At 54.2% G+C, this 57,671-nt stretch carries 47 protein-coding genes (2 of these 47 only partly in view); 14 read left to right on the top strand and 33 right to left on the bottom strand.

The window, feature by feature from the left end; all coding sequences use genetic code 11:
• From recN to BN8_RS12960, 7 genes are all read right to left on the bottom strand, one after another.
• Positions 1 to 324 carry the 5' end (the start) of a DNA repair protein RecN gene (recN, locus tag BN8_RS12990; protein WP_009282342.1) on the bottom strand. It extends 1,350 nt beyond the left edge of the window, so only the first 324 of its 1,674 coding nucleotides appear in the window; its start codon is at positions 322 to 324; the stop codon falls past the left edge of the window.
• Positions 325 to 514: 190 nt separating this feature from the next.
• Positions 515 to 1,426, bottom strand: coding sequence for a type IX secretion system protein PorD (gene porD / locus BN8_RS12985; RefSeq protein ID WP_009282340.1), 912 nt, complete (start codon positions 1,424 to 1,426; stop codon positions 515 to 517).
• A 52-nt stretch (positions 1,427 to 1,478) separates the two neighbouring features.
• Entirely contained in the window at positions 1,479 to 2,696 is a 1,218-nt protein-coding gene (gene coaBC / locus BN8_RS12980; RefSeq protein ID WP_040005785.1) for a bifunctional phosphopantothenoylcysteine decarboxylase/phosphopantothenate--cysteine ligase CoaBC, read from the bottom strand.
• Positions 2,697 to 2,839: 143 nt separating this feature from the next.
• On the bottom strand, positions 2,840 to 3,151 hold the full coding sequence (locus tag BN8_RS12975; protein WP_009282338.1) for a DNA-directed RNA polymerase subunit omega: 312 nt from the start codon (positions 3,149 to 3,151) through the stop codon (positions 2,840 to 2,842).
• Between the two features lie 77 nt (positions 3,152 to 3,228).
• A complete protein-coding gene (locus tag BN8_RS12970) occupies positions 3,229 to 4,122 on the bottom strand; it encodes an outer membrane protein assembly factor BamD (protein WP_009282337.1) in 894 nt (297 codons plus the stop codon).
• A 158-nt stretch (positions 4,123 to 4,280) separates the two neighbouring features.
• The gene (locus BN8_RS12965; protein WP_009282336.1) at positions 4,281 to 4,937 is read right to left on the bottom strand and encodes a T9SS type A sorting domain-containing protein; all 657 of its coding nucleotides are present in this window, start codon (positions 4,935 to 4,937) and stop codon (positions 4,281 to 4,283) included.
• Positions 4,938 to 5,035: 98 nt separating this feature from the next.
• The gene (locus tag BN8_RS12960; protein ID WP_009282335.1) at positions 5,036 to 6,799 is read right to left on the bottom strand and encodes an OstA-like protein; all 1,764 of its coding nucleotides are present in this window, start codon (positions 6,797 to 6,799) and stop codon (positions 5,036 to 5,038) included.
• A gap of 33 nt (positions 6,800 to 6,832) precedes the next feature.
• Between BN8_RS12960 and tilS the strand changes: the two genes are divergently transcribed.
• Positions 6,833 to 8,167, top strand: a complete 1,335-nt coding sequence (tilS, locus tag BN8_RS12955) for a tRNA lysidine(34) synthetase TilS (RefSeq protein WP_009282334.1) — start codon at positions 6,833 to 6,835, stop codon at positions 8,165 to 8,167.
• Between the two features lie 107 nt (positions 8,168 to 8,274).
• Here the strand turns inward: tilS and BN8_RS12950 are convergent, their stop codons facing one another.
• A complete protein-coding gene (locus BN8_RS12950) occupies positions 8,275 to 9,075 on the bottom strand; it encodes a hypothetical protein (RefSeq protein ID WP_009282333.1) in 801 nt (266 codons plus the stop codon).
• A 418-nt stretch (positions 9,076 to 9,493) separates the two neighbouring features.
• Between BN8_RS12950 and BN8_RS12945 the strand changes: the two genes are divergently transcribed.
• Positions 9,494 to 11,791 carry an OmpA family protein gene (locus tag BN8_RS12945; protein WP_009282332.1) on the top strand — a complete coding sequence of 766 codons (2,298 nt, stop codon included), beginning with the start codon at positions 9,494 to 9,496 and terminating at the stop codon, positions 11,789 to 11,791.
• A 270-nt stretch (positions 11,792 to 12,061) separates the two neighbouring features.
• On the opposite strand, the gene BN8_RS12940 is transcribed toward BN8_RS12945, so the two are convergent.
• The 13 genes from BN8_RS12940 to BN8_RS12885 form a co-directional block, all read right to left on the bottom strand.
• Entirely contained in the window at positions 12,062 to 14,437 is a 2,376-nt protein-coding gene (locus BN8_RS12940; RefSeq protein ID WP_009282331.1) for a T9SS type B sorting domain-containing protein, read from the bottom strand.
• Positions 14,438 to 14,680: 243 nt separating this feature from the next.
• Positions 14,681 to 15,406, bottom strand: a complete 726-nt coding sequence (locus tag BN8_RS12935) for a pirin family protein (RefSeq protein ID WP_009282330.1) — start codon at positions 15,404 to 15,406, stop codon at positions 14,681 to 14,683.
• 464 nt (positions 15,407 to 15,870) lie between these two features.
• A complete protein-coding gene (locus BN8_RS12930) occupies positions 15,871 to 16,431 on the bottom strand; it encodes a hypothetical protein (RefSeq protein ID WP_009282329.1) in 561 nt (186 codons plus the stop codon).
• Positions 16,432 to 16,492: 61 nt separating this feature from the next.
• Positions 16,493 to 18,250, bottom strand: a complete 1,758-nt coding sequence (locus BN8_RS12925) for a T9SS type A sorting domain-containing protein (RefSeq protein WP_009282328.1) — start codon at positions 18,248 to 18,250, stop codon at positions 16,493 to 16,495.
• A 23-nt stretch (positions 18,251 to 18,273) separates the two neighbouring features.
• Positions 18,274 to 19,575: a hypothetical protein gene (locus tag BN8_RS12920; RefSeq protein ID WP_009282327.1), complete on the bottom strand. Its 1,302-nt coding sequence runs from the start codon at positions 19,573 to 19,575 to the stop codon at positions 18,274 to 18,276.
• Positions 19,576 to 19,696: 121 nt separating this feature from the next.
• Entirely contained in the window at positions 19,697 to 20,404 is a 708-nt protein-coding gene (locus tag BN8_RS12915; RefSeq protein ID WP_009282326.1) for a hypothetical protein, read from the bottom strand.
• A gap of 203 nt (positions 20,405 to 20,607) precedes the next feature.
• Positions 20,608 to 21,327 (bottom strand): hypothetical protein, encoded by a 720-nt coding sequence (locus BN8_RS12910; RefSeq protein WP_009282325.1) that lies wholly within the window; start codon positions 21,325 to 21,327, stop codon positions 20,608 to 20,610.
• 180 nt (positions 21,328 to 21,507) lie between these two features.
• Entirely contained in the window at positions 21,508 to 24,723 is a 3,216-nt protein-coding gene (locus tag BN8_RS12905) for an ATP-binding protein (protein ID WP_040005784.1), read from the bottom strand.
• A gap of 133 nt (positions 24,724 to 24,856) precedes the next feature.
• Complete coding sequence (locus BN8_RS33275) at positions 24,857 to 25,033, bottom strand: hypothetical protein (RefSeq protein ID WP_192579047.1); 177 nt, start codon at positions 25,031 to 25,033, stop codon at positions 24,857 to 24,859.
• Positions 25,034 to 25,140: 107 nt separating this feature from the next.
• Positions 25,141 to 25,890 carry a dioxygenase family protein gene (locus BN8_RS12900; protein WP_009282323.1) on the bottom strand — a complete coding sequence of 250 codons (750 nt, stop codon included), beginning with the start codon at positions 25,888 to 25,890 and terminating at the stop codon, positions 25,141 to 25,143.
• A 159-nt stretch (positions 25,891 to 26,049) separates the two neighbouring features.
• Positions 26,050 to 26,469 (bottom strand): hypothetical protein, encoded by a 420-nt coding sequence (locus BN8_RS12895; RefSeq protein ID WP_009282322.1) that lies wholly within the window; start codon positions 26,467 to 26,469, stop codon positions 26,050 to 26,052.
• Positions 26,470 to 26,480: 11 nt separating this feature from the next.
• Complete coding sequence (locus BN8_RS12890) at positions 26,481 to 26,747, bottom strand: hypothetical protein (protein WP_040005783.1); 267 nt, start codon at positions 26,745 to 26,747, stop codon at positions 26,481 to 26,483.
• Between the two features lie 223 nt (positions 26,748 to 26,970).
• The gene (locus tag BN8_RS12885; protein ID WP_009282320.1) at positions 26,971 to 29,535 is read right to left on the bottom strand and encodes a TonB-dependent receptor; all 2,565 of its coding nucleotides are present in this window, start codon (positions 29,533 to 29,535) and stop codon (positions 26,971 to 26,973) included.
• Between the two features lie 226 nt (positions 29,536 to 29,761).
• On the opposite strand from BN8_RS12885, the gene BN8_RS12880 reads away from it, so the two are divergent.
• Together BN8_RS12880 and BN8_RS12875 are read left to right on the top strand one after the other, a co-directional pair.
• Positions 29,762 to 30,889: a sensor histidine kinase gene (locus BN8_RS12880; RefSeq protein WP_009282319.1), complete on the top strand. Its 1,128-nt coding sequence runs from the start codon at positions 29,762 to 29,764 to the stop codon at positions 30,887 to 30,889.
• Positions 30,861 to 31,640 (top strand): LytR/AlgR family response regulator transcription factor, encoded by a 780-nt coding sequence (locus BN8_RS12875; protein WP_009282318.1) that lies wholly within the window; start codon positions 30,861 to 30,863, stop codon positions 31,638 to 31,640. The genes BN8_RS12880 and BN8_RS12875 overlap by 29 nt, the downstream gene beginning before the upstream one ends.
• An 8-nt stretch (positions 31,641 to 31,648) precedes the next feature.
• On the opposite strand, the gene BN8_RS12870 is transcribed toward BN8_RS12875, so the two are convergent.
• On the bottom strand, positions 31,649 to 33,259 hold the full coding sequence (locus BN8_RS12870) for an amidase (protein ID WP_009282317.1): 1,611 nt from the start codon (positions 33,257 to 33,259) through the stop codon (positions 31,649 to 31,651).
• A gap of 86 nt (positions 33,260 to 33,345) precedes the next feature.
• Here BN8_RS12870 and BN8_RS12865 point away from each other — a divergent pair, with 86 nt between their 5' ends.
• Positions 33,346 to 35,136 (top strand): SGNH/GDSL hydrolase family protein, encoded by a 1,791-nt coding sequence (locus tag BN8_RS12865; protein ID WP_009282316.1) that lies wholly within the window; start codon positions 33,346 to 33,348, stop codon positions 35,134 to 35,136.
• Between the two features lie 188 nt (positions 35,137 to 35,324).
• Here the strand turns inward: BN8_RS12865 and BN8_RS32865 are convergent, their stop codons facing one another.
• The 8 genes from BN8_RS32865 to BN8_RS12835 form a co-directional block, all read right to left on the bottom strand.
• A complete protein-coding gene (locus tag BN8_RS32865) occupies positions 35,325 to 35,561 on the bottom strand; it encodes a hypothetical protein (protein WP_144051655.1) in 237 nt (78 codons plus the stop codon).
• 124 nt (positions 35,562 to 35,685) lie between these two features.
• Positions 35,686 to 36,195: a hypothetical protein gene (locus BN8_RS32860; protein WP_144051654.1), complete on the bottom strand. Its 510-nt coding sequence runs from the start codon at positions 36,193 to 36,195 to the stop codon at positions 35,686 to 35,688.
• 377 nt (positions 36,196 to 36,572) lie between these two features.
• Positions 36,573 to 36,992, bottom strand: a complete 420-nt coding sequence (locus tag BN8_RS12860; RefSeq protein WP_040005782.1) for a tudor domain-containing protein — start codon at positions 36,990 to 36,992, stop codon at positions 36,573 to 36,575.
• 344 nt (positions 36,993 to 37,336) lie between these two features.
• Entirely contained in the window at positions 37,337 to 37,639 is a 303-nt protein-coding gene (locus tag BN8_RS12855; protein ID WP_040005781.1) for a hypothetical protein, read from the bottom strand.
• Between the two features lie 268 nt (positions 37,640 to 37,907).
• Entirely contained in the window at positions 37,908 to 38,711 is an 804-nt protein-coding gene (locus BN8_RS12850; RefSeq protein WP_144051653.1) for a hypothetical protein, read from the bottom strand.
• Positions 38,712 to 38,757: 46 nt separating this feature from the next.
• Positions 38,758 to 39,330: a hypothetical protein gene (locus BN8_RS12845; RefSeq protein WP_009282314.1), complete on the bottom strand. Its 573-nt coding sequence runs from the start codon at positions 39,328 to 39,330 to the stop codon at positions 38,758 to 38,760.
• A gap of 455 nt (positions 39,331 to 39,785) precedes the next feature.
• Entirely contained in the window at positions 39,786 to 40,886 is a 1,101-nt protein-coding gene (locus BN8_RS12840) for a TFIIB-type zinc ribbon-containing protein (protein ID WP_040005780.1), read from the bottom strand.
• 306 nt (positions 40,887 to 41,192) lie between these two features.
• A complete protein-coding gene (locus BN8_RS12835) occupies positions 41,193 to 42,173 on the bottom strand; it encodes an SPFH domain-containing protein (protein ID WP_009282312.1) in 981 nt (326 codons plus the stop codon).
• A 591-nt stretch (positions 42,174 to 42,764) separates the two neighbouring features.
• Here BN8_RS12835 and BN8_RS12830 point away from each other — a divergent pair.
• Complete coding sequence (locus BN8_RS12830) at positions 42,765 to 43,937, top strand: alpha/beta hydrolase-fold protein (protein WP_051041039.1); 1,173 nt, start codon at positions 42,765 to 42,767, stop codon at positions 43,935 to 43,937.
• 140 nt (positions 43,938 to 44,077) lie between these two features.
• Here BN8_RS12830 and BN8_RS12825 read toward each other — a convergent pair whose 3' ends face one another.
• Positions 44,078 to 44,866: a glucose 1-dehydrogenase gene (locus BN8_RS12825; RefSeq protein ID WP_009282308.1), complete on the bottom strand. Its 789-nt coding sequence runs from the start codon at positions 44,864 to 44,866 to the stop codon at positions 44,078 to 44,080.
• 273 nt (positions 44,867 to 45,139) lie between these two features.
• Between BN8_RS12825 and BN8_RS12820 the strand changes: the two genes are divergently transcribed.
• Positions 45,140 to 46,819 (top strand): sodium:solute symporter family protein, encoded by a 1,680-nt coding sequence (locus BN8_RS12820; RefSeq protein WP_009282306.1) that lies wholly within the window; start codon positions 45,140 to 45,142, stop codon positions 46,817 to 46,819.
• A gap of 87 nt (positions 46,820 to 46,906) precedes the next feature.
• On the opposite strand, the gene BN8_RS12815 is transcribed toward BN8_RS12820, so the two are convergent.
• Together BN8_RS12815 and kefF are read right to left on the bottom strand one after the other, a co-directional pair.
• On the bottom strand, positions 46,907 to 48,793 hold the full coding sequence (locus tag BN8_RS12815) for a monovalent cation:proton antiporter-2 (CPA2) family protein (protein ID WP_009282305.1): 1,887 nt from the start codon (positions 48,791 to 48,793) through the stop codon (positions 46,907 to 46,909).
• Positions 48,790 to 49,392, bottom strand: a complete 603-nt coding sequence (gene kefF / locus BN8_RS12810; RefSeq protein WP_009282304.1) for a glutathione-regulated potassium-efflux system oxidoreductase KefF — start codon at positions 49,390 to 49,392, stop codon at positions 48,790 to 48,792. Before kefF ends, BN8_RS12815 begins: the two co-directional genes overlap by 4 nt.
• Before the next feature lie 654 nt (positions 49,393 to 50,046).
• Between kefF and BN8_RS12805 the strand changes: the two genes are divergently transcribed.
• From BN8_RS12805 to BN8_RS12775, 7 genes are all read left to right on the top strand, one after another.
• Positions 50,047 to 51,132: a hypothetical protein gene (locus tag BN8_RS12805; protein WP_040005779.1), complete on the top strand. Its 1,086-nt coding sequence runs from the start codon at positions 50,047 to 50,049 to the stop codon at positions 51,130 to 51,132.
• A gap of 441 nt (positions 51,133 to 51,573) precedes the next feature.
• A complete protein-coding gene (locus tag BN8_RS12800; protein ID WP_009282301.1) occupies positions 51,574 to 52,257 on the top strand; it encodes a hypothetical protein in 684 nt (227 codons plus the stop codon).
• 36 nt (positions 52,258 to 52,293) lie between these two features.
• Entirely contained in the window at positions 52,294 to 53,325 is a 1,032-nt protein-coding gene (locus tag BN8_RS12795; RefSeq protein ID WP_009282300.1) for a sensor histidine kinase, read from the top strand.
• A gap of 164 nt (positions 53,326 to 53,489) precedes the next feature.
• Positions 53,490 to 54,257 (top strand): LytR/AlgR family response regulator transcription factor, encoded by a 768-nt coding sequence (locus BN8_RS12790; RefSeq protein ID WP_009282299.1) that lies wholly within the window; start codon positions 53,490 to 53,492, stop codon positions 54,255 to 54,257.
• Between the two features lie 122 nt (positions 54,258 to 54,379).
• Entirely contained in the window at positions 54,380 to 54,910 is a 531-nt protein-coding gene (locus BN8_RS12785; RefSeq protein WP_009282298.1) for a putative outer membrane beta-barrel protein, read from the top strand.
• A 9-nt stretch (positions 54,911 to 54,919) separates the two neighbouring features.
• Positions 54,920 to 56,080 (top strand): cytochrome-c peroxidase, encoded by a 1,161-nt coding sequence (locus tag BN8_RS12780; protein ID WP_009282297.1) that lies wholly within the window; start codon positions 54,920 to 54,922, stop codon positions 56,078 to 56,080.
• Between the two features lie 44 nt (positions 56,081 to 56,124).
• Positions 56,125 to 57,671: the 5' portion of a TonB-dependent receptor gene (locus tag BN8_RS12775; RefSeq protein WP_009282296.1), read on the top strand. 763 nt of this gene lie beyond the right edge of the window; the window shows 1,547 of its 2,310 coding nt (coding positions 1-1,547); its start codon is at positions 56,125 to 56,127; its stop codon lies off the right edge, out of view.

Below are 57,671 nucleotides of genomic sequence, written 5' to 3'. Positions count from 1 at the left end.
ATCGTTGACAAACGCCCGCGATTTACCGCTCGTGCTGATTTCGCGCCGGACGATGCAGGAGGGGGAAAAGTCTAATTCTTCTTCGTCGAAGATGCGCTCAATCTGGTAGCCCGATACACCGAACGTACCTTCAATGACGCACTTCTGGTCTGGGTTGTACAAGACTTTTGTGTCGGCCCGGTTTCCAAGCAGCAGGCCAATGGCCCCCAGCATGATGGATTTTCCGGCTCCGGTTTCGCCCGTGATAATGTTCAGCTCATCGTCCGGAACGAGTTCGAGCTGGTCAATCAGGGCGTAATTTTTTATGAGTAAATGCGATAGCATACAGGTAGCTCCTTACTCAGGTAACAACGCCGGTCGGGGGGGAGGTTCATTCGATTCACGGTTTTCAGTAGACAGTTTTCAGTCGCCGGTTTACAGTTTTCGGTGGCCGACGTTCCGGTCCGGGTTACTGATTGATTATTTTTCCGAGCTACCGAAACCACTTACCAAAAACTGTAAACCGTAAACTGTATCACCACAGCAACTTCCGGTACGTTTCGGTTTTGGATGGGTCGAGGAACGACAGCAAATCAAACGCTTTTTTTCGTTCAGGCTGTGTTCCTTCAAATAAAATATTATAAATCTCTTCGCCCTTTGCGTCGAAGAACGAGTTGAGGAGTACGGAGTTGGGGAGTTGCTGACCAATAGTCCGGATGGTTGTCAGCAAATCGAGGGTCTGCTTGCGAACCTGCACCGGATTAGCCCCAAACACATCCAGGCCCTGCCGGTGGTAGGTGTACATGGCATCGCGAAACGGGGTCAGTTGCTGGTTCTGCATATTTTCGATCAGCCAGTAGCGGTTCCGGCGGTCGCCCCCCGTCTGCCATGATGAATTAACCGAGCCCTGCTGCGCCAGATTCACAATAGCGTAGGCCCGCTGAATGTACGGGTTGCCGCCCTGCCGACTGAATGTATCGTAGTCAGCGGCCAGGATGATGTTAGCGTAAAAAGCCAGCAATGACGTCAGTTCGTCAGAATATACATTTTCGCGGAAGTAGATCGGGGTAGTTGGCAGGTACACAAAGTTAAACGCCCGGTCGACGTAACTGAAGGTTGTTGTCTCGTACGACGTGCCGTACACGGGGCGGGTCACCACAATCTGGGCCGTTGCTTCAAAGACACCCTGCGTCAGCGACTTCACAAGGTTGATATTCAACGAGCAATTGATGCGCTCGGCCGGTGTAAACTGGTCGTTGGTCCAGCGCCGGGTGTTCATGAACTCCGAAATGACCGTCTTCAACTGGTTGACGTAGGAAAAGTCAGTTTTCTGCTGGGCAATCAACTGGTCGGAGTTGATATTCACCTGACAGTTCAGTTCCTGCGCCTGCGCCAGCGCCAGCCCCGAAAGACCTAAAAGAAGCAATAAAATGCGTACTGTTTTCATAAGTAACGTGTTCGATCGGGCAGCAACGTACAAGCCTCAAAACCTGCGAAAATTAGCCTGCTGGCTGTTTATTCAATTCGGCTTCAACCAGATCCAGCAAGTCCTCCGCGACGTCATCCTTCGATTTCAAGGCAAATTCGTGGGTTTGCTCGTCTTTGTCAATAACGGTGATTTTATTGGTATCGTGTCCGAAGCCGGCCCCCGAATCGCGTAGTGAATTTAACACAATCCAGTCTAAATTCTTAGCGCGTAATTTTTTTAGTGCATTGGCCAGTTCGTCGTTTGTTTCCAGCGCGAAGCCCATCATGAGCTGGTCGGTCCGTTTCTGAAGGCCCAGCGTAGCGGCAATATCCGTGGTTTTGGTAAGCTCCAGCGCAAACGTAGCTTCCTGCTTCTTAATCTTCCGGTCGGCGGGGTGGGCGGGGGTGTAGTCTGCTACGGCCGCGTTCAGGATCGTAACGGCCGCACTCGGAAAAGCTGCGGCTGTGGCCTCATACATTTCGCTAGCCGACCGGACATTCACCCGCCGAACAAATGGATCGGGGAGGGGCAGGGCGGTGGGGCCACTCACGAGTGTTACGTCGGCACCCGCCCGGGCAAAGGCCTGGGCAATAGCGTATCCCATCTTACCGGTCGAATGGTTGCTGATGTAACGAACCGGGTCAATCGGTTCCTGCGTCGGTCCAGCCGTGATCAGCACCGGTTTACCGGCCAGTGCAGGCCGGAAGGCGAAATGTCGATAAAGCGTCTGAACAATAGTTTCCGGTTCGGCCAGACGGCCTTCTCCGACCAGACCACTGGCCAGTTCGCCATGTTCCGCATGGATGATGTGATTGCCGAAAGACTCGAGCCGCTGGAGATTTTCGACCGTTGTCGGGTGACGGTACATATCCAGGTCCATGGCCGGCGCAAAGAATACCGGACACTTGGCGGATAAATACACCGCCGACAGTAGATCATCGCAAAGACCGTGGGCGCAGCGGGCCAGCGTATGCGCCGAAGCCGGTGCAATGACCAGTACGTCGGCCCAGAGCCCCAGGTCAACGTGGTTGTTCCAGCTACCGTTCTGGTCGCTTACAAAAGTCGACAGCGCCGGACGTTTGGACAGGGTTGCCAGGGTGAGTGGCGTAATAAATTCCTTCGCTGATTCGGTCATAACAACCTGCACCTCAGCCCCGGCTTTGACCAGCAAACGAATCAGCAGGGCTGATTTATACGCCGAAATACTCCCCGTTACGCCTAGCAGAATACGCTTCCCTTTCACAGTCAGTTGTGGTTTGCGGTTTACAGTAATCAGTTTTCTGTCAGGTGTCGGCTGACGATCAGCATGGGTTCAGCAGAAAACCGGTTAAACACCAAAAATAAAGCCGCACGGTGAAATTCCCTGCGGCTCTGATTTTGGTTTGGCGATGATTACTGTTGTTCTTCGTCGTTATAGCGCCAGTAGACCTTACCTTCGAGGAATTCATCAGTGGCGATAGAAGTCGGCTTCGGCATGCGCTCGTAGAACTTGGAAATCTCGATCTGTTCGCGGTTTTCGAACACTTCCTCGAGGTTGTCAACGGCTGATACAAACTCAGACAGCTTGTTGCTCAGTTCTTCCTTATTCTTGGCAGCAATCTGCCGGGCACGTTTCGAAATGATCGACACGGATTCGTAGAGATTTCCGGTCATAGCCGCGATCTTGTCAGTGTCGCGGGTAACGATAGATTGATTGGTCGCCATACGTTTCTATTCTTGATTAAACAGCCGACCGGCGACTACCGCTGTAGCTTTCGGTCGGCTCAATAGTTCGGTTTCGTTTATTCGTTTGCAGCGGTAACCTTGGCCGGCCGGTTCGGGTCCGGTTTGGGCTGTTGCTTTTCTTTTTCCAGCTTATCCAGTCGTTCGATTTCCTTCTGGCTGGTTTCGTACATTTTCTCCGCCTGCTTCAAAAACTTGCTGCTGGGATATTTATCGACGAACGCCTGATAGTAACCGATTGCCTCCTGATAACGTTCCTTCTGTTTTGTTTCCAGACTGTTTTTAGCCAAGCTGTACTGCGCGTCAAACTTCAGATAGGCAAGTTCCTCGTTATATTCTGAATCGGGAAACTCTCTCTGAAAGTTATTGATCGCAATCACCGACGACTTGTATGAGGCAATGTTGAAGCCGCTGGTTTTGTAGTACAGAACGGCTTTCTCATACGCTTTTCGCTCCAGCTTCCGGCGCAGATCCAGGATCATTTTCGTGCAGTCGTCGCGATACTGGCTGCCGGGATAGGCGTTGATAAAATCCTGGAGGGCGGCCGTTGCCGTCAGGGTATTGGACTGGTCGAGGTTAAAACTCGGCGTATCTTTATACAGCGACAGGGCATACATATACATAGATTCCTGGGCGTAGTCGCTGCGGGCAAATGTCTCGTAAAATTTCTTGAACAGGGTAGCACTGAGCAGATACTGCTGCTGGTGATACTGAGTATAGGCGTAATAGAACTGAGCCATTTCCGATTCGGTACTTCCTTTCAATACCGGAATCAATTCTTCAAACAGGATTCCGGCCCGATACCAGTCTCCTTTCTTGTAGTACTGGACAGCTCCTTTATATTTCTCGTCGTCAGTTCCGTTTTTCTGCAATTTTGAAAATGGGCTGCACGAACCCAGTAAAAACACAATCCAGGCGCTCAACAGAACCCTAACGATAAGTCGTTGTTGCATAAGGCTACAAAGATACAAAAAATACCGGCCAACGGGGAAATGGCCGTACCTTTTCAACGAAGTCGCAGCGGGTATAGTGCCGAAAACAGGCAGGAAAACGATCCTTTTGCGGGGAATACTGCGTTAAATTGTGTTAAAACGAGTAGCCAGGCAAAACACTACTGGTGCCGTACGAGCAGTTTCTTGGTCGCGACGATCTTACCATTCAGCGACAGCCGGTACAGGTAGTAACCCGTAGCCAGTTCGCGGGTCTGAATGCGAATCTTACGATCGTTCTGGTCCAGCGAATACTCCGCTATGGGCGAACCAAGGATGTTCAGCAGGGTCAGACGGGCGTCGCCTACCGGGCCGTGAATCTGGTAATCAATCTCCGCGAATTCACTGGCTGGGTTCGGGTAGATGTTTGATACGGATATGCGTTCATTCGCAAACATCCGTTCTTCTGCCTTGCTTTCCGGCTCAGCAACTGCGCGGGATTCACTGACAACCGACGGCGTAGCCTCGGCTACCGCCGACCGCGTTGCAGGTTTGGCTACGGTGGGAGCCATCAGCAGCGAGCGATAATATGCATTGATGGACGCACTCTTGCGCGGAGTCCCAAGCCGATCAAAACTGCTTAAGGCCGGAGGAGGAGCTATGAAAAAATTAGACGAATTTAACGGTTTAGAGGTTGATCGATTGGTGTTCGACCGACCCAGCTCTAACCGGCTACCGCTCTTCTGAACATCGCTGTCCCGGGCTGCGGTCTGCGCCTGCAGCGGGGAAGCGGCCAGAAACAGGCCGGTTAGTAAACCAATAAGTATATATTGTTTCATGAAAATTCACTTTCGGATACACACACTTAGTCACTACAAACCTATTCATCGAAAAAGACAAAGTCAACGGGCGTTTATCTAAAAAATTGTTAAATGACTCACTTTTCACTCGTTAGAACCGTCTTTTTAGCCAAAGGTTTAATGCCGGTCTTCTTTTTTGGTGAATTTTTGTTAACTGGCTGCGCCGGTGGGGGCGTTTCCAACCACAATACCTGGCCTTTTGTCGGTTTTTCTTCCTGTCGCCATCGGAATCCGTCCAGTTCTTTTACATCACCCACAATCTCGTGGGGAGGCACAAACTTGGAGTCGGGTTGTCCGTAGAACCGGATCTTGTCGACCTTGCTCTCGGCAAATTCCAGGTTCATACGACTACATTCCACATGGTTCATGCCAATGAGTTTGTTTTTGTCGTCCAGAGCGAAATAAATACTTTGCCCGTTGCCCTCAACGATGACCCGTTCCAGCTCGGTTTTTTGCTCCTGTGCGGTGGTTGTTGAACCCGGCGGCATCGGCCGGGCCGAAGCTGTCAGCTCGCCTTTGGGGCCTACTGCCGTAGTGGCCACGGGTTTGGTTACGAAATAAGCCGTGATGGTCCGACCTTTGATCTGGTTAAAGTTCTGGAGGGTATCCAGCGAGATCACAAAAGCCCTGGCCCGAAGGTACATCGTATGGATGCGGTTGTTCTTGAGGAACGCCCGCATGGAGTCGGCCTCCATCTGGTACTTGTTCTGGCTCCAGACAATCGGCTTTTTATAAAAGTAGATGGTCGAGTCGGCGGTGTTGTAAATCAGCGAGTCACATTTGCTCTGTAGGTCCGATTTAAACACGTACACATTTTTATGAGCCAGCAACCGACGCGTATTGGTTTCTTTGTTGTCGAATGAAAACAACGTATCAGCGCGCAGGAACAGTGTATCCTGTCCGCTGACACTCTTGGCAACGGCGTGGCCGGTTACCCGCGAAATGCCGATTTTCCCGTTGTAGCGCACATGGTCTCCCAAAATAATAGCCTGCTTATCTTTGGCGACCATAATCACGTTACCCCGGGCAACGCCAAGTTCGGTGATGTTGTCGTAGTAGAGCGAGTCGCCGGTGAGCCGGTATTTTGGCGTTTCGACAGTAGCCCGGCGCTGAAAATTCGACACGCGCGACACCGTATTGTATTGTCCTTCTACGGCCGTCAGAACGCCGTCTTTACTGACAATGCGGGTTGGTCCCTGGAACGTAGCGATCTTGCTGAGCGAATTATACAGCAGGGAGTCGGCGGTGAGCGTATATTTTGGGTTTACCAGTTTGACATTATCCTTAAACGTAAACAGCTTGGAACGCGTGTCGTAATAGCCTTCGCGGCTGGTCAGCACGTTTTCACTGTCGACGATCCGTCCGGGACGGTCCGGTGCTCCGGGTGGGTAATGGGCAATACCCGCCTGCATGTCGTAGTCGAGCCGGTTGGTCGTCAGCGTCATCTTACGGTCTTTCATGACCACGCGTCCGCGGAGATTTGCCTGGCGCACATTACCGTAGTAAAACATGGTATCGCCCCGGACGCTGATGGTATCACCCTGAATGATGCGGACGTTCCCGTAGGCTTCAATCACGTTGGTCGTTACGTTCTGAATGGCGAGGTTGCAGTACATTAGCACGCCTTTGTGCCGAAACCGGACGTTGTTGTACAGCTTGCGAATGACCTGACCGGGTGTGTTCAGAACAACCAGGCTGTCGGCACCGGGCGGCAATAGCTCAACTTTATCGCCGGGGTCACCCGCCGACGAACGACCCGGTTGGGTCTGGGCGGTGGCCGGTCCGAGCAACGAGCCGAGCAGAAAAAAGGACAGCACTAAGCGGAACAACGTTCGATACATGATTGCAAAACTACGGCTTCGGGCCGACACCCCATGTTGGAGCGAGATTTTTTAGAATTTATTAACGAAAACCGATTGTTCGGATCGGCGGATCGGGTACTGCTGGCGGTCAGTGGCGGGCTCGATTCGATGGTGATGACGCATTTGTTTCACCAGATCCGGCAACCCATTGCCATAGCTCACGTCAACTTCGGGCTGCGCGGTGACGATTCGGATGGCGATGCCCGTTTTGTACAAAACAAAGCCCAGCAGTACGGGGTTCCGTTTCATCTGACCCACTTTGACACGGTAGCCGAAGCACACAAACGAGGCATTTCAATCCAGATGGTGGCCCGTGATCTGCGCTACGACTGGTTTGCGCAACTGGTTCAGCAAGAGGGATATGCCTGCGTGGCGACGGCTCATCATCAGAACGACGTACTCGAAACTCTATTGCTGAACCTCGTGCGGGGTACTGGCCTGGCCGGACTCCACGGAATTGCCATCCGGCAGAACAACCTGATACGTCCGCTCTGGTTTGCGACACGTGACGAACTGGAAATCTACGCGCAGGAACAAGGACTCCAGTGGCGCGAGGATAGTTCGAATGCAGAAGATAAATACGTCAGAAATCGACTGCGTCATCACGTTGTTCCAGTGTTGATGAGCATGAATCCGAGCTTATTTAAAACCCTGCCCCAGACTATCGGTAAACTTCGGGCGGCTGAAACACTGATGCGGGAGGAACTGGAGCGGTCGTGGCAGAACGTAGCCAGGATCAGCGACGACCGGGTCTTACTGGCGTCCGATGCGCTGCAAAACCTGACCGAGCCGGTTTTTCGATTAGCCGAGTGGTTGAAACCATACGGATTCTCGATCGATCAGACCGCCCAAATGTGGCAGGCGTTGCGTCACCAGCCGGGACAGGTTTTTCAATCGGCAACGCACCGCATAACCCACGAACGTGAGGGCCTGCTGCTGACCCCCCTAAGCGAATCAGCAGATTATTATCTGACATTAGACAGATTGCCTGATGAGCCATTGGATGTGGAAGGACGGTTTTCGCTGACCTTTAACGGGTTTGAAAAACCGACTGATTTCCGCCCGCCGACGGATGCGGCTACAGTCTGTTTTGACGCCGACCGGCTACACTGGCCGTTAACGATTCGGCCATGGCAGCAGGGAGACCGCTTTCGGCCGCTGGGATTGAACGGGCATAAGCTGGTGAGCGACCTGCTGAACGACCAGAAAGTGAGCCGTCCGGATCGGGAGCGCACGGCCGTCCTGCTCTCCGACAATCAGATTGCCTGGGTCATTGGCCGTCGCCTTGATCATCGCTTTCGCGTAACGGCCGAAACAAAACGGATCGTGCAGGTAAGTATGCAGTAGTGCCAGTAAACTCTCGACCCAGGCCCAATCATCAGAAATGGCAGTGGTGTGAGGTATCTCATGATCGGGCCTGGGCGGGTTGTGTTGTCAAATAGTACCTGTTGTGGTTACTCCAGCTTCAGGGCAATGGGTTTTTCGAGTAGCGAGGTAATAAAACTGTTGACGGTTTGCTGGCCACCTCCCAAATTATTGTAGACTCCAACCACCCGGGGCCGAATCCGGGTTTTCTCAGCGTACATAACCGCCCGGATGGCACCTAATGACTGAATTGCGTTCTGAACCGACGTCTGATTGATTTCACTTGGGAGAGGAATTGAGCCGGAGATGCCTTCCCCGCTGATTCCCAGCGTTTGAATGACCAGCGTACCAGAAATCTGTTTGGCCTGAGCCGACACGCCCAACGCCAGCAGATTGCCCAGATCAACCGAGCCCTCATTGACCGTAATATTGGCCGTTAACCGCAGACCAACGCCAATGTACACCGGAACGCGCTGGTCTGGATCGGGCTTGCTGGTAACATAAGCCGATTTCTGATTCGGATTGCTTTCATTCGGCGTAGTTTTTACTTCAACCCCGAAGGACTTCGTATCAAACTTTATGTAATCGAGCACAACGACATAACTACCGCCTTTGACGCCAATCTTGGCCGGGCCGAACGTCAGGCCGCCCTCGCTATCAAACTGACCGATGGCGAGTCGGACGGTTTCGTCGGGCAGGGCCTCCAGAACCTTCAAGCTCGATACGGCTGTGAAGGCTTGCGGACCCAGCACGTCAACCGGTAAAGGGTCAATGGGCGTGTACCCATAGGTAGGTGATTTTCTTACATCACCCAAGGTTACGGGTAGTTTTGAACTGGCACACCCGGCGAGCAGGCAGCCAAGCAGCAAAGAAAAAAGTAGGTATTTCATGGGATGGAGATGGTTTGATGAAAGTAGTGAGCTAGACCAGATAAGCGTAGGTGCGTAAATCGGTTTGACGTATCGAAACGTCCTGATTCAGCACTAGTTACAATGCCAATGAGTGACAGTTGACCCGTAGTAGAACCTGTTTTAAGAAAAAGATCGTGTGGTTGCCGGATTTGTCGTTAAGTCGGCCTCTGATGGTAACAAATCCTACTGGGAAGCTATATTTACTTCGTCGCTGTGTCCCTGAGATTTATTGACAAATGCTGTATGGATTACTCGTCATACGTCGGAAAATTGTATTTTTAACATAAAGTTGGTGCTAAAGGGGCTATTTTATATGAAATATTATATTTCCAGAATTCTGGCACTCTATTTGATACATTCTGGGTAAACCCATAGTTTACCACTAATTTTTTCACCCATGAACCGAATTGTACGGGTCTTGCTGTTTGCGGGACTGGCCTTGTGGAGCCTGACTGCTCAGGCGCAGAGTACGCGGTTGCGAGCGGCCAATAAGCAATTTGACAACTTCAGCTATGTCACCGCGGTGCGTATGTACGAAGAGTTCCTGCGGACGGATAAAAAGAAAGATCCGGTCGAAACCCGCGAGGCTCTGACCAAACTCGGGTATAGCTACCGGAAGCTGCAGGATACCCGCAATGCCGAACGCGTGTACGGCGAACTGGTTAAAAACTACAACGACCTCGAAAGTGAGATGTACCTCTATTACGCGCAGGCGCTGGCCGCCAACGGCAAGTATCGCGACTCGCAGAAGATGTACAGCCGCTACGGCGAACAGCAGAGTGAAGACCTGCGCGGGCGTAAGTTCACCGTGTCGTACATGGACGTCAACCGGTTCTACCGCGATTCGTCGTCGTACCGGGTGCATAACATCCCCATCAACTCGCGGCAGGCCGACTTCAGCCCCATGTTCTATAAAGGTGGCCTGGTGTTCGTGTCGTCGCGCGATGAATCCGGCGTAATCCGGCGTGTATTCAGCTGGAACCAGACGCCCTTTCTTGACCTGTATTTTCACCCCGATACGAACCAGCTAAAGGTTCCCAACATTGAACGTCGGCCGAGCATGGCTATGCTGGGGGGCGGCAACACCGAAGCCAAGCCCATCCAGGCGATGGAAGAAACAACGGCTGCCGAAGAACAGCAACCCCTGACGAAAGCGCAGAAATTCAGCCGGACGCTGAATACCAAATACCACGAGGGCCCCGTTACGTTCACCAAGGATCAGAGCTTTATCGTATTCACCCGTAACAACGGTGCCAAAGGGAAATCCGGCAAAAGCCAGGATGGGGTGCGGAAACTGAAACTGTACTCGGCTGTTAACAAAAACGGCAAGTGGACTGATGTGCAGGACCTGCCGTTCAACAGTGCCGAGTATTCGGTTGGTCACCCGGCTTTCACGCCCGATAACACCCGTATGTATTTCGTATCGGATATGCCCGGTGGCTACGGCGGCACGGATGTCTACGTCGTTGAATTCAACAACGGCCAGTGGGGAACGCCCGTTAACATGGGCAAGGAGATCAATACGGAGGGCAACGAGATGTTCCCGTACGTCGACGAGAACGGCAACCTGTATTTCGCGTCGGATGGGCACGAAGGACTGGGGGGGCTGGACATTTTCTACGCTGAACTGAAAGACGGCGTAGCCTATAAAGGCGTTGAGAACGTAGGCGCGCCGATCAATTCCGAGAAAGACGACTTTGGCCTGATCACCGACGCCAGCCGCACGACGGGCTACTTCAGCAGTAACCGGAAAAAGGGGATTACAGACGACGATATCTACAGCTTCAAGCGGACCTGCAAGCAACTGAACATTCTGGTCTATGACGCCAAAACGAACATGCCGCTCGAAAATGCCGACGTGCGTATCCTGCGCAACGGCGCCAGCCAGGACCTGCGGCTGACCAATGTTGAAGGCCGTGCCGAACTCTGCGTGGAATCAAATGCCGAATACGAATTCAAAGCCGTAAAAGAAGGATTTGCCATGAACAGCGTACGGTTCTCAACCCTGACGCAGTCGAGCAAGCCGGTGATGAACGTATCAATCTACCTGGAACGTTCGGAGAATACCATCGTAAAGGGCGTGGTGAAGACGGAGGTGAACCAGAAACCGGCTTCCGGGGTGAAAGTAACCCTGCGTAATGAGAAAGATAAATCGGAGCAGACGGTCGTTACCGGACCGGATGGTGGCTATGAGTTTGCGATGAAACCGAATGCACCGTACACGCTGACGGCTCAGAAGGATCAGTACGCTACCAAAAAGACCAAGTACGGCAAGCAGCCCAAGAAGGCCACCAACAAAGTGGTTACTGATTCGCTCGGTATCTATGGGGTGGGCGACGTGTTCCAGCTCAAAAACATCTACTACGATCTGAACAAGTTCTTTATCCGCCCCGATGCGGCCCGTGAACTGGATCGTGTGGTAAGCTTACTGAAGGAATACCCGCAGATGAAAATTGAAATCCGGTCGCATACCGACGCCCGGGCCAGCGACGGCTACAACATCCGGCTGTCGGAGAACCGCGCCCGTGCAGCGCTTGATTACATCGTGAGCCGGGGCATTACGCCGAACCGGCTGGTAGCCCGGGGATATGGCGAAAGCGAAATTGTGAATGGTTGCGTGGATGGTGTGAACTGTACCGAAAACGAACACCAGCAGAACCGCCGAACCGAGTTTAAGATTCTGGAAGTGCAATAAGGTACGTAAATCAGACAGTTGAAGGAGCAGCGCGGGTCGAAAGGCCCGCGCTTTTTTTATCCCTCTTCCTGAAGACGTACCTCTGGATTGCTTTTGTGTGTCATTACCCCCAACCCCTGAAGGGGCTTAGCTCCGCAATTTCAGGCTTTTGACCCAGCAGCGCTAAGCCCCTTCAGGGGTTGGGGGTAACGATATACAACCAGGCGTAGTCTCAACGAGCTTCTTACCCAAACAGAGCTACGTCGCCTTCAGGGTTAGAGCTTGCATCAATTACCGTAACAGCATCAGACTCCCCCGCTGCACGGGTCGCTCGGGCACGGTTCGGAGCGTATAGGTGTACATCCCGGCCGGGAGTGGTGAACCGTTCAGGGTGCCGTCGAAGGGCAGGGGATAGCCTTTGTCGGACAGAAAGATAACCTCGCCCCAGCGGTTGAAAATGGTGATCACAGCATCCGGAAAGGCTTCTATGCCGGGTAATTGCCAGACGTCGTTCAGGCCGTCGCCGTTGGGCGAAAACGCATCGGGAATACCAAGCTGCGAATAGACCGTAATGTGGATGGTGTCCCGGGCCGCGCAGCCGACGTTGTTCTGCACATCAAGAACGTAGGTAATGTCGGCCCCGATACGCTGCACGGCGGGTGTAGCCGACCGGTCATTATCGAGATACGTGCCGGCCGTCCACTGAAACTGGGTAGGATTGCCCGTTACGGCCGGTGCGAGGGTGAACGTATTGCCTTTATACGTCGACATGGAGTCGGCCATGTCGATGGTAGGAATGGGCGCTACCACGGCCATTCGGGTAGCAACGGTACCCTTGCATTCTGGTGCCGCTTTGACGGTGTAGGTGAGTGTATGGTTGCCAACACCGGCCCGCTTCGGGCTAAACTCGCTGCCGTCAACCCCCGTTCCGGTAAACACCCCACCCGCCGGGCTTCCCTTCAGCAGATAAGCTGGGGCATCGGGGCCGCATACCCCCGGCAGCGAATCGAACAGTACCGTAACGGGCGGAACCGGTGTTACCGTAAATGGCGACGAGGTGCCCTGGCAACCATACCCATCGGTAGCAACCAGGACGTAAGTACCCGTTTGGTTGATGTCAAGGTCGGCGGATGTTACATCAGGTACGGGTTGGCCATCGTGCTGCCAGGCATAGCGCGTACCACCGCTACCGGTCAGCCGGAGGGTTTCCTGCGGACAAAGCCGGGCCTGTCCCGTTGCCGACTGAATAGCCGCGACCACAGCCTCTGACCGAACCAGCGAAACCGTATCGGTCCGCGTCACACAGCCCACGGTCGTGTGAGTCAGGACAGACCAGAAACGGCCGGCTCTGGTCGTGAGCAGTGAGTCGGTGGTCTGTCCTGGCAACGGCCGACCATCCTGATACCACTGGTAGGTAACGCCCGTAGCGCCCGTAGCGGTGATCTTAACCGCTCCCGTGGTAGCGCATAAATGGCCCACAGTGGACAGCTTCGCCTGACTGCCGACGACGATGATCGTCAGACTTTCCGACGTACTGGATTTGCTACAGGCCGCCTTTGGTGAAACAACCACCGTGTATTCACCTGGCTCACGTACGGTTAACGAAGGGCTGGTGGCGTTGAGTAGATTCACGCCGTCGCGACGCCACTGGTAATTCCAGCTCGTATCAATTTTGGCCAGAAGCGTGGCAGTGTTGCCCTGGCAAATGGTCGTATCACGGCGCCCCGGCCGGTCCTTGATCTGGACGGTAGGGTCCGGGGTAGTCGTGGGCGGGCAGTCGATTACCAGAAACTGGAAGTCGCGCCGTACTTCGCCAATCTTAACCCCATTGCGGTATTCTTCCACCTTAACGGCAAACACGAACAGGCCCAACTGGGTGGCTGTAATTGACAACTGCCCGGTTTTGGGATCGACACTCAGGGGTGGATTGCCCGGGATCGCTTTGTCTGCACTGAAACCACTCAGCCAGTTAACGTCGGGGTAAGGGGCTGGCAATACAGAATTCTGACCACCACCACGGTTGGGGCCTTTCTGGTCGAGGGGCGTCACCATGGAATAACGTAATTCGTCGCCGTCGGGGTCGGTGCCACCGAAGGGAAACGTAAAGGGTTCACCGGCGCAGATGTATTCGCCGTTGATTGGGCCGAAACGGGGGGATGAGTTGCTGAAATGCTGGCCGTTCTGCAACAGGGCCGGAAACTCCAGGTAGAAGGTAAAGCCGGTACCGGTGGGGTCGGCGATGTTGGCCAGGCCACCGTTCCGGTTGCGGGTCTGGAACGAAATGTAATAGCCCTGCGGATCGCTGTACATAGCCGGATCGAGCTGAAGTTCGTCCTGGAACGTAACGACGATGAAGTTCAGGTTGCGTTGACTGGAGCAGAATGTGTTGCTGTAAACCACGGACTGGCGCTGACCGGTTTCGCGGACCACAAACGTAGTCATCAGCGCATCATCGCGTTTGCGAAAGATACCGAGCGAACCGCCGGCTTCGCGGTCGGCCCGGGTGCCAGCTTCCAGGTAGTTGGTAACGATGATAAAGAAATGCCCCGGTTTGTCGCCAACCGCCCGCATCTCAATCTGGCCGCCAACCTGATGCGTAGCCAGGACCACGGTGGGGACACCCAGAGCAAAAACTACCGCAATGACAAACTTGTAGAAATTGGGCATAGAGCAACACCGAATCTTTTCTCATCAACAATTACTACGATCATACGGAACGGGTGGGGAAGGTAAAACCCGTTGAGGCACATTAAGTTAATGCTAATTCTAAACTAGTCGTCGCTACGTTGTCTACTTATTTGATCAGCCAATTGGCTACCCTACGGGACTTTGCTATCCTATGGACAGCTATGGTTCGAAATAGGTTGGCTGATACGCTTTCTTTTCTGCGAATTTTTACCTGTGCCCTGGCTACTGCCTCAGGCTGCCCTGGTGGTTTAGCGGCACGTCCAGCAGGCACAGCAGCGCATCGTTGGACAAAGCCTCGAAGTCAATTGCAGTACCGGGATCGCACCACAAGGCAAGGCCGTCTTTCGCGTGCATGAGTCGATTGGCGACTTCAAAAGCGCCTTGTAGAATAAACACGAACACCCCGCGATCCGGCTCGTCAACAGAATACAAACCTTCCGCACGGCCCTCGTAGCGGCCAAGGAACAAGCGGCCATTGGCTGGTGGATGGGTCTGGTCAAACAAGGGCAATAGGGTATTCCGGGTCGCCAGATCAAACGTGATTTCTTTGATTGCCGGGGCCTGCTGAGCGGCCGGATTGGTAAGCCAGAATTGCAGGAAGTTGACCGTTTCTGTTTCGTAAGGATTATGGACGGTATACGACCCGCCGGTGGGCAGCGACAACGTAACGAGTTGTCCGGGCCATATACCATCGCCGGGCGGATTGGTAAGGTCAATCGCCCCGTGTACCGGCAGTAATAGTACGTCGGTCGGCTGATTGACCTGGTACGTCAGGCTGGCTTCGGCCCGCAGCGTATCGTCGTTAAGCAGCCGCAGCGGCCCGAACGGCTCACGGCCCTCCGCTACGTACGTACCGTGGTTGAACGAATGGTAACTCTGAGAAACGTCCGTTCGGGAACTGCCTCGCTGAGCGGCCAGAAAGATCTGCGCCTGGGTTGTCGTCGGCATAGTGGTTAAGCTTGGTAAAACCAGCTATAAAAATAAGCCGTCAGGAATAGCCAGTTGCATTTATGCCAGCTTAATACATTGATAGCGAAGATTTTTTCGTCGTTTACCCGAATGCGGTACTAACCGGCGGCTATGTCTCCCCGGTCGGTACCGCATCCAGTGTACGGTGCGCCAGCCTGGCTTTGCATGGGTAGCCGTCAAGCTGGCGCGTTGTGTTCCTGCAAAGCAATAACGTTAAACGACACAAGTTTTTACAAGATATGCTTTATCTGTCATTGAACGTAGCCGCACCTGCTTACATACGTCGGGTGATACATCACACCTGTTGGACACGTACTCGACTGTCGGCTGTATGGTGCGGGGCTGAACGACCCCTGCGGATCAACGTAAGCAGACACAGGAAATAAGAACCGGATAAGAGCCCTGCGAAAACATTCATAGCAGAACCCAATGCACACGATGGATCAAAGTTCCTCTGCTGCGAGCGTTTCCGCCAGCCTTAGCGTTATCGGCAGGAGCACGTTTGTCTTCATTTCAACATCACCGCCAGTGCGCATTTCTTTAGTGCTCTGATGCGATAGCTCATCGGCGTATTTGACCTTGCCGGTGGCAACCTCTACGAGCCGGGGTTTGAGCGTAGCCGACCCACTCGGGTTGTATTCATCGACCGTTCCCGTCAACACGTACTTGACCTTGAGTTGCTTGCCGACGCGCACCGCAGCAGCCGTTGAAGCCCCATTCACGGCTTCCAGATCAGCCTGCGATGCCTCCCGGGTATGCCGTACATCGTAAATATCAAACTGGTTGGTTTTCATCAGCCGGAACGCGATGCTGGCCTGAAGCTGCCGCTTAGCCTCTGCCGACATTCCCGATGCCTTCGGGCCGGGCGTGAATTCGACTACGGCCATCCGCGTTCTGTCGTTGTTTCCTACCAATTTTTTCGACGGGGCCTGAGCGAGAGCTACGCCTGCTAATGCAAAGCTCAGATTAACTGCTACCCATACGTGCTTTATCGTTGTTTTCATTTTTGTACTTAGTTAGTATTTGATGTGAAAGTGTTTATTTGTCTTGGTGCAACCCGCCTATTTACTGCTTCAGCACTTTGGTGGTAAATGTCTGGCGTCCGTCGCTCACTTTGACGACGTACAGCCCGGAAGGAACTGGTTTGCCGTTTTGGTCAGTGCCGTTCCACTGCACCCCGTTCTGGCCAGATTTTACATTATTCAGGGTGAACGTAGCGACGGATACGCCCGCCGTGTTGAGTATGTCCACCGACACGGGGCTTCCCTCTGCGAACGCGCATTTTATCTCAGTCTGGTCCCGGAACGGGTTGGGATATGCCCGTACCCGGTGGTCTTCCGCCGATTCTCGGTCGAATGACGGCGCTCCCTCCAGCCAGTGTGGAGGGATGGTTGGCCCGGCCGCCTGCCGCGCGCCCACCGGGCTGGCTCCGATACTGACGGTGCCGACCGCTGCCCGCAGGGTCATGGGTCGGTTGAAGGTGGCAGAACCGGGGTACGTACCGCGAACGAAGTACACCTGCGCACCGCTGGGGGCACTGCTGGCCGCCTGGTTCGCCGTAAGGTAAGGCTTGTGGATTTCGCCGGTGGCCCCGCTGGGTGGCCCATCGAAATCGACATACACGGAGTTGGAGAAGAAATAGTCGTTCAACTCGTTCCGCAAGCCGTTGTCCCGGAAACCCCGGCCATGCCCCAGGTTGTACTCATTACTACCGTTATGTACGCCAATGGCTACGTTCGTGCCCGCAAAGGTTATGGGCGCACCCATATCGCTACCGCCCCAAGTGGGTAGACTGTACAACACGAACCGGTCGCGGTCGCCGTTGTTATAAGCCGTGAGGTAGTCGTACTGGGGCAGCAGGTGTGTTTGCGACAGGCGCAAGGTTCGGTACGTAGTGCTGCCTTCCAGTTGGTCGCCGGAGGTGTGTCCGTAATGGAAAATGTCCACCAGCATGTTTCCTTCACCTTGTTCATAGATGGTGGAATTGCGCGGGTTGGTGGCAATTCGGAAGTACTCTTGTTGGCGTTCACCGGGCCGCAAGCCGGTACCGTTGGGTTGAGGATCAAACATCATCCAACCGTCATATATTAAAACATGATTCGGTACATTCTGAAAATACAAAGGTCCATGATGAGGCACCGTTCTAATTAGCAGGGGGTACTGGTCCTGGGGCGACGGGTGCATAACCGTAGTACCAACTGAGGGCGGTACATTGAATTCGATGAGGTCGAAAGAATCTTCATGGGATAAATACAAGCCGTGCATAAGCCAGGACGTAACGATGGCTCCGTTCGGCGCAATCCAGCCCGTGCCGTATGAATCACTACCGTTGGTAAATCGGCCTACCGCTTTGGCGTATGGGGATGTTACAGACGTTGCTGCCATCTGCCGCGCCACCGCAGCCAAGGGCGCGGTCTGACGGGCGTTTCTGCTCCGGTCGGTTGACTCACCGCTTATCTTTACACCATTGATATTGATCGTGTTGCGGTCGCCGGGTGCGGCAAACAGCGATACGTTCACCGATTGGCCGTTGAAGTAAGCCGAACTGTACCGCCAGTTTTCGAGGTCCGGCTTCCGGAGTTCCTGCCGGGCACCATCGGTGCCTTCCAGCACTAAGTAGCTGTTGTCGCCCAATTGCGTTCCGGCGAAATACAACCGCAGAAACGTTGTAGTGGGTTGCGTCACCTGCGTCAAAAACCGGAGTTGGTCTCGGCCCGACGTATCACTTTGATAGTGGAACGAATGCGGCACCAGTTTCTGAGCCACCACCGACACGCTCCACAGGCAGATTAGCCCCATGAGCAGGAGATTGGTTGGTTTCATGTTTCGTGTGTGGTTAACGTACCTTACTGAAGGCTCACCAATACCAGCACTAAACCTGTACCCGCATCCAGTGCCGTCATCGCTTTACCGAGAATGGCCCCCTGCGCCTGCCCGCCGTCTGACGCTTTCATGGCATGGCCTGCCGTGGGCGAGGTCGTGAGCAAGTCGCCCGGCCGGATGGCTCCATACTGGGCATCGACCCGGCAATACACCCGGCCGGTCAACGCTACCGGGTGCTGCCCGCTGGCGAGGGTTCCGGCCTGCCCCATCAGCATTCCCGGCTGTACGTCGCCCGCTCCGCTCACAATACCGGCCACGGTTTTGTCGTAGGCTTGCCGGGCCACCCGCAGTTGCCCTGGTTTGGCGGGGTCGATGCTGACCACCGTACCCGGCAGAATCGTTTTGTCCGGGCCGATGTCAAAATGCTCGGCAAAGTCGGCTCCGCCGGTGATTTTAAGAACTTTAGTCGAGGTGGTTCCGTTGATCTGGAGCGTTTCGGAGGGTGTTGTCAGGCCGATACCTACTTTCCCGGCCGGCGTGATAACCATTGTGGCGTCAGCCGAACTGGCTGTTTTTGAGAAGACTAATTTACCGTCACCGGCAGCCCAGCCGCTATTGGCTACGCCAATGCGCCAGGCGGCTCCGCCATTACCCGGATTGATGAGCTTGAGCTGCATGTCGCTCTCCGACGCGACGCTGAACCGGGCTTCATTGTCGGTCGTACCGACTTTCACCTTACCCCCGCCGTTGGCGAGGTGGACGTTCTGCTCCGAATCGTTGTTGATGTACAGCGGGTCGCTGCTTTCAATCTGATTACCGTCCAAGGCTAGCAAGTGCTGGTTATCGCCCACCTTCGAGTACAGGCGTAATGCTCCGCTCTGTATAGTATTGCTTACCCTGGTGATGTTGGTTCCGTATACGGTAAACACTGTGGGTTCACTAAGGCTCTTGCCCAACAGAGCCATCGACGGGGTCATCTGGAACAGGAGTTCGCCGTTGTGCCGGAAGCGGAGGTGGTCTTCATTGACAATGGACCAGTTGCTGGTTGGGCCACCGCTCGGAATGATCCGTTGCAATTCAAGGCCGGCCGCGTGGTTCGAGAGCAAGGTACCACCGTACGATGAAACGCGGATGTACTGGTCCGCTTCGCCCGTCACGTGCAGGCTGCGGGAAGGAGCAATGGTTCCAATGCCCACCCGCACACCGGGCATCACATAGACGTTGCCACCGGACGCCGACCATTGCTGGGCCAGCAGTTGATTGGAGCTGAACAGCAGGCACACAAGACAGGCCTTTACAAAAAAGTGTGAATAATACTTGTTCATGGCTTTGAAAAATTGTTGGTTAAAAAGTTAGAAGAGGTAGGGTATAGCTTTCCCAACCCAGGGACAATGGCTATACCCCGGTGAACTAGAAAGATGACGTACAGATTGCGGCCGGGCCGACTCAGCTATTCGGTACAGCTAAGTACACCTCGATGATACGGGGCGACATGGAGACGATGCGGATAGCGCCATAGCGATGCTGGTCCCACAGCTTAAAGAAGAAAAGATCACCTTGCTGGTAGACGGGAGGCTCCTGGGGGTTATACGCCCAGTAGCTTTCGAACAGTATGGGTCGCTCTGTTGCTGCCTCCTCAAGGACCTCGACTGGATCAATTAAATGAACCTGGTTGAACCAGACGGCTTCTATCTGATCACCAGCTCCGGCCGTATGAGTCAGTTCGCTCCACAACGTTTTTGACATTTCTATTTTGTCGTTGTGATACAGGCTGAAATTGGTTTTATACGTCGTGGAAGCCGGTTGGCTATTCAGGAAATCAAAACTGTTGAGCGCCCCGTTCGATAGTGTGAACACCGTCGGAATCTCGTTGGGGTCGGTACCCACCGGGTAGTTCGGCCACTCAATCCGCCAGGTAAGCGTTTTGAGATAGGCATGCTTCCTGTTTTCAGGAATGAACGTCTGTTCGGTAATCGTTGGGTAGGGGTGCCCACCCGGACCGTTCGTAAGCCCCCCATTGTCATCCCGCGTGGGGGACATAAATCCCCGGGTTCCTTTGGTTTGCGACTCCTGAATGGTGATTGCCTGTTCTTCACACGCGCAAAGGGCCACGAGAAGCAGAGCGAAGACAGATACTGTTGTTACTTGTTGCATAGTAGTACTTGTTGAAAAAAAGAAGAAAAGAGGTATGTCGATTTCTTACGGGTAATTCAGTGAATAGCCTATGGCGACAAAGCCATTGCCAACACGTAGCGGGAGACGATCAGACCGTATTGGATATGACTTGCCCAACCCTGGGACAGTAGCTATATCCCGGTGAGACAGAAAAATAAACTACGGGCTGCAACCGGGCCGGATCAGTCGTTCGGTACGGCCAGATATACCTCGATGATCCGGGGCATCATGGAGACGATACGGATACCGCCGTAGCGGCTTGGGGTCGTTGGGTCCGTTACATTTGACACCTTGATGAGGAATATATCTCCCTGCTGGTACTCCGGAGAATCTTCTGTAATGCCTGTCCAATAGGTCTCAAACAATCCTGGCCGGTTCTTCACCATGTTCTCAAGTCCCTTGATCGTAGTCGTGAACCTGCTGAACGACACAAATTCCATTTGATCGCCATGTCCAAACGAGTGCGTCAGTTCGTCCCAGAGGTCACTGGACCTTTCTAACTTAGCATTATGGTAGAGGTTGAAATGGGTCTTGTACGTCGTGGAAGCCGGTTGGCCGTTGAGGAAGTCAAAACTGTTAAGCGCCCCGTTCGATAGCGTAAACACCGTTGGAATCGTGTTGGGATCGGTACCGACCGGGTAATTCGGCCATTCAATCCGCCAGGTAAGCGTTTTCTTTTGCGCCCATAGACTGTACTCGGGAATGAACGTCTGTTTGGTAATCGTCGGGTAAGGTTGCCCACCTGGATTCGTAACGACCCCTCCAGGGCCATCCGAAGGCGGATTCGCGATGACCTTATCGGCCGGGGTCGTCTGGTTCTGCCGCTCGATGAAGCTGTTCTCGCACGAGCAAAGTGTCATCAGGAGCAGCGCGAAGACGGTTGCTGCTTTTACTTGTTGCATACTGATTTGTATTAAAAAAGAGGGAAGAAAATTGCCTACTGTTTACAGGTGTTTCGGCGGATACCTTACGGCAACAAAGGTATCGTCGGTACCCGGCGAGGGGCTAACACGTAGTTCCCAGAAAATAGCACTGGTGTAACATTAACTGATTTTGGAATTATATGCCTAACAATCAGGGGTTTACGAATAGGTTTCTGAAGGATTTTTATCTTTTTGTCTCGTAAATTCGGAAGGTAGCACTCCAAACTGCTCTTTAAAACATCTGGAGAAGTAGGAAAGGTGATTGAAACCCGACAGGTAAGCGGCCTCGGCGATCTGGATGCCGGGTTGTTGCAGGAGATTGGCGGCCCGTTGTAGCCGAATGTAGCGGATAAAATCGGAGGCCGACTGGTCGGTAAGTGCTTTCAATTTCCGGTGTAGCTGCATCCGGCTCATGCCCATTTCCCGCTGAAGCAGGTCGACGCTGAACGCTTCGTCGGCTATGTGTTCGTCAATGATGCGCATGACTTTCTCTAGGAATTCCGCTTCCCGGTCGCGGATGGGCGTCGCGGTCGGTTGCAGCAGCACTTCCCGGCTGTACTTTTTGCGAAGCAGATCGCGCTGGGTAAGCATACTATTGATACGGACTATCAGTTCGTCCAGGGCAAACGGCTTGGCCAGGTACTGCTCAGCCCCGCCTTCAAAGCCTTCTTTTCGGGAATCGATGTCGTCTTTGGCCGTCAGCAGGATAACCGGAATATGGCTGGTTAAGTCGTCCTCTTTTAGGTGGCGGGTCATCGAAAACCCGTCCATCACCGGCATCATCACATCGGAGATGATCAGGTCGGGAATCACCCGGCGGGCAACTTCCAGCCCTTCATCGCCCCGCACGGCCTGCACGACCCGGAAGCGGTCGGCGAGTTGCTGGCGGAGGTAATTGTTTAGTTCCGGGTGATCTTCCACCAGCAGGAGTGTAGGCCTGTCTTCTCCACTGCCGTCAGCCTGCTCCTCCGTCAACGAGTCAGGAGTAGCTACGGCTACGCTGAGGGGCTGACTGACAAGAGTGGCAGGCACTACCATGTCCAAGCCGTCGGCCTCCTGCGTTGCATCCGCTTTTATCGGTAGCCAGACCTCAAAGGTGCTGCCCGATCCGTGCTGGCTTTTGACATGAATCGAGCCTTTATGCAACTCGACCAACTCCTTAGCCAGGGCCAGCCCCAGACCACTCCCTTCGAAGGCCCGCGTTTGCGAGGGATCAATCTGATAGAAGCGGTCGAATATGCGATTGTGCAGCGACTCCGGAATACCGATGCCTGTGTCGCTGACGATCATCTGAAGGCCGGCCTCGCTGTCGAACTCAACCCGTACCGTGACCTGACCGCCCGCCGGGGTGAACTTGATGGCATTGGACAACAGGTTATACACAATTTTTTCGAGTTTGTCGTGGTCGAAAGCGACCATCCATTCGGCATCTGGCAAGTCAATCTGATACTGGAGCTGCTTGCTCGCAGCCATTGGCTGGAAGTACTGCGCCGTCTGCCGAAGGAAGCTAATCAGATAACCCCGTTGGGGGTTCATGGTAAGCATACCCATTTCGGCCTTGGCCAGGTCGAGCAGTTGGTTCACCAGCCGAAGCAGCCGGTTGGCGTTGCGCTCCATCATATGGGCTTCTTCAGGGCTGATGGCTTCCCGTTTCTGGAGCGGTGCCAGAATGAGCTGAAGCGGGGTGCGGAACTCATGCGAGATGTTGGCAAAGAACTGCGACTTGACCCGGTCCAGCTTTTTAATGTAATCCGCTTCAATTTGCAGAATTCGGGCCTTTTCAGCCTCTTCGTCGGCCAGCGCCTGGGCAATTTTGCTACTACAGATGGCCGCGATGGTTTGCAGGGCTTCGAGATGATGCTCTCTGAAAAAGCCTTTGTCGGGATGTTCGGAGTCAATAACGCCGATCACCTTGTTCTGGAGCAGCAGCGGTACGGCCAATTCAGCGTGGCGCATCTCGTCGTCCACGATGTAGCGTGAGTCCTGGGTCGTGTCCGTGATGATTTCGGGCTTGCCCGTCCGGGCTACGCTCCCCACAATGCCTTCGCCGAGCGGAATCACCAGTGGGTTAAGGATCGAATAGGCCTCTGGGTTCTTGTTGCCATAGGCCGCTTTCTGCACCAGGGCCGTCTGTTCGTCGTTGAGCAGGTAGATCACGCAATCGACAAAGCCCAGGCGGGCAATGCAGTTTTTAGCCACATCCCACAGGATTTCATCCACCGTATTTTTACCGTAGAGCGACGTAGCGAAATAATTGACCGTTTCGTCTATGTCCTCTCGGAGCTGTAAGTTTTTGGCAAGCTGAAATTGTTCGTTTTCCAGCAAAAGCTTCAGGTTGCGCTGCCGGAGTTTATACCGATTGAACAACAGATAGCCAACCAGTCCGCCCAGCAGCACGAAGGCGATCAGGGCGGCTATCAGTGTACGCTGCTGGCTTAGTGACGCCTGCTGAGCTTCCAGGCGCAGTTTTTGCAGACTTAATTCGCGGTCTTTCTGCTCGGCCTGGTACCGGGCCTGCATATCCGCAATCTGCCGGGACAACTCCGCCGACTGCAAACTATCGGTCAGGTATTGATACTGCTTCTGCACAATTAAGGCTTCCCTGGGTTTTCCCAGTACGCCGTAAATCAAGGGTAAGTTGGCCAGGACCTGCTGCTCAACACTTTTAGATCCGATTTGTCTGGCGATATCCAGCGCCCGTTGTGAATACGCCAGTGCCTGCGCAAAATCGCCCATATCCCTGAAAAGCAGCGCCAAATCCAAATAGGAGCCGCCGATGTTCAGTTGATTGCCGTTCTTCAGGTCGATGGCCAGCGATTGATTGTAGAATTTCAGCGATTTATCGAACTCCCTGCGAATACGGTAAATTCGCGCCAGGTTGTGAAACGTATTGCCAATTGCCTGAGTATCCCGCCGGGCCATCTGGATGTTCAGGGCCTTCAGGCCCGATTGCAGGGACCGGTCGTAGTCTTTTTTATCGAAATAAACGTTCCCCAGGTTGCCGTAGATAGACCCGAGTAGGGCTGTGTCCTGCCGTGCCTCCGCGATTTTTTGGGCTTGCAGATTTGCCTCAATACTGGCGTCATACAGTTTTAGGTAGCGGTTGATGATGCCCACGGCGATGTACATCCGGCAAACGTCCCGCTGCTCGCCCAACTTGTGAAAAATCGAAAGCCCGGCTTTGGCCGCACCTAAGGCACTGACATAGTCGTCCCGTTCGGCGTAGATGCGGGCCAGCCGTTGATAGGCTTTGCCTTCGGATAAAGTCAGGTTATTTTTCCGAGCCAGCGTCAGGGCGGTTTGAGCGGCTTTCAAGGCTTGTTCGGGCTGAGAGGAGGTTAGTTGCTCGGCTCGTTCGAGTTGCCGGCTAACCATTGCTTGAGTAACATCAGACTGAGCCCGCAAACAATTAATACCCGTAAAAAAAAGGCAAAGCAGTTGCAAAAAGCGTGAAGCCATGGTTATCAGCACAGAACATGGTGTTTAACGTCCTCGGCTGATAGAAATATCAGAAGTTTTTGCAACAAGTGCGCGATCGTTTTAGCGATAGGAAAGAAGTTGACAGTGCCTTGCCTACGCGAAGAAACATCTGGTTCGTCTCCTCAGTAACGACCTCATGCCAGGGCGACTGGGCGGCTGCGTCGATGACTTTGGCGTAGCACAGGCAAATGAGACCTTTGGACATGGGGTTTTTGGTTGAGGTTCGTGGTTCGTCGTTTGGTGGGGTTCAGTAGTGCCAGGTTGGCAACTCACCAAAACCACAAACGACGAACCACAAACCCCGAACGCCGATCAGGCGCTGACAACGATTGTGTGCGTCAGGGTGTAGCCGGCTGCGTTGCTGCCCGACACCGTAGCGAGTTCGGTGGTGAAGCCGTCGCTGAACACGTTGTCGCGCTCATTGCGGGTGTCCTGCGCGCCTTTCGTGTAGCCGTACGACTGCCCCGTAGTGTAGACCGCATTGGTGATATCGTAGGGAAAGGCGATCTGGGTGACCAGCAGCGACTTGCCCGACGCGCTGTAGATGTGTACGTGGACGTGCGTGGTCCGGCCCGAGTACCAGCCGGGGAAGATCGTCGTGAAGCCGACAAGACCGTTCGCGTCGGTTGTCTGGCGACCGCGCAGGAAGTCAACGCTTGTGTAGTTAGCGCTTTGCATGCCGGTACCGCCGTATTCAGAATAGTACCCATCCTTGTCGCAGTGCCAGACATCGACAATGGCACCTGCCAGGGCTGCGCAACTGGCGTTGGCGTTCCTGATGGTGATATTCATGGCCATTGGAATGCCCGTGCGGTCGTCGCGGATGTCCTTGCGGACGAAGTTGGCTGGTACTTTGGTGGGAAATGGCCCTTCGGTTTCCGACGGCGTTACGGTACAGTTGCTGGACGAACTGCCGTTGGTAGAACCGGTCGAGGTGGTTGTCCCTGTGCTGCTGGTCGGGTCGATTTCGGTGGTCTCCTTACAGGCCTGTATGGCCGGTAACACAGCGGCAATGCCGAGCAGGCTGCTGAATCCGCGCTTTAAAAATTCCTTACGCTCCATGTGGGGTCGTGTTTTATTGACTACGTTAGCTGATAGTCGGATTGGTTGTCAGTTGATACGTTTGCTTGGGGTTATTTACTGACAATACGTTGTAAATGGGGCGGTTCGTTGCAGGAGTCGGCAGTGTGCAGAGCTACGGCACCAATGTGTCGATGAACATCAGGGCGAGGGATGTGGTGTCGATAACCAGGCCCGGGCGCTTGCCGTATCGAGGAAATATCGACTGGCGATTGCAGGGTTCATGTCGAAGGCCGCCCGCAGGACCAGATCAGAGCCCAGCTTATTGAACTGGTTGAGATCAGTCAGTACAACGGCGATCCTGACGCGGGCGGGTAAGCGGTAGATGGCTTCGGGAAGCCACTGTTGCGTGAACCACTGCAAATCCATTGGGTTGAACTGCCGCAACTGCTGCTGATCGATCAGCCATCGGCTGAGGTGGTGTTTTTCGGCCAGTTGCAGGGATACGAGGGAGGCCTCCCGGTAATTTTCGCTGCTGGGCAGGCCTTGCCAGACCTGCTGCAGCAAATGGGCGTGGTATTCGACGGCAACGACGACGTGGTCGTTCTGGTACATTTTCATACGGAATACGATCAGGCTGCGGGCATATCAATAAGACCCTGCAAACAGGCATTTTCCAGACAAACCTTCTGCAACTCGGCTTCCAGAAACCGGTAGGCATACATGAACTTGTCAGGTTCGCTCTGGATGACGCCCAGATCTTCGAGGGCTACGACGTTCTGCCAGACATGCTGCAGGCGTTCGTAAAAGTTTGTTTCGCTCGATACGTGCAGGGTTGATAGCGTAGGGAGGGTGGTAACCGGGCGGCTTTTGTCGACGGATGTGCGGGTGCTTTTCATAGTCCGATTTGGTTGGCTCGTAACAGACTTCGGTTTAGAAACTAACGTACACATGCCGCATCCGGTGTTGGGTTATAGTTGGTTTTCGGCGCCCAAATCGCGTTTTTTAGATTTTTTAACGGCTTCCCCCGTATCTACTCATTGGTACGCACGACGGCCCGGCTTCGTTGCGCGGAACCGGGCCGTTGGCGAAAAACGGTTGGTTTCTGCCGACGATCCGGCGTTATCTGTCTTCACCGCTCTTGATGTCGTCGTTGTTGACGGATTTTTTCCGGCGGGGTGGCTCAAAGCTCATCTTGCCGATCCGGTACGTGAAGGTGACTTTCACGTTCTGGTTGTAGAGCCGCATGATGCTGACCTGCGCCAGTTGGGGCGACTGCAACGTAGTCCGCATCTGAACGCCCCGACCAGCAAAATTTTCGGCCGCCAGTCCGATGCTGCCGCGCTTGTTCGCTACGTCCTTCCGAACGCCCACGGAGTACATGTACATGCTGCCCATCTGGCCCTGCAACTGCGGCATCGGGCCTCGGAAGAAACTGAAGCCCTGTACGTTCCAGCCTTTGCTGAGTTGCAGTTGGGTCATGAGCCGCCCGCCGATGCTCACGCCCGTGTTGCTGATCGTCACAGATCGGCCATCGGCACCGGGTGTTGTACCCTGAAGGTACATGTAATAGCCATCCAGGCCGCCGTTGACGCTCCATTTGGCCGTAATGCCGATGTTGAAGAAGACGTTACCGCCAACGGTCCGCTGCACGCCGATGTTCTGAAAGGTTGTGATGATGGCCCCGGCCAGCGTATCCGACGGGAGCCGCACCTGCGAGATGGCGTTGTTGGTCAGCCGCCCGAAAACCGACGCGTTGACGTAGAGTTTCCTGATGGTTGTGCTCAAGGCCAGTTCGGCATTGTCGGTCAGTTCGGGACGTAGCGTGGGGTTACCTACCGTGATGTTCTGCGGATTGGCCGCGTTGACGTTCGGGTTGAGTTGTTGCAGCCCCGGCCGCTGAATCCGTCGGTTGTACGCGGCTTTCAGCGTTGTACTGCCTTTCAGGGATTTCGATACGTTGATACTCGGCACGAGGTTGCTGTAGTCCGGAATCGCCAGCGTCGTTGTTGGGTTCGTGGTCGACTCGCCGGTCCGGGCGGTAATGCCGGTATGTTCGTAGCGGGTGCCGACTTTGAACGTGTACTTGTTTTTCGTTACGTAGGTGTACGACACGTACCCCGCCTGAATCATCTGCTGGTAGTTCAGCGAGCCGGATGGATTGGTGGGATCGGTGACAAAGCTCTCCGACGAGCCGCTGGCGACCAGGTACTGGTACTCACTGCTGACCTGGCGGATGATGGCTTTGGCCCCGAATTCCAGCAGTTGATTGCGCCGGATGGGCGTCTGGTAATCCGTCTGGAACGTCGTTTCCTGGTTTACGTTGCCGTTTACGTTCCGTTGCCGTCCCATCAGGCTGTCAGTGCGGGTCAGCAAATCGGCATAGAAGTTATTGGTCAGATTGGTGCGGCTGTACTGGGTCGAAATGGTCCATTCCTGCTGCGGTCGGAAGGTCCGGATGTAATCGACGTTGACATCGACGGTATTCGACAGGTCCCGGCGGTCGACAAACCGGTTGGTGGTGTTCAGCAACTGGTTCTCAACGAACGTATTGGTCCGTTGCTGCTGCTCCTGCACGAAGTTGCGGGTGCCGTAGCGGATGTTGGCCGTCAGCGACTGGTTCTTGGCCAGGTCGTAGTCGATGCCGAGCGTGTACTGCCCGAACAGCGGCTTATCGAACGCAGTTGCCGACTGGCTAGTTCGGGTGGGGCGGTCGCCGGTCAGGGTGGTCTGCTCCAGACTCGACGACGCGCGGTTGTACATGGCCCGCCCGAATCCGCCCAGACTGATTCCCAGCTTGCCTTGCCGATAGGAGCCGTTCAGCCCCAGGTTTGAGCCCCGGATACCAGCCCCGGCGTCGATGTTGAGCGTCAGGCCGTGGAGCGTGTTTTTCTTCGTAACGATGTTGATGATGCCACCCGCACCCTCCGCGTCGTATTTGGCCGACGGGCTGGTGATGACTTCAACCGTTTTAATCATGTCGGCGGGGAGTTGCTTCAGCGCATCGGCCACACTGGCCGCTACGATCGTAGACGGTTTGTTGTTGATCAGCACCCGGATGTTGCTGCTGCCCCGCAGGCTGACGTTACCATCCAGATCAACGGACAGCAGCGGTACCCGGCGCAATACGTCCGATGCATCGCCCCCTTTGCTGGTCAGGTCTTTGTCGGCGTTGAACACCAGCCGGTCGACTTTCTCCTCGATCAGGGCTTTCTGACCCGTTACGTTCACCTCGTTTAGAGTACGTTCGTCGGGCGCCAGAATAACCGTACCAAGGGCAAGGTCGGTGTTGCGGTCCAGTTTGATGGGCTGCGATTCCCGGGTAGTATAGCCGATGAAGGAATATTGAAGTCGGTACGTGCCGGGGGCCAGTTTGGGTAACGTAAAGCGCCCTTTGGCGTCGGTAGTGGTACCGTCGATGGGTTTGCCGGTCTGGGCATTGAGTAGCGCGATGGTGGCGTACTCGACGGGCTTACCGGTGGTCGAATCGGTCAGCAGACCGGCGATTTTAGCGTTGCCTTTCGGGGTGTCGTCGGTCAGGCCGGTAAACTCTTTCTTCCGTCGGTCGTCCTGGCCACCAAAACCGCCCGGAGGACCGCCACCGGGTGGTGGGCCAAACTGCGCCCGGCTGATTGAGGGTAGTAATAAGCTGGTGCTGAGCAGAAGAAGGCAAAAGAGTTTTGTCATGACCGTATGTGTTTCAGTCGAAGTACGGTGAAAGCGGAAATCATTGAAAATGAGTGCCGAGACGTAGTTGAAATGTGTAGATATTGAAGGCTATTCGCGCCGTGGGCCTGCTGGTGAAGACGATCTGTCTGTGGAGGGCTACTACATCGACACAAATACCTGGTTAGTCGGCAGACGGGTAACGCAACCGGCGATCGGATGAAGGAAACCCCGTAACTTGCACGCAATGAGACTTCTCCAACGATACCAGAACTGGCTGCACGTAGTAGGATGGGCGGTGTTCATCGGGTTGCCGTTCCTGATGTTTCCCGGCTACGTCTGGAGTCGGTCGGTGCTGCTGAGTTTTGGGGTAACCAAGGTAATCGAGGACGTACTGCTGATCGTCTTCTTCTACGTAAACCTCTGGTTCTTAACACCCACTTTTCTTCAGCAGCGAAACCTCCGCCGGTTTGTGCTGGGGTTGCTGCTGGCCTTCGGGGTTGTGCTGGCCATCGATTTGCTGGTGCTGAATCTCTTTCCGCCCAACTTCCCGCAGCCACCATCCGGAGCGGGCATGGGGCAGGGGAGGCACCACTGGCCGGGACCGCCCCCCGCCAATTACATCCTGGGCATTCGCGTGGATGTTGGGCGGCTGACCAGCACCGTTGTGTCGTTCGGGTTTGTTGGGCTGCTCGGGTCGCTGATCGCGTTCAGCCAGCACCACGACCGGGTTCGGGAAGCCCAGCAGCAGATGACGCTGGAGAAAGTGTCGGCCGAGCTGGCCATGCTCAAACTACAGGTAAGCCCGCATTTTCTGTTCAATACGCTGAACAACATCCGCTGGCTGGCCCGGCAGAAATCCGACCAGACCGAAGAAGCCATCGTGACGCTCTCCCAACTGCTCCGCTACATGATCTACCGGGCGCAGCACGACAAGGTGCCGCTTCGGCAGGAGCTCGACCATCTGGCTGATTACGTTGCCTTGCAGCAGATGCGCCTGAAGCCGAACCAGTCCGTTACGTTCACGCACGAAGGAGACATCGACAGCTACGATATTGAGCCCCTGCTGTTCATTCCCTTTGTCGAAAACGCCTTCAAATATGGACTGCACAGCCAGCAGGCCAGCCAGATCGACATTCGGCTGTCGGTAGTGGGCGATACGTTGACCTTTTTTGCCGAAAACCCGATGTTTGAGCAGCCCCGACCGGACGACGTACCGATGGATTCGGGGATTGGCATCCTGAACGTGGAAAAGCGACTTGCCTTACATTACCCAAATCGGCATACCTTGCAGATAAACCCCGAGGCCGACCGGTTCCGGGTTATCCTAACTCTGCAACTACACCATGACGAAGTTGCGCTGCATCGCCATTGACGACGAGCCCTTTGCCTTAGAAATCATTGCCGATGATATACGGAAAATTCCGTTTCTGGAACTGGTAGGCCAGTTTTCGAGTCCGCTGGACGCTATCAACGCCCTGAAGCAGGAGCGAATCGATCTGTTGTTTCTGGACATCCAGATGCCGACGCTCACCGGAATTCAGTTTCTGCGGAGCCTGTCGCAGCCGCCGATGGTCATCCTGACGACCGCTTATGAGCAGTACGCGCTGGAAGGCTATGACCTCAACGTAGTCGATTACCTGCTCAAACCGATCCGGTTCGAGCGGCTGCTGCGGGCGACCAATAAAGCCTACGAACTGTTTTCATTACGGCAGCCGGTTGCCCCAACGCCCGAAGTTGCTGAGCCGGAAGCTCTCCCGGCTGTTTCTACGTCGTCTGAGCTTCAGGCCAGGTCAGACCCCCAGGAACGCACCTTCTTCTTTATCTTCTCCGAGTACCGCGAAATCAGGATCTTTCACGACGACGTGCTGTACGTAGAGGGCCTGAAAGATTACGTCAAGATTTTCACGACCCACCAGCCCCGGCCGTACCTGAGCCGCCTGACGCTCAAAACCATCATGCCCAAATTGCCCGACGATCGATTCTGCCGGGTCCACAAATCCTTCATCGTCGCCCTCGACAAGATCAGTTCCTTCCAGAAAACAAAGCTGTTCGTCGGCAAACAGGAAATCCCCGTCGGCAGCAGCTACGTCGAGGAGTTTGAGCGGAGGTATCGGGGAGAGTAGTTATATACTCATTTGCTAAGGGCCGCGAACCCGCTGGGGGCTTTGCGGTGGTGGGTGGCCTGCTCGTAGCCGTACGTCAGCCGGATCAGGGTGGGCTCATCGAACAGCCGTCCCAGAAACTGAAGACCCGCCGGTAAGTTGCCGGTGGTGTAGCCCATCGGAACGGTAAAGGCCGGCAAGCCCGTGGCTGGGGCAACTACCTGGCTATTGTCGCCTTTATACCCTTTATCGTCGCCGATTCGGGCGGGCGGGTAGTTCCACGATGGATAGATCAGCGCATCGACGCGCAGCCGATCCATTTCGGCTTCCACGGCTTTCCGGAAGGCAATCCGGAGCGGATCGGTATAAGCGTCGCCACAGGGGATTTCCGGGTGAGAGGCCCGGCCCGAATGCGTTTGCTGGTACGTCAGCCGGTCGCGCACGAGGTCCGAGTAGCCGCCCACCCGAATGATGTCCTCCAGCGTTTTCAACGTATCGCGCTTGACGAAGGTCCGCAGGTACGTTTCGATGTCGGCCCTGAACTCGGCGCACCATTGGTTGGCCCGAAGCGAGTCAAATTCCGGAATCGTTACGTCAACGACCTGGGCACCCGCTTTGGTCAGGTCGGCAAGGGCCTGATCGAATAACTGCTTGATTTCGGGATGAATGTTCCGGTCGCTCAGTTGGCGGAGCACCCCAATCCGGGCACCCTTCAGTCCGTCTTTTCGTAGAAACTGGGTGTAGGTTTTCGGTACGTGGCCCTGGCTGTGCTTTGTAATCGGATCGTTCGGGTCGTAGCCTGCGGTGACCTCCAGCAGCCGCACCGCATCCTCAACCGTGCGGCACATCGGCCCGCCCACGTCGTTGCGGGTGTACAGCGGAATGATGCCGTAGCGGCTAACCAGCCCCAGCGAGGTTCGGAAACCCACCAGCGCATTGTGCGACGATGGGCCACGAATGGAGTTGCCCGTATCGGACCCCAGCCCCACGGCTCCCAGGTTGGCGGCCACCGCAGCCGCTGTTCCGCCACTCGACCCGGCCGGTACGTAGTCGAGGTTGTAGGGGTTCCGGGTTTCGCCCGCGATGGAACTCTGCGAATGCATGGGCGTGAAGGCCCATTCGGCCATGTTGGATTTTGCCAGCACGATCGCGCCCGCTTCGCGCAGTTTCTGAACCTGCCAGGCGTCGTCGGTGGGGGCAAAGCCTTTCAGGGCCACGGAGCCGCCCGTCGTTTGCAGGCCCTTCGTATTGAAGTTGTCTTTCACGATCACCGGAATGCCGTGCAGGGGACGTAGCTTACCGGTCTTCCGAAACTCAGCGTCCAGCGCCCGCGCCGTTGCAATGGCCTCCGGATTGACGATGATGATGGCGTTGAGTCTGGTCGGCTGGTCGTAGGTTCGGATACGGTCGAGGTAGGCGTTGACCAACTGTTCGCTCGTCAGGGTTCGGTTGCGAAACGCCCGGTGAATATCGCTGATCGTCGCTTCCAGCAGCTCAAATTTGGCGGCTGGTGACGTAGCGGGTCGGGATTGCGCCTGACCTAGTGTAGGTGGGTAGCCACTAACCAGGAGCAGACAAAAAGCAAGGCGTAGGGTATAGGATAGATACGTACAGGCGTTTCGGGGCGTTTTTATTGGCATGAGTTGGTGGTCGGCGGTTGGTATTGTACAGCCGTTTGCGGAATATTGAAAGGTAAGCAAAATTCCGATTCAAGGACAAACCCATTATGCCTAAACCAAACCCCGTAACGACCTGCCTCATTTCATTCCTTTTCTGCATGGTGACCTCGGCCGTGTCGGCCCAGACAATCACCGGCTATACCTGGTGGAAGCCCGCCGATAGTTCCTTTCCGGTTATCGACGGGCAGGCGTGGCCGACCGAAATGCAGGACACCCTCCAGCGGCTGCCGCCCCGGGCGAAGGGATTGGTTCGGAAACCGGTCTGGGATCTGTCGCGGCAAACGGCGGGGCTTTCCATCAGGTTCGTCAGCAACGCGCCCGAGATCATCGTTCGCTATAAGGTCACGGGCGCGGTAGCCCTGCCGCACATGCCCGCTACGGGTGTCAGTGGGGTAGACCTGTACGGCATCGACAGCGACGGTACGTGGCACCAGGCGGCCGGTAAATACAGTTTCCGGGATTCGGTTCAGTATACCTTCGCGCAGCTTAAGCCCAACGATACGTACCACCAGCTTGGCCGCGAATACCGCCTGTACCTGCCCCTGTACAACGGGGTGCGGAATCTGGAGATTGGCGTTCCGGCCGGCAGTCGCTTTACGGTATTGCCGCAGCGGGCCGAAAAGCCAATTGTCGTCTACGGTACATCCATCGCCCAGGGGGCCTGTGCCTCGCGCCCCGGTATGGCCTGGCCCAACATCCTGGCCCGGAAGCTGGACCGGACGGTGATCAACCTCGGCTTTTCGGGCAACGGTCGACTGGAGAACGAAGTGGTCAATCTGGTCAATGAGATCGACGCGAAGGTGTTTGTGCTCGACTGTCTGCCGAACCTGATCGAGACCGTTGTAAGCCGCGCGGAGTTGCAGAAACGCATTGTCGAGTCGGTCAGGGCGATACGGGCCAGACACCCGAATACGCCCATTCTGCTGACCGACCACGACGGCTACACCGAAGGGTATCTGATGCCCCACCGGCAACCGCTGTTCGAACAGGCGAACCAGGATCTGGCCGAAGCCTACCGGCAACTGACCGCCGAGAACGTACCGGGGCTTTACCGCCTGACCATCGCCGACATTGGCATGGACCTCGACTGTATGCTGGACGGTACCCATCCCAACGATCTCGGCATGATGCGCTACGCCGACGCGTATGAGAAGAAGCTACGCGAGATCCTGCAACAGCCCGTCGGTACGATCAGGACGCAAATTCCGACCCGACAGAACCGGGAGCCCGGCAGCTACAACTGGGAAGAACGGCACAACGCGATGCTGACACTCAACCAGACGGAGCCAACCAGGGTCGTATTTATCGGCAACTCGATCACGCACAACTGGGGCGGCAAACCCCTGAACAACCGCATCGTAGGGGCCGACTCCTGGCAGACGTACCTGGAGCCGCTGCAGGTACGTAATTTCGGCTTTGGCTGGGACCGAATCGAGAACGTATTATGGCGGGTGTACCACGACGAACTGGATGGTATCTCGCCCGAGCAGATTGTCCTGAACATCGGCACGAACAACCTCCATCTGAACACCGACGACGAGATCGTACAGGGGCTTCGGTTTCTGGTGCAGGCCATCCGGCTCCGGCAGCCGAACGCCCGCATTACGTTGCTGGGCATTTACCCCCGCCGTGAGCAGGAAGGGCGCGTAGCCGGGCTGAACAAAGGCATTCAGGCGATGGCCCGGTCGGAGAACGTCAGCTATCAGGACATTGGTAAACGCTTGCTGCTGAAAAACGGCACCCTCAACGAACAGCTTTTCTCCGACGGCCTACACCCTAATGCAGCGGGATATGTTTTGTTGGGCAAGGAACTGGAGCGGGTGTTGAGGGGGAGGTAATTGGGTGTTATTGACAACTTTGTTATTTGAGGCCGGATAGTTGCTTGTCATTGTGCCGAATACCCCTGAATGTTGATGGCCTGCAAGCTATTTTACTGAACGCATGTAGCCGCTGCATTTGACACATTCAGTATAGTTTGGCTGAATCGCTTCCTTGGATCCGTGCAGTCCGTCGCCCATAACCGGCTCTATATGTTTTTCTTCAAAGAATAAAAGAATCCAAAAAGAAGTAACACAGCAAGTGCAATTAATCCATACCCTGTACGAGTGTGAAAACTTATTCCTTCACCAAGAATACTCCAGCCTGCAAGACTAGAAAAGACGAAACCGATGAAACATACAATACTCAAACATCCTCCTGGCGAACTACCAGGATCATTAATTTCTCCAATCTTGTTTCCGTTTCTATCAAAAATATCGGCCATAAAAGATGCAGTAGTGTCGAGAAGAGAGGCAAACCTCATCTGTTTTACTTGCCTATGAGGAACGTTGAACTTGTCGCCCAAGAGCCACCCACGCGGAGCGAACAACAAAGCACAAAGCCGCTTGTTATCTCGTTACACTTTTGCTCCATGTATGCCCGCATTTAGTACAGCAGTAATTTTTCAAATAGTTATTACGAGTACTGAATTTAGGGACATCAATATTAACGCGACCAACTTCAATTCCTCGATTATCGTAAGCCGGTCTGTTTTCTGAACTTGTTGTTTGGTGAATAGTGCTACCTAAATAATCCTCCTTGACGAGTCTCCGCTTCCACCAAACACCGCATTTAGGACACATAGTTGCAACTCCAATGCTTACAATGAGCAAAGCGAAAAAGACAGGAACTCCCCAATGTATATGATACAGCAATACCCCAATAAATGCCACAATGAAAGCTCCAACGCCGTACAGCAGATAAATGAATCTCTTTGAATTATCATCGACAAACCAAGCTTTGGCTAAAAAATAGCCGAAAGCACTACAAGGAATAGTAGAAGCATATCCATCCAGTAAATAGGCGATTGCAAATCCTAATGCTACTCCAATTAAAGATCGTGGATCAAAAGACTTCATAGCATATTATGTATAAATACTAATTTGGTCTGTTAAGGAAAACGCTTTGTCATTTGGAACCCGTAGATACAAGCTCTAAACCTCACTGTCTTGGCGTTCACTTTATCGCCCGTAACCCGGAAATAAATCCCTAATGCCGCACCTCTAGACGTATAGCGAATCAGTCGAAACCCGCTCCTGACAAACGTAACCCGCCTTGCTAGCTAATTTGTGGACCCGTACCCAACGCCCCCAAGTGTTGATGGTGAGTAAGCAAGATAGCCAAAACGAACGTACCTAATGCCTTTGCACACTTAGCTACGTCGGGCTGTTAGTCTGCTTTCGGGACATGCTGCCTGTCGCTGGGACCCCGACCACTCTAGCGATTATCTGATGTCTTACTTTAAATTACGGCAGAATTGATCAAACTGATCATCATTCATGCCTACTATCTCTTTTATTGAATCTTGAATTTCAGAAACTCTAATTTGAGAATGCCATAGTCTCTGATCTAATTTTCTGTAAGCACCTACAGACAAATTTTCAAGAGTATGTTCTGATAGTCCTGGCTTGTTGATTCCTAAGCCAATAGTTCCTACGTATCCATCTCGATGAACATAAAAAGCACCATCGCTTTTTCTAATTCCAACAACTCGCCCTTTAGTTTCACCACCATGTCCCCACTTAATAAGAACTCTCGAACCTACTTTAATTTTTGACTCATCATTGTCAGCATCGATCTCTGAAAAAATGTTTTTCAGCACCTCAATTTCGAAGTTTAACCTTTTTAACTCTGTAACCAACTCTACCAAGTTCATATAAATTTAGTTAAAATGTCACAAGGAAGCAAAATGGCCACATAAACCATACTCGACTCTGGCGTTCACTTTGTCACACGGACGTAAAAATGCAAATTAAAAAACAACCTGTCAGGGCGGTCAATCTGTCGCTCTAAACCCGCCCCGCCGGTAGCGGTTTAGACTGGCTCACCAAGCGTCCCTGAATGTTGATGGTATCTAAGCTACTTCAAATAATGGACAGGACCTCTGTCTCTACACATTCAGTTTTGTTGGGTTGTTTGCCTGCCTTCGGGACGGGTTGACTGTCGCCCACGACACGGCAAATACGAAGCAAACCGCGACATACATATGTAAGTTAACCATCATTTTCGGTGCATAGTATCTTCTTCGTGTTCAGTAATAAAAAAGGAGGTTAATTTTTCCGATACACGCATGGATGAAGTTTTTTGAGCTTCCTGGTTTCTAGCTTTGATTTCATTGACTTTTTCAGACAGTGGTTGGTCAATAGGAGTGTAAATGAAAAATTTTTTCACTGGTGTCCTTTTTAACTTTTTTCTCTTGGCTGGAACTGCTTTGGAAGGAGCTTTGCCTGAAAGCAGAATTTGTTTTAGCCTTTCCAATTCAGCTATTGATCTGCTCTTTGGTTTTTGCTTAGATTTTTTCATTGATTAATCTATAAATGATAGGTAATTATTAAAGAGCGTACGATCTGTCAGCACCAATTCGGAAATGCAAGTATAAATGTCAACTGCCGGGGCGTTCGCTTTGTCGCCCGGAACCCGTCCCGCCAGTAACGGCTTGGCCTGTTCACCTAACGTCCCCATGTGATGATGAGCGCGTAGCGCACATTTACACACATGCATGGTTGGGTTGTAAACGTTGCATACCCGGCGGCCACCTGTCGCACGGAACTGGCCCACGCGGAGCGAAAACCTATGCCGCCACACGCTCAGGTATTTGTTCCAGTATTTTGGATTTGTCAGAGTGATACGAAATCAGCGGATGCTCTAATTCCTTTTCCAGATTCGCCAGATACTCATTTACTTTTACTGGCACGAATCCATTCGCCATTGTATTCACAATAGCAGACCTTTGAAATATGCCACTTCGACTCACTCGTATGTCCTTCTTCGCAATCTGAAAATTCACGGTTGCTTCACAAGCATCTTTTACAAAAAGAGGGGCTGTGTAGCCTGTAACATACATCACTAAGTGAGTAGTGGTTGGTCTCCGAATAATAGCATTGAAACGAATTGCGGCCAATTCTTCCCCATGTCGCTTTAAAGAACCATTGAGTTCAAGAATATCGCTACCATAATGTTCCCTTAAATATGTATTGACATCCTGATAAAACGTAGCACGTTGTGAGGTCTCTTTGGCTTCGTTGAAGGCAATAGCCTGACTATTTACAATCGCGGAGACGTATTGGCTAACATCTCTGACCATTACGGAAATCAGTTCAGGATTTTCTACAGCTTTGAAGTAATACCTAGTCCCATCTCTATGCTTCGTTTGTCTAATGTCAAAGTGAGCCTGAAACTGTGTTTCCACACGTTGGAAAACGTCCTCATCTTCGGATGAGATAATATTGTCGTAAAAGCCTTTATCAATCCATCCTCCATCGGATATAATGTAAGTGCCCGATTGTAAGCTAACGAATACTGAGACATAGTGATTTGTTAGGGTACTCACGCCCGTAATAATTTCGAGTGTGTTGCCCCTAAGTTTGTAATCCATAAGATTACAAAAATCAGATTTGACCTGTTGGAAGAGGTCTGTTAGCTCAGTTTTCATTTAAAAAATCAACACCTTCGTGTACGTCATGTTCTGTTTTCTGAGTCAGAGGAAGCAGATGCAAGTCCGATGAAATATCAGGGATTTTGCCACCTTTGTTAATGTTGGCTTCTTCACAGAATAAGTGCATCCCTATATTTATGTCGCTTTGCAAGACGACTTCATTTTCTTCAATGAACTGATTTCTTCGGGCTTTCTTAACCCCCATTTCATCATAAAAATTAATGTGAGGGGTTTTTATTCGTGTTTCAAGAAGTTTTGTCTTTCCGTCGCTGTTGTCATGGCTGGGGCCGTCGGAATCAAAATAAAACACAGGCTGATCGTGCAACTCCTTGACAAACAGCCGTAGTCCATACTTAAATCCATACGTCTGTTTCTCTGCATTGAATATAACCTCTTCTCTTGAATCATGGTTAAGAAGTTCCTCTTTGGTTCGCCATTTTTTATTATTAGGCTTTTCGCCTAATACAATCTGCTGAGCCTCAAGTTTCTTATGTTTCTCGACCAGCGTTTTGTATAACGGGTAGTTTTCTCGTATTTTTGGACAAATCTCTTGCTTCATAGTTCATCTAAGCCCGTTACGTCGCTAAACTGTTGCGGGCTTTTATGTTGGTAATATAGTGGAAAGTTACAATTTGTGTAAGATTGTTCTTTGTCGCCCGAAATCCGTCTCTGAACCTAAATCTGCTCTTGCGGGGCGGTTGGCCTGTCAGCCGGAACCCCGAATTTGAAGCCCAAACCTACCCACGCGGGGTGTTCAATTTGTCGCACGAAACCCGCCTTGACAAAACGGCACAGACTTGCACCCAACATAATATTGTAAGCGAATTCACTAAACCATATTCAACTAAAGTTCAGTACGTTGTAGTTTAGTGTTACTTCAATCCTGAAGCTTCTTTTCGAATAGCTCAAACCGATCAACAATCATAAACAAGTTGCCAAACTTCTGCAAAGAGTTACGTACGGGAATTTATTAAGCGTAGTATATATTTTTATTGTTAGCGTAGACAGAACGCCTTACCGCTTCTGCGTGAACCAGTAAATTAGCGCTACCAGCAGGATAAACCCGCCGATCAGCAGCGCGATCTTCCACGCGGATTTTGGGCGTTGGCCGGCTACCTGGCCCGTCTGGCCGTTGACCATGAAGCGGTAGAGCTTGCCGTTGTACGTGTAAGCGCATATCCAGAGGGGCAGCAGCAGGTGCTTGAACGTCTGGTTCGTCAGGCGCGTGTCTACCTGCAGGCCCTGTTGCGTGTCGCCCCCCAGCTCGGCCGCGCAGGCGTTCATCTCGCGGTCACGGATCAACGCTTCGGCTTTCTGAGCGCTTTCGGGCAGGTCGATGCTGTAGACCTCGGCTTCCCAGCCCAGCAGAAAACGCGGATCGTAGTCCACTACGTCGTTCATCTCGTAGCGGCTCACTTCCTGCACCGTACCTTCCTGCGTCGACAACTGCCGCGAGGCCATCGTCAGGACGTCGTCGTAAAAGGCGGAGTGGCTGCCCGACCGGTATTCCCAGCGGACGCGCCGTTGCTGCTGCGTAACGACCCGGCCGTTGGCGTCCCGAACCTCCACCGGTACGTAGTAATAGTAGCCGGCCTGGCCCTCCCAGTTGGAAGAGGCCTGCGCATCGAACGTCCAGTAGGGGATGTAGATGCCGTGGAGCTGATCGAGCATAGCCCCGGCTTTCAGGTCCGAGGGGGCCAGCCAGTCGCTGCCCACCCACGACTTAAAGCGTTCGGTGGCCCCGGCCCGCGAGATGCGGAACGGCAGTACCCCGGCCGGTTCAATCAGTCGGGTTTTCTGCGCGTCGGGATTCACGTTTCTGGAGCCGCAGAACGCACAGGTGATGGTCGGTGTGTCGAGGTTGACCTGCGTTTTGGCCCCGCAGTTGCCGCAGGTGAACAACCGCTTTTCTTCCGTTGGGGCGCTGGGCAACTGCTGGTTCTCAAAGCGGTACGTGAGCGGATTCTCAACCAGTTTGGTTTTTGCGAACGGGATGTCCTCGGTATTACCGCAATGCGAACAGGCCAGTTTTTGCTTGTCGGCCGAAAAGTGGAGTTGTGCCCCGCAGTTACGGCAGGGCGCTTTAATAACGTCGGTGAGGTCGGGTGGGGTCATTGGTCGATGGAACCGCATCGGCGGCTCGTGTAGATGACGCAGAGCACACTTATTATCAACGTGAGTTGTAAATAATTCTGTAGCTTTCAAGGCGCATTTTTGTCATCCCGACGTCAGGAGGGATCTTCGGAAAAAGTTGGATACCATCTGGCGTCCGAAGATCCCTCCTGACGTCGGGATGACAAAATATAAAAAACGCAAATCACTGATAGAGAGCTAATTGGTCTATGCTTTATCCAAAACTCACGTTACTATCAAAAATACTAGTTATTTATCTGCGTAAATCAGTGGAATCTGTGGCCAAACTTACAATCTCGCCAATAGCTCCGCTTTTTTCGCCGTAAATTCCTCGTCGGTCAGCACCCCGGCTGCTTTCAGTTCGCCGAGCTGCTTGAGCAGTTCCAGCACCTGCGCTTTGTCTTCCTTGGGGGCGGCTGCGGGTTGTGGCGCATTGGCGTTGTTCATGAAGTTGCCCAGGCCGCCCATTAGGATAGCCGTTCCGGCCGCACCGCCGTTTTCGGCCGCGTCTTCGAGGGCCATACCCGCCTGAAACTGCTGGAACCGCGCCATGTCGCCGACCATGTTCATCTGCGTCGTCTTGTCCAGGAACGCTTCGACTTCGGGCGGCAGGCTGGTGTTCTCAATGTAGAAGCGGGTCAGTTCCAGCCCGTAAGCCGTGAAATCGTCCTGTAACATTGGCCGCAGCTTTTCGCCCAGTTCCTGGTAATTACGGGCCAGGTCCAGAATCGATACGTTGGCTTCGGCGACCGTATCCGAAAACTTGCTGACGATGGCCGTGCGGAGTTGGTCTTCTACGTCGGCGATGCGGACAATGGGTGTCGTACCGGCAAACTCCCTGATGAACTTACCGCCATCGGTGACGCGCAGGGAGAACACGCCAAAGGCCCGCACCCGTACCTGCTTAAACTCCGGGTCGCGGACGATGATCGGGTTCTGCGTGCCCCATTTCAGGTTGGTAAACTGCTTCGTCGACACGAAGTAGATATCGACTTTGAACGGCGACTCGAAGCCGAACTTCCACGACCGCAGCGTGGTCATGATCGGCATGTTCTGGGTCGTCAGTTCGTAGCGGCCGGGCGGGTAGACGTCGGCAATCTGCCCTTCGTTCATGAACACCGCCACCTGCGACTCCCGGACGGTGAGCTGAGCGCCGTATTTGATGTTGTTGCCGTTGTCGGGAAACTTCCAGATGACCGTATCGGTCGAATTGTCGACCCAGTCAATGACTTCAATGAGTTCGTTGCGGATGAAATCGAAAAGGCCCATGCGTTTCGTGTGTGATTACCGGCCTAACATACATAAAAAATTGGTGCAGTCGGCAAGGCTTCTTTGCATTGGTCGTCGCAGGGGGAGCGGTCAGACGTACCGTACAGACCGCTCCCCCTGCGACGACCAATGCGATTGATTGACATTGTTACAAGTGTCGTTTCGGCCTGACTGTGGTCAGACGTACCGTACAGACCATAGCCAGGCCAAAACGGCTGAAGACCGGCGTTGTTGAAGGTTGGCCCAGGGGTGGTCAGACGTACCGTACAGACCACCCCTGGCCAACCTTCTGCCGCGGCCAGACGTAATGCTCAACACTACGTTAAGCAGAATACACGAGGTTTACGAAACCTCGCTGGTCAGGTTTGGAACCTGACCGCACTAAACCAGTGGTTTCTGGAGGTCAGTACGGTACGTCTGACCGCCAGAAAACGCCCGGGGCAGGTTGGCAGGCGTGGTCCCGGTCAGACGTACCGTGCGGACCGGGACCACGCCTGCCAAACATCCACAACCAGGAAAACCTGCCGGTAGAAAGTAGAACGGTAGACGCAGTTACTTTCCGTCGTGATGTCCTGTTACGTATCACACGCTATGAACATACGCTTGTTTGCCCGGCCGCTGTTGCTGCTGGGATTACTACCGGCGCTGGGTTGGGCCCAATCGGCTACTGGTGATTTTCAGCCGGCCAGTTCAAATCTGTCGGGTGCCGAATACCCCAAAATCTCCGCCGACGCGCGGGTGAGTGTCCGCCTGAAAGCACCCGACGCCACAAAAGTACAGGTGCAGGGGGGCGATGGCTTGCAGAAAGACCCGCTGGACTTGGTTAAGGATGCCGAGGGGAATTGGAACGGCACGATTCCGTCGGCGGGGCCGGGCTTCCACTATTACTGGTTTATTGTCGATGGCGTCCGGGTGAACGACCCCGGCAGCGATGCGTACCTCGGGTACGGCCGTCCGACGAGCGGCATCGAAATTCCGACGCCGAACGAGGATTTTCACCTGCTCAAAGCTGTGCCGCATGGCAGCGTGCGCGAACACTGGTATCAATCCAACATTACCAGCAAGTGGCGTCGGGCGTTCGTCTACACCCCGCCCGGCTACGACGAGAACCCGAAGAAACGGTATCCCATTCTGTACCTGCTGCACGGAGCCGGTGAGAACGAACGGGGCTGGTCATTGCAGGGGCACATGAGCGCCATTCTGGATAACCTGATCGCCGAAAAGAAGGCCACGCCCATGATCGTGGTCATGGACAACGGCTACGCGCTGGTTCCGAACGAAGCGCCCGCCAACACCCCCGGCGACATGGTCAAACGGGCGGCTACGCTGGAGCAGGTCTACCTCAAGGAGATTATACCGACAATGGAAACGGCCTATCGGACACTGCCGGGCCGGGAGAACCGGGCAATGGCGGGGCTGTCGATGGGTGGGCTGCAAACCATGCTGATTGGAATGAAGCACGTTGATTTGTTCTCGCACTACGGCTTTTTCAGCGGGGCCATTTTCGGGGATATGCTCGCCGACCCGAAAACGGCCTTCAACGGTGCGTTTGCCGACGCGAAGGCATTTAATAACAAGGTCAAGGTGCTCTGGTTCGGCGCAGGAAGCGAAGAAAAACGGTTTGTCGAGATGGCCGCTGATGCCTGCAAGAAGCTGGGTGATCTGGGTATAAAGTCCACGTATTACGAATCGCCCGGCACCTACCACGAATGGCACACCTGGCGCCGATGCCTCCACGAGTTTGCGCCGTTGCTGTTTAAATAATACTGCCCTCGCGACTTATCCCAAACCCCTGAAGGGGCTTAGCGCTGCTTACCATGGCCCCGTGAAATTAGCAGCGCTAAGCCCCTTCAGGGGTTTGGGGTACCGGTTCCGGGTAAGTCGCAGTATAAACAGGCACCTTCCTAAATCACCGTCCCCCCGTCAACATAAAACAGACTACCGGTGCAGTACGATGAGGCCGACGACGCCAGAAACAGGGCCAGCGGGCTCACTTCGTCGGTGGTACCCATACGGGCAATCGGCAGCCGGTCGGTGAAGTGTGAGAGAATCTGGTCGTTTTGCCAGAGTGCCTGGCTGAACTTCGTCTTGATCAGGCCGGGGCAGATCGCGTTGACGCGGATACCGTCGGGTCCCCATTCTTTCGCCAGAACCTTCGTCAGCATATTCAGCGATGCCTTACTGACGCTGTAGATGCCCAGCCCCGGATCGGGCGTGTGACCGGCGATGCTGCTCATCATGATCACACTCCCACCGCCCCGCGCTTTCATGCTGGGGTAAACCAGCTTGCTCAGTTCAAACGGGGCCTTGACGTTGGCCTGCATGATTTTATCAAAAGCGCCACCGTCGCAGTCGAGGGCCGGGCCGAATACGGGGTTCGAAGCCGCGTTGTTGACCAGAATGTCGATGCCGCCGTACACCTCAATGGTTTTATCAACCAGTTGCTTCAGTTGCTCCATATCACCGACGTGGGCTGCAATGCCCGTGGCGTCGCCCCCCTGCGCTCTGATGTCGCTGGCCAGCGCATCGCAGGCATCCTGCTTCCGGCTGCTGACAACCACCTTCGCACCGAAGCGGGCATAGAGCCGGGCGATATCCTCGCCGATGCCTTTGCTGGCCCCGGTAATGATGGCTACTTTATTGGTTAGGTCGAAAAGTTGCTTTTCTGGCGATGAAGCTGACTCGGTTTGCATGTTTTTTGTATTGAGTAATGGGTAGGCAAGCTATACCATCAATAAGCCAATTCAAAGAAAAAACGGTATTTGGGCCATAAACACATAGTTTACGTATGCATACACGGTTTTCCCCTATTTTCGCCGTTATATTGGTAAACCCACCTATTCTATGACTGATACGTCTTCTGATTTACCTCCCTTCGTGCGTACCTGGCCTCAGCTTTACGCCATCGTCATTGGTGCCTTAGTGGCCGAAATTTTCTTGTTTTACGGCTTGATGGTCTGGTTTTCATGAGTGGGCTGGATTGGGGCGTTTTACTTGTTACGTTACTGGCGGTAATTATCTACGGCGTTATCCGAAGCCGGGGCAGCCGCAGTATGGATGATTATCTGCTGGCTGGGCAGTCGCTGCCGTGGTATCATGTCGGGCTGTCGGTCATGGCCACGCAGGCCAGCGCCGTTACGTTTCTGTCGGCGCCGGGTCAGGGCTTCACCGACGGCATGCGGTTCGTGCAGTTTTACTTTGGCCTGCCGCTGGCGATGGTGGTCTTGTCGGTTACGTTCGTGCCGATTTTTCACCGCCTGAAAGTTTTTACAGCCTACGAGTTTCTGGAAAATCGATTCGATACGCGCGTCCGGACGCTGACAGCCGGGCTGTTTCTGCTGCAACGTGGGTTATCGACGGGCCTGTCGATCTACGCGCCGGCCATCGTACTGTCGACGCTGCTGGGCTGGAACATCTACATCACGAACCTGATCATGGGCAGCATCGTGCTGATCTACACAGTGCTGGGCGGGACTAAAGCCATTTCGCATACGCACCTGCAACAGATGGCGGTCGTTACGCTGGGCATGGCACTGGCGGGCTACCTGACCGTCCGGATGCTGCCCGATAACGTCGGGTTCGTCGACGCCCTGCACGTAGCGGGTAAGGCGGGCCGTATGAACCTGATCGATCTGCAATTTGACCCGAACAGCCGGTACAACATCTGGTCGGGTCTGATCGGCGGGTTCTTTCTGCAACTGTCGTATTTCGGTACGGACCAGTCGCAGGTGGGGCGCTACCTGACGGGCAACTCCATAGGTCAGAGCCGGCTGGGGCTGCTGATGAATGGGCTCCTGAAAGTGCCGATGCAGTTCCTGATCGTGCTGGTTGGGGTGCTGGTGTTCGTGTTCTATCAGTTCAATCCGTCGCCCCTGTTTTTCAACCAGCAGGAAACCGAACGGCTGGAGCAAAGTCCGTACGCCCGGGAGTACCAATTGGCGCAGATCAAGCACCAGAACCTGTCGGCGCAGCGCCAGCGGGCGGTAATGGACATGCAGGTGGCCCTCCAGGCCGACGACGAAGCCGCGCAGGAAGCCGCTGCGACGATGCTCCGCGAAACCGACGAATCGCTCAAAGCCGTCAAGGCCGACGTAGTCGGGCTGATCAGGAAGAACAACCCGGTGGCCGACACCAACGACGTGAACTACATCTTCCTGCGGTTCGTGCTCGATTACCTGCCCCACGGCCTGATCGGCCTGATCATCGCCGTGATCTTCGTGGCGTCGATGGGGTCGATTGCCGCAGCCTATAACTCACTGGCGTCAACGACGGTCGTTGACGTGTACCGCCAGCTTATGAAGGGAGAGAGCGATGCCCACTACGTCCAGGTGTCGCGCTGGGCTACCATCGGCTGGGGGATTTTCTGCGTAATTGTTGCGTTGTTTGCCAATCAGTTCGGCAGCCTGATCGAAGCGGTGAACATTCTCGGATCGCTGTTCTACGGTGTCATTCTGGGCGTATTTGTCGTGGCCTTCTACGTTAAATCCATCGGCGGACGCGCTACGTTCTGGGCCGCGGTAGTTGCCGAAGGTCTTGTTATTCTAAGCTGGTATCTCAACCTTACCGCGTTCCTGTGGCTCAACGTCATCGGGTGCCTGGCGGTGGTGGGTATTGCGTGGGTGCTGCAAAAATTGTTCGCCCGCTAACGACCTACCTAGAAGCGGAATTGAGCCCTCACCCCAACCCCTCTCCCTGTTCCGGGAGAGGGGTTGGGGTGAGGGCAAACCTTCGTATCAATACCCCTGCTGATTGGCTTCCCGGCGCAGCGATTCCGCATCCCAGCCTTCTTCGACTTCCCGCAGCCAGCGATCGGTCTCGTCCGAGCTGATGAGTTGTTCCAGATCGCGGATACGTCGGCGGGCGGTGCTGAAGTACTGTTTCTGGTCGTGGCGAACAGCCGCCAGTTCGGTCAGCGCTTCCTCGTCGTGCTTGCGGAAGAGCCGCGCCGACCGCTCGGCATGATAGGCCCGTAAGCCCAGCAGCCGCATGGCATCCACCCCCGTCCGCAGCGACGAATCCAGCGTTTCGCGGTAAACGTGGTCAATGCCCGCATCCATGAACTCGTAGGCATCGTCGCGGTCGCGGGCACGTACCAGGATTTGCAGATGCGGGAAATGCTTCTTGATCGTCTCGACCAGTTCCAGCGACTTTTCGGGGGAGTCGAGGGCAATTATGATCACTTTCGCTTCTTCAGCCCCCGCCGATTTCAGCAGGTCATACCGCGACGCATCGCCGTAGTAGACCTTGATGCCGATTTTGCGGAGGATATCTACCCGATCGGAGTCGAAATCCAGGACGGTGGTGCCGATGCCATTGGCCCGCAGGAACCGCCCGACGATGTTGCCGTACCGCCCGAAACCGGCCACGATGACTGGATTGGAGGCCGAAAACTGATCCGACGCTTTCTTGTCCTGGGCGGTCGTACCGATGCGGGGCAGCAACAGTTTTTCGTTTACCAGAAAGACTATTGGGGTCAGGGCCATGCTGAGGGCTACGGCCGCCGTCAGTAACCCAACCGTCCGCGTGTCCAGAATGCCGTTTTGCAGGGAGAACGACAACAGCACGAACGCAAACTCACCAACCTGCGAGAGGGCCAGCGAAAAAATCAAATTCTGATCCGTACTTAGCTTGAAGCGCCGTCCCAGCATGGCCAGCACGATAGCTTTCAGTGTCATCATGCCTAATACGACCCCAACCACCAGCAGTGGGTTTTCCTGGATGAGTCCGAAGTCAATCGAAGAGCCGACGGAGATGAAGAAAAGCCCCAGCAGCAGCCCCCGGAACGGATCAATGTCGCTTTCCAGTTCGTGTTTGTATTCACTATTGGCGAGCACAACCCCTGATACGAACGCACCCAGGGCCGGACTAAGGCCTACCGACTCCATCAGCAGGGCAACCCCGCCCACCAGCAGCAGAGCCGACGCAATAAATACCTCCCGCAGCCCGGTGCCGGCAATAACCCGGAAAACCGGACGCATCACAAACCGGCCCAGCATCACGACGGCCAGCACGGCCCCCAGCACCGCCAGGGTTTGTAACCAGCCGGGCAGACCGGCCATCAGCGAATCGTGAGCACCTCCCTCGGCCGGGTCCGCAACCGGATACGTAGCCAGCAGGGGTAAGATAGCCAGAATGGGAATCACGGCAATGTCCTGAAACAAGAGCACCGAAAACGTGCTCTGCCCCGAAGCGGCCTGCATCAGCCCTTTTTCGTTCATGGTTTGCAACACAATAGCCGTCGACGACATGGCCAGGATCATGCCGACCGCCAGGGCCGCCTGCCAGGGTAATCCGGTCAGCATGGCCAGACCCCAGACCACCACCGTGGTAAGGACGACCTGCAGGCCCCCGAGTCCGACAATGGGCACGCGGAGCTTCCAGAGCAGGTCGGGTTCCAGTTCCAGACCGATCAGAAACAGCATGATCACAACGCCAAACTCGGCCACGTGCATAACATCCTGCCCTTCGTCTCCGACCAGCCCCAGCCCATCCGGGCCAATGACCATGCCTGCCAGCAGATAGCCGAGCACGGACCCCAGGCCCAGCCGTTTGGCAATCGGGACAAACACGACACCGGCGGCAAGGTAGACAATGGCTTGTAGTAAGACAGACTGGCTCATAACGATTGTTTTTCGGTTAAAAGGTCATTGGCGTAGGCAAACTGAATAGCATGGTTCGGGTCAATTTCATTGGCCGTCAGCCGTTCCAGCAGCGTTCGGTACTGTTGGAGCGATTCCACGATGCCTTCTTCCGTAATGCGGTGTGTGCCATGCACCACGAAAGGAGGGAGGTACGTCATCTTGCACAACTGGGCGGTCTGTTCAAAGGGGGCCAGAAACTGGCGTACGGTGAATCGGTTGTAACCGGCTTCCTGGTAGGCTTCCTGACGGCCGCCCGTGGTCAGAACGTTCATCATTTTCTTGCCTGCCAGTGCGTTGCCCTGTCGGCCGTAGGCCCAGCCGTGTTCGAGCGTCAGATCGATCCATTGCTTAAGGATAGCCGGGGCACTGTACCAGTACATGGGGTGCTGCAGCAGGATATAGTCGTGGCGAAGCAGCAGATCCTGCTCACGGTCTATGTCGATGTCAAAGTCCGGGTAGAGTTCATACAGGTCGTTGATAGTCACCAGAGGCAGGCCACTGGCCGCTTCGAGGAGTCGTTGGTTCACCCGCGACTTCTCCAGAGCGGGGTGAGCAAATTGAATCAGTACGGAAGCCATACCGGGTAGTTTACTGTGAAAATAGAATGGGAGGTAAAATAGGCACTGATGCTCAATATAACCAGTATAATTTGTTCTATTCGATCCTGGTGTAGCAGTAAACCTGTTTTGAAGCCGGTTTGCCGCTATGCCCGGACGAATACACTTCCTATAGACCTGTACAGGTTACTTCATGCCCAATCAGTAATCCTTTCAGATGGGAAAACGCTACCGATCCGGCTGAGCAGGTGATCTTAATCAACACTTAATTCCTGACTAATTTCGATTTAACCCGGCTAATAAACCTTTGTGCAACGAACATGACGCAAGCCACCGTACATCATGTTCAGTAAAAGGTCTAATGACCACCGTAACTTAACTACTTCATTAAAAGTCAACCACCGTAACTTGTAATTAGTATACTGTTCATAATAGAGAAGGTTGGAACACCCGGTCCGGTTTGAGACCGGGTTTGTCTTTTTAGCCGCAATCCAGCGCCTATAAACCAGCTTTCCCATCGAAGACTAACCATGAACCCGACAGCGGAGTGCGGTCTGCCTACGGTTAAGAATGTATTTACTACGATACATAACGGGTTCTGCGTCAGTCGACCTGATTTAATTGATCCTATTCGTATAGCACCACACCTTTGGGTATGAATTGCAGCATACCATCATGGCTAGTGTCATCTTCTTTCTGATTACCCTACTTTTCTGGCTTGGTTTGGCCATGCTCACCGCTTCCAAACCTACGCTGGTCGGCGAAAATGCCATGGGCTATGGGCTTGGTCTGGCTTTTCTCGGACTCGGCTTTGCACTCAGTAGTCTGGCCTTGACCCTTACATTACTGATCAAAGGTAATTTTTACTGGGTGGCCAATGGTACCTCCGGGCGTACGGCGGTGGTGCTGATCGCCTGGCTGTGCGTGGTCGTAACTACCTTTTTCTGTGCGGTATTCAAATGGGAGTGGCACAGTGATGACGATCTGACGTACCCCCAGTTTTTACACACCATAGCCGTCTGGCACGGCCAGATCTGGATGCCGTTGCTCTGGCTGGCAACCTGTTTGATCTCCCTGAACGCTGAGTGGCTGACCAGTCTTTCGCTCACGACGGTCAGAGTTCCTTTCTTCTTGGGACTACTGCTCAGCGGACTTTACTGCGGAGGGCTCTTAGTGGGCTATGAGCGGGACTCAGCCGCCAGAGCCCAGGCTGAGTTGGAAAGTATGCAACAGCAGCAGGATCAATGGCATCAGCAAAACCTGGACTACATTGCCTCGCAGACGAGTAAGGACCCGATCATAAACATACTGAGCTACACCAACCGGTTTCAATACGAAGATGTTCGGCAGGCAGCCCTTGAGAAGGTTAAGGCGCATCCCGATTGGGAAGCTCAGATTCTGGCTCTGCTGGACCATGAGCGGACAGCCCGGGAGGTGTATTATTTTTTGGATGGTAACGAGGTGACGCAGAAGGAAGCGTTTGCGAAGGCGCTTAACGAAAGCCTGTTACCTCTGGCTACGTCGATTGCCGCCGACATCCGGGATAGTAACAACCTGCAGAACTGGAGCTTCGATATGTACGGGATTGAACGGGTGCTGCGGGCCATCGATGAGCAGTTTCAGGATATGGGTGTTGATTTCTACCCGAATGTCTACCGGCTCAGGCAGGCGCTGGCGACTACGCCCCCCGAGCGCTTTAAGGGCGTAACATTTAACGTAACACAGGTCATAGACCGCTGGCTGCAATCCCATAAGCGGTGAACGTATTGACTAGCATCAGCCAGGTCGATTAAACAGGTGGCTTAAAAAAGTGAAAAATAAGCAGTCTTCTCTATCAGCGTACACAATAAAGCGGGCCGAGGGGCGTTTTATATGTGTTTAACGCGCACTGCCCAGCCTCAAGGCCGGGCTTTTTTTATGCCCCTTTCCGAATGGTAGTCGGCTTCCCGGCTGAAAAAAGCCCGGATTCATGTAACAGAAATGGACGAGCGGTGTCATGCCGTCAGGTTTGAAACCTGAACCGGTATCGTTCCTGGTCCGACTTCGCGGAAACTTCCCTTCAGTTCACCCCTGGTTCCCAAACGCTTCGCCCCCGGTATTCCGTCGGTTGACCCCCAACCGGCTTTCAGAACGTAGCTGTCGTCGCCAATTTTGATTCGTCAACGCGACAAAACAGATCGTCAACCGAAAACAAAACATACCATGAAAGCGTCAACGATTACCCTCTTTACCCTGGTGGCCATCCTTGGAACCATAGCTTCCGTCTCTGCGCAGAACCAGCCGGTTCGCTCAACGCCCTTTCCGTACTCAAATCGCTTCACGCTGGGCGGAGGGGTGAGCCAACTGCTGCTTGGTGGCTTCAACGTTCAGGCCGAATACACGACTAATCGGATGGTATTCGACTACTCGCATGGTTTCAACATTACACTGAGCGGGCAGTCGGCTTCGTTGGTCGCTCAGGATCAGAAGCTTTCTGAAAAACTCACGTCAACGCTGGGTATCGGGGTAGGCTACCGCATCACCCCAGGGCTCGATCTGCGGTTTGAGCCGAAGCTGCACTTCTACGAGGTGTATTACGACGGGCAGCCGCAGGTAGCCAGTAACCGCGTTACGTCGTACCGGACCGTGACGCTGGGTCTGGGTGCGTACTACCGCTATTATCCGTTCCGCAAACAAGACAACGCCCTCGCCGGGATTCTGGTCATGCCGAGCGTCCGCTACTGGCCGAACGTCTGGAGTTCGCTGGATAACAACAAGCTGACCTACACCAACCGGGTGACCGAACGCACTGAAACCTACAAGGCGGCTTCGCAGGGCTTTCCGGGAACGGGCGGCCTGCTGGCCAATGTAACGATTGGCTATACCTTTGGACTTCGTAAAAAGTAGTAACTTACAGTGCCTTCATACCGAGGTAGTTATCTGATGGAAACAACGGACGCGAAACCTTATACACTGAATGACCAGATGCTACGGTTGGTTGGTATCCCCCTCTTCGGCTTCCTGGTTCCGGCTCTCCTGCACGCCGACGAGTTTCGGGAGCTTAACCCAACTATCTGGATGCACCTGTTCGTCGGATTTTGTACAACGCTTTTGGTGTGGGAAGGCAACCGATGGATCATGATCTACATGCGCCGTGCATTTCCGAATTACAACCAGACCACCAGACGACTGCTGGGTGAAGGAGCGCTGGCCCTGGTCTACACGTTTGTAGCTACGTATCTGCTGGACGAAGTCGTTTGCAAAGCACTTTTTGGCAAGCAGATTGATCCGTTCACCGGCTTTCGCACGAGTCTGGTCCCAACGGTGGTGGTGTACCTGGTCTACGAAGCCGTGTACTTTTTCGAGGCCTGGAAAGCAAACGTCCGCAAAACCGAAGCCCTGGCTCGCGAAAGCGTTCAGTCACAACTGGAAGTGCTGAAGAACCAGCTCGACCCGCACTTCCTCTTCAACAGCCTCAACACGCTGGCGGCCCTGATTGACGATGAGAACGTGAATGCGCAGCAGTACCTCGAACGCCTGTCGGATGTCTACCGCTACGTGCTGGTCAGCCGCAGCAAAAACACGGTGCCGCTGGAAGAAGAGATCGGGTTCCTGGACGCTTACATCTACCTTAATAAGATCCGGTTTCGGGATAATCTTCAGGTTGAGAAAATCTTGTCGCCGAATGCGTATCGCCAGTACGTAACGCCCCTGAGCCTGCAAATGCTCATCGAGAACGCGATCAAGCATAATGTCGTCTCGAAAGAGAATCCGTTGAAGATCAGGATTCAGCAGGAGGGCGATCAGTACCTGATTGTAGAAAATAACATTCAGGAAAAGACAATTTTGGAGAAGTCGACGCGGGTTGGCCTGCAAAACATCATCAACCGCTACAGTCTGCTGACCGACCGGCAGGTGGAGGTGATACGTAGCGGAGGCCTGTTCACGGTGAAAATTCCACTCTTACTTAATTAGCGAAAGAGCGAAAGAGTGAATTAGACATCAGGATACTAACCCCAAACTTCCATTTACGATCACCCTTGGACGAATTAGCTGCATTGATCACTGCCCGTCGGCCCGACCATTCACTCTTTCACTCTTTCGCTAATTCACTCTTTAACTCTTTCCCACCTTGACCCATGAAAGCACTGATCATCGAAGACGAATACCCGGCAGCAGAACGACTCGAAAAGCTGATTCGGAAGCTGGACCCGCGGGTGGAGATTGTCGGGGTTCTGGAAAGCGTGGAGTCGGCGAAGCAGTGGTTTAAAATCGGCCAGCCGGTGGATCTGATCTTCTCCGATATTCAGTTGTCGGATGGTCTGAGCTTCCAGATTTTCGAATCGTTCCCGGCCCACAGTCCCATCATCTTCACGACCTCGTACGATGAGTATGCGATCAAGGCGTTTCGGGTCAAGAGCATTGATTACCTCCTGAAACCGATTAAACTGCCCGAACTGGCCGATGCCATCAAAAAGTACCAGGAACTGAAGCAGGACTTTTCGCCACAGGCGTATGCAAAGAAGGTCGAGTCGCTGCTCGATAGTCTGGAAATGACGCGAAAGACGCACAAGACGCGGTTTCTGGTCAAAAACGGCGAGCAGCTAATTCCCATTGCGCAGGATCAGGTAGCGTATTTCTACACCGCCAACGAGCTGTCGTGTCTGGTCGGGCGCGACGGGCGGCAGTATCTGGTCGATTACACCCTCGAAGAACTCGAAGCCCTGGTTGACCCGCTTCAGTTCTTCCGGCTCAACCGGCAGTTCATCGCGCAGGTGACGGCCATTCAGAAGATTCACACGTATTTCAACGGCAAGCTCAAGGTTGAACTCCGGCCCGAAACAGCGCAGGAGGTACTCGTCAGCCGCGAAAAAGCTCCAGCGTTCAAAGCCTGGCTAGACGGTTAATAGCCCATCCACTGATTTCCTGAAATGAAGTTGCAGGCGTCAAAAACGCGCTGCCCGGGATTACTCGTGTCCTTTGCTGGCGGGCGATCTAAATCGTCCGCTGGAGAAATAGAAACACTCCCATGAAAAAACACGTATTTATATGCCTCCTTGTAGTCGCCAGCCAGTCGGCACTGGCTCAGCAGCCGCTTCGCTACACAATCTGGGCGGACGGTGTTCTGAATGCGCAACTACCCAAATCGAATCTGTACGGCCTGGGTGCCGGCTTGCGGGCGGAAGTCAGTATGTCCCTTCGGTCGACAAAAAATGCCTTCTTTACGCAGGTCGGCTATACGCGCTTTTTCGAAAAAGAGGCCTTCACGGCCAACATCGGCCTTTTAAACGTAGGCTACCGCTATCAGGTCGGCAGGGCATTCTCGGCGTCGCTCGGGGTTGGCGCTCAGTACTGGAGGGAGCGGATGCGGGTTCGCTTCCCGGACTACGTCATCGACGAAACCTTTACCAACATCCTGCCCAGTGCGACGGTTGGTCTCGGCTGGCGAATCAAAACCCGCTACCACATTGGCCTCGAAAACCGGGTGTTGTTCAAGCCGGAAAATGGCCGACTCTCCATACGCGATAACGTCGCTTTATCCCTTGGTTACACGCTTTGAAGCAACGCCATGACAACGCTAAAAACCTTCTCTTTATTCGCCAGTATCCTTGTGTTTGGCACGACGGTGTATTCCTGCCAGTCGAATGGCCTGGAGGTGAATCCCGACGAATCCATTGGTGCCTTACCCCAGGCGGTGATTGATCCGGCCGACAATCCACGTACGCCCGAAAAGGTCGCTTTAGGTAAGGCCCTGTTTTATGATCCGATTCTGTCGGGCGACAAGGACGTGTCCTGCGCGACCTGCCACCACCCGGATTTCGGCTATGGCGATGGCCTGGATTTGCCGATTGGCGTGGGCGGTGAGGGCCTGGGCAAGAGTCGCCGGTTTCGCTCGCCCGGCGCGGTCCCGTTCACTAAACGCAATACCCCCACGCTGCTGAACGTCGCCTTCAACGGCATGAACGCCCACGGACAGTACAATCCCGCTACGGCCCCTATGTTCTACGACCTGCGGACCCAGTCGCTGGAAGCGCAGTCGCTGCTGCCAATTGCGGCTTTTGAAGAAATGCGCGGCCACGTGTTCACCGAAGCAAACGCCATTGATAGTGTGCTGGCCCGGCTACGTGCCATCGCGACGTACCGCGAGTCGTTCAGGACGGTGTTTGGTGGGAATAACGCCATCACGGCCCAGAACCTGGGGAAGGCCATCGCGGCATTCGAGCGGACGCTGGTTGCCAACAACGCCCCGTTCGATCGCTACCGGCGCGGGGATGCCTCGGCCATGACCGAAGCGCAGAAACGGGGCATGGTGCTGTTTATCCAGAACGGCTGCAACACCTGCCACAGCGGACCCATGTTCAGCGACTACAAAGCGCACGTACTGGGGGTTGCCGACAACGAAAAACTGGGCTTCTCCGACAAGGGCAAAGACAACACATACGCCTTCCGGACCCCAACGCTGCGAAACATCGCCCTGACGGCACCCTACATGCACAATGGAAAACAGCAATCCCTTGCCGACGTACTGACATTCTACGACCGCGTCCGGGACGGCGAACAACTGAACGCAAACGTATCGGTCAGTCAGCTCGATTCGCTGCTACGTCCTCGGGTAACCCTCAGCAACGATCTGATCGAATTCATGCACGCCCTTACGGATAACAGCTTCGACAAATCCATTCCAGGTCAGGTGCCAAGCGGGTTACCCGTCGGCGGAAGGGTTCAATAGCTGCTTTGGAAAGCCCATCAAGACGATACGAACCAATCAACACCATGAAAATTTGCCTTCTTTTCTTTCTTCTACTGAGTAGTGCCGCCCAGGCCCAGTCCTACCTGACGGTCACCGGACAGGTAAGCGATGCGGCTTCCGGAGTGGGCCTTGCAGGTGCAACCATTACGGTGCTGGAACGAGCCGGCAGCGGTGCCCGAACGGATAGCGACGGCCGCTTCGCTTTATCGGTAGCGGCCGGTAAACAAACGTTACGCATCTCGTATCTGGGCTACGTAGCGCAGCGTATTACGGTGAATCTAAGCCGCAACGAAGTCATCAATGTCCGGCTGAAAGCGGCCGACAATCAGCTCAGTGAGGTGGTGGTAACGGGACAGAGCAACCAGGACAAGGTGATGTCGACGCAGACGAGCGTGGACGTAGTGGATCGCAAAACGGCCTTGTCGCTGCCCGTCGTGTTTGGCGAAGTGGACCTGATCAAAGTGCTGCAACTGAAGCCGGGCGTTAAATCGACGGGCGAGGGAACGAGCGGCATCAGTGTCCGGGGGGGCAGCACCGACCAGAACCTGTTTCAATACGACGGCACGACGGTGTACAATCCCAGCCACATGTTCGGCTTCTTCAGTACGTTCAACATTGATGCGGTCAAAAACGTAGCGCTGTACAAAGCTGGCTTCCCGGCCGAGTACAGTGGTCGGCTGTCGTCGGTGGTTGACGTTACGTCGCTGACACCCAGAGACAGTAGTTTTCACGTGGGGGGCGGAATCGGTCTGATTGCATCCCGATTAAACCTGACCGGGCCTATTGGCAACAAAATCAAATTCAATGTAGCGGGTCGACGGACCTATGCCGATGTGTTCACCGAAGCCATCAACCGACGCAACGGCGACCGGCCCAATACAAACCCGATCCCCCGGTATTACTTCTACGACCTGAACGGACGTATTGATTATACCATCAATGACCGGAGCCGACTTTTTCTGAGTGCCTACACGGGCCGCGATCGGTTCCATCTGCCCTCTGATGTGTTCCGCAGTACGTTCGACTGGGGCAACACGGCCGTGTCGTTGCACTGGCATCAAACGTCGAAGGATGCGCGCTGGAATAGCCATACGTCCGGTCATTACGCCCAATATGATTACCGCTTAGTGTCCACCTTTGACCGATTCACGTTTAATATTGGGTCGGGCATCGAGGATTTTGTGTTGAAAGAGCGCGTATCGTGGCAACCGAATCCCCGGCATACGGTCACGTTCGGCGGGGAGTTGACCCGAAGCCGGTTCTCGATCTCGCGGGTGAATATTTCGAGCGCCAAACCGGAAGAAAACATTGATACGGGCGAAAAGCCGCGGGTCTGGGAAGGGGGCCTGTTCGTCAGCGACGACTGGGACGTAACACCGAAGCTGAAGCTCAGCGCCGGTTTACGCTGGTCAGGTTTTCGGCAGGACAGCGCGGGCTATAATGCGCCTGAACCCCGTATCTCGGCCCGCTATGCCTTCAGTCCGTCGGTATCGCTCAAGGCCAGCTACGCCCGGATGGTGCAGTATCGTCACCTGGTCGTCAGTTCGGGAGCGGCTCTGCCAACCGACAT

The sequence above is a fragment of the Fibrisoma limi BUZ 3 genome (genome assembly GCF_000296815.2).
Taxonomy (GTDB): Bacteria; Bacteroidota; Bacteroidia; order Cytophagales; family Spirosomataceae; genus Fibrisoma; species Fibrisoma limi.
The sequence above is the reverse complement of the archived record's forward strand: the minus strand, read 5'-3'. Positions and strand labels throughout refer to the sequence as shown.

Coding starts and splice junctions, on each gene's coding strand:
- BN8_RS12800 (WP_009282301.1), top strand. CDS start 51,574: ATGAAAGCGTCAACGATTACCCTCTTTACCCTGGTGGCCATCCTTGGA.
- BN8_RS12970 (WP_009282337.1), bottom strand. CDS start 4,122: ATGCAACAACGACTTATCGTTAGGGTTCTGTTGAGCGCCTGGATTGTG.
- BN8_RS12935 (WP_009282330.1), bottom strand. CDS start 15,406: ATGCCGACGACAACCCAGGCGCAGATCTTTCTGGCCGCTCAGCGAGGC.
- BN8_RS12910 (WP_009282325.1), bottom strand. CDS start 21,327: ATGCAACAAGTAAAAGCAGCAACCGTCTTCGCGCTGCTCCTGATGACA.
- BN8_RS12820 (WP_009282306.1), top strand. CDS start 45,140: ATGAGTGGGCTGGATTGGGGCGTTTTACTTGTTACGTTACTGGCGGTA.
- BN8_RS32860 (WP_144051654.1), bottom strand. CDS start 36,195: ATGAAGTCTTTTGATCCACGATCTTTAATTGGAGTAGCATTAGGATTT.
- BN8_RS12795 (WP_009282300.1), top strand. CDS start 52,294: ATGGAAACAACGGACGCGAAACCTTATACACTGAATGACCAGATGCTA.
- BN8_RS12965 (WP_009282336.1), bottom strand. CDS start 4,937: ATGAAACAATATATACTTATTGGTTTACTAACCGGCCTGTTTCTGGCC.
- BN8_RS12890 (WP_040005783.1), bottom strand. CDS start 26,747: ATGAAAAGCACCCGCACATCCGTCGACAAAAGCCGCCCGGTTACCACC.
- BN8_RS12975 (WP_009282338.1), bottom strand. CDS start 3,151: ATGGCGACCAATCAATCTATCGTTACCCGCGACACTGACAAGATCGCG.
- BN8_RS12835 (WP_009282312.1), bottom strand. CDS start 42,173: ATGGGCCTTTTCGATTTCATCCGCAACGAACTCATTGAAGTCATTGAC.
- BN8_RS12875 (WP_009282318.1), top strand. CDS start 30,861: ATGACGAAGTTGCGCTGCATCGCCATTGACGACGAGCCCTTTGCCTTA.
- BN8_RS12895 (WP_009282322.1), bottom strand. CDS start 26,469: ATGAAAATGTACCAGAACGACCACGTCGTCGTTGCCGTCGAATACCAC.
- BN8_RS12880 (WP_009282319.1), top strand. CDS start 29,762: ATGAGACTTCTCCAACGATACCAGAACTGGCTGCACGTAGTAGGATGG.
- tilS (WP_009282334.1), top strand. CDS start 6,833: ATGTTGGAGCGAGATTTTTTAGAATTTATTAACGAAAACCGATTGTTC.
- kefF (WP_009282304.1), bottom strand. CDS start 49,392: ATGGCTTCCGTACTGATTCAATTTGCTCACCCCGCTCTGGAGAAGTCG.
- BN8_RS12785 (WP_009282298.1), top strand. CDS start 54,380: ATGAAAAAACACGTATTTATATGCCTCCTTGTAGTCGCCAGCCAGTCG.
- BN8_RS12830 (WP_051041039.1), top strand. CDS start 42,765: ATGAACATACGCTTGTTTGCCCGGCCGCTGTTGCTGCTGGGATTACTA.
- BN8_RS12860 (WP_040005782.1), bottom strand. CDS start 36,992: ATGAACTTGGTAGAGTTGGTTACAGAGTTAAAAAGGTTAAACTTCGAA.
- BN8_RS12805 (WP_040005779.1), top strand. CDS start 50,047: ATGGCTAGTGTCATCTTCTTTCTGATTACCCTACTTTTCTGGCTTGGT.
- BN8_RS12870 (WP_009282317.1), bottom strand. CDS start 33,259: ATGCCAATAAAAACGCCCCGAAACGCCTGTACGTATCTATCCTATACC.
- BN8_RS12885 (WP_009282320.1), bottom strand. CDS start 29,535: ATGACAAAACTCTTTTGCCTTCTTCTGCTCAGCACCAGCTTATTACTA.
- BN8_RS12790 (WP_009282299.1), top strand. CDS start 53,490: ATGAAAGCACTGATCATCGAAGACGAATACCCGGCAGCAGAACGACTC.
- BN8_RS12920 (WP_009282327.1), bottom strand. CDS start 19,575: ATGAACAAGTATTATTCACACTTTTTTGTAAAGGCCTGTCTTGTGTGC.
- BN8_RS12850 (WP_144051653.1), bottom strand. CDS start 38,711: ATGGATTACAAACTTAGGGGCAACACACTCGAAATTATTACGGGCGTG.
- BN8_RS12925 (WP_009282328.1), bottom strand. CDS start 18,250: ATGAAACCAACCAATCTCCTGCTCATGGGGCTAATCTGCCTGTGGAGC.
- BN8_RS12815 (WP_009282305.1), bottom strand. CDS start 48,793: ATGAGCCAGTCTGTCTTACTACAAGCCATTGTCTACCTTGCCGCCGGT.
- BN8_RS12950 (WP_009282333.1), bottom strand. CDS start 9,075: ATGAAATACCTACTTTTTTCTTTGCTGCTTGGCTGCCTGCTCGCCGGG.
- BN8_RS12940 (WP_009282331.1), bottom strand. CDS start 14,437: ATGCCCAATTTCTACAAGTTTGTCATTGCGGTAGTTTTTGCTCTGGGT.
- BN8_RS12845 (WP_009282314.1), bottom strand. CDS start 39,330: ATGAAGCAAGAGATTTGTCCAAAAATACGAGAAAACTACCCGTTATAC.
- BN8_RS12930 (WP_009282329.1), bottom strand. CDS start 16,431: ATGAAAACAACGATAAAGCACGTATGGGTAGCAGTTAATCTGAGCTTT.
- BN8_RS12855 (WP_040005781.1), bottom strand. CDS start 37,639: ATGAAAAAATCTAAGCAAAAACCAAAGAGCAGATCAATAGCTGAATTG.
- BN8_RS12840 (WP_040005780.1), bottom strand. CDS start 40,886: ATGACCCCACCCGACCTCACCGACGTTATTAAAGCGCCCTGCCGTAAC.
- BN8_RS32865 (WP_144051655.1), bottom strand. CDS start 35,561: ATGGCCGATATTTTTGATAGAAACGGAAACAAGATTGGAGAAATTAAT.
- BN8_RS12900 (WP_009282323.1), bottom strand. CDS start 25,890: ATGGAGCGTAAGGAATTTTTAAAGCGCGGATTCAGCAGCCTGCTCGGC.
- BN8_RS12825 (WP_009282308.1), bottom strand. CDS start 44,866: ATGCAAACCGAGTCAGCTTCATCGCCAGAAAAGCAACTTTTCGACCTA.
- BN8_RS12865 (WP_009282316.1), top strand. CDS start 33,346: ATGCCTAAACCAAACCCCGTAACGACCTGCCTCATTTCATTCCTTTTC.
- BN8_RS12780 (WP_009282297.1), top strand. CDS start 54,920: ATGACAACGCTAAAAACCTTCTCTTTATTCGCCAGTATCCTTGTGTTT.
- BN8_RS33275 (WP_192579047.1), bottom strand. CDS start 25,033: ATGTCCAAAGGTCTCATTTGCCTGTGCTACGCCAAAGTCATCGACGCA.
- BN8_RS12915 (WP_009282326.1), bottom strand. CDS start 20,404: ATGCAACAAGTAACAACAGTATCTGTCTTCGCTCTGCTTCTCGTGGCC.
- BN8_RS12945 (WP_009282332.1), top strand. CDS start 9,494: ATGAACCGAATTGTACGGGTCTTGCTGTTTGCGGGACTGGCCTTGTGG.
- BN8_RS12960 (WP_009282335.1), bottom strand. CDS start 6,799: ATGTATCGAACGTTGTTCCGCTTAGTGCTGTCCTTTTTTCTGCTCGGC.
- porD (WP_009282340.1), bottom strand. CDS start 1,426: ATGAAAACAGTACGCATTTTATTGCTTCTTTTAGGTCTTTCGGGGCTG.
- BN8_RS12905 (WP_040005784.1), bottom strand. CDS start 24,723: ATGGTTAGCCGGCAACTCGAACGAGCCGAGCAACTAACCTCCTCTCAG.